The following is a 57,004-nucleotide window of genomic DNA, read 5'->3' on the forward strand; positions in this document are numbered from 1 at the left end:
TTTTTTGAATGGTTGGAGCAGCATCTTGAAGGTTTGATGGCGCGTGACCCAGCCTTGTTGGCCGAGGCGATTGAGCGTTCGTGCCGGAATAAAGCCGAGATAGTGGCGGCGGATGAAACCGAGCAAGGCCAGCGCGCGCTGTTGAATTTAGGCCATACCTTTGGGCACGCCATTGAAGCGGGCATGGGTTATGGTGCGTGGTTGCATGGCGAGGCGATTAGCGCCGGGATGATGCAGGCGGCCTATATGTCGCAGCTGTTGGGCGACTTGAGCGCGGCGGATGTGGCGCGGATTGCGGCCTTGTTTAAACGCGCTAAACTGCCGATTTATCCGCCAAATGAACTGAGCAACGCGCAGTTTATGCAGTATATGGCGGGTGACAAAAAAGTGCAGGCCGGGGTGGTGCGTTTGGTCTTGATGAAGTCAATCGGTCAGGCTTATATTAGTGGTGATTACCCGGCAGACACGCTGAGCAAAACCTTGACGGATTGGCGTAACTAAGCGGGTTCATTTCTGCTCACTCAATGCCAGTTAAATTCAGCCTTAGCTATCCCTGAACGCCGCCTCTTTTTGCGCAGCAAAAATCGAAGGCGGGAAGGGATAGTTAAGGCTCTCAAATGTGTTTCTTAACAACTTGCTATCTGCTTCCAACATACTTTAAGGACCTACCATGCTCGACTATTTACAACAGCGTTTTGACCACCCTAATGTGCGCTTTTATCAGCGTGACCAATTAATCATGATTGAATTAAAGAACGGTTATGGTCAAGCGACCTTAACCACTCATGGCGGGACCTTATTAAGCTATATTCCCGCTGGTGGGCAGGACCTATTGTGGGTGAGTGATACCGCTATTTATGATGGCAGCAAGCCCGTGCGTGGTGGCGTGCCAGTATGTTGGCCGTGGTTCGGCGGCTATGATGCCAGTAAGATGGGTGCACATCCAACTGATGCGGCTAAAAAGGCCCATGGTTTTGCGCGCTATGAGTTGTGGGAGGTTGAATCACTGGAAAGTGTGGGCGATGCCACTCAGTTGGTGTTAAGCCTTGTACCGAATGAACGGATTCAGCAGGCCTGGCCGTTTGATTTTAAATTGAGCCTAGCGGTTACCTTGGGTAAGCAATTGCGTGTTGAACTGATTGGCGAAAATCGCAGTGACCAGGCCTGGTTTGTAACCGAAGCCTTGCATACCTATTTTAAGGTCGCCAAAGCACCAGGCATGGTGATTGAAGGTTTAGAAGGCATTACTTATTATGATAAAAACCAAGATTTTGCACCTTTCACTCAAGCAGATACTCTAAAAGTACAAGCGCCGATGGATTGCGTCTATGTCGATCATAGCGTTAGCGTGGTGTTAAAGGATCACGACCGTGATATCCATATCGATAAAACTAACAGCGCCAGCACCATTGTGTGGAATCCGGGTGCCGAAGGCGTCAAAGCCTTTGCCGATATGCCCGATGATCAGTATCAACACATGGTGTGTGTTGAGGCGGGCAACGCGCTGCAAAACGGCTACGAATTGGCAGCGGGAGAGCGTCATACCATGAGTATGACCTTAGCGGCCCGCTAAACTATTACTCAAACACTTCAATCGCGATTAAATCAAACAAACCATCACCCATTGGTTGCAACACGGCCACATAGCCAGGTTGCACCCGTTGGTGAATCAATTCACCAATATTCGGGCGATGGGTCACCATAATCAAATTACCTTCACCCTCATAATCCCCAATCAACTGTGCCAGTTGGCGAAGGTTGGCTTTGGCTTGTTCTTCAGTCAGAGCGCGAATTAAGCGTAAAATGGGTTGCACCTCATAGTCACCAAATGCCAATTCAGCGGTGTCTTTAGTGCGACAGTGTGGGCTGGCCCATACTGCGGTAATTGGAACCTGCTGTGCCTTGAATGCTTGCCCAATCGCTGTAGCTTGCGCGCGGCCTTCGTCAGATAAATTGCGCTCAATAAAACAGGAAGGATCTAGTGAAAAAGGATCACCAACAGCATCATCATCCAGTTTCGCGTGTTGCATTAGCACCACTTTGCCCCCTTCTTGTAACGCCTGCCAAAAAGGCGAGGCCGCTAAACTGTGGCTGCTGAATATAGCGAGCAGTATGCCTAAAGTAACGTGATAATGCTTTACCATTGTTAATCCTTGGGATTTAATATGTAACATAAATGAGTTTATGTTTATTTTAGCCTAGAACCTTCGTCGGTTTTCAAGTGGAGCAGGTAAATGATTAATGAACTGGTCAGTGGGGTTTTAACCGGCTTTTCCGAATTATTGCGCCCTTATTTGAGTGAGTTGGGATTAGCGATGATGGCCTCTTTGTTGGTCATTTATGGCAATGACATTATGGACTTGCTTAAACAACAAATTGGCGGATTGAACTTTGTGCTTAAATTAACCCTATTTATTGTTTTTTGTGCGGTTGGGTTTGGATTGTTAACCAGCTTGGTTACGCCTTGGTTGATTTCACTGTTAGCGGAGTTAGACAATTTGTGGTTAGGTTTAGCGGTATTGGGCTTGTTTTATTTGATAGGCTTTTTGGCTAAAAAACGTGGGGTGCTTTAGTTAGAAGTTGTTAATCATAACCAGGCCTGCAGATCAGGCCTGGTTATTGTCAGGCTTATTTGTTTAATTGATACAGGTCTGCAGCTTTGTTCCAATTAACCACGTCCCACCAGGCATTAATGTAGTCTGGGCGACGGTTTTGGTAGCGCAAATAATAGGCGTGTTCCCATACATCTAAACCAAGAATCGGTGAACCTTTCACCTCAGCAATGTCCATTAAAGGGTTGTCTTGGTTAGGTGTCGAGGTAATTTGTAATTTACCTTCACCGTTGACAATTAGCCACGCCCAGCCCGAACCAAAACGGGTTAAACCGGCTTGGGTAAATTGAGTTTTAAAGGTATCAAAGTCGCCAAAGGTGGCTTTAATGTCATCCGCTAACTCACCCGTAGGTGCGCCCATGCTATCTGGGGTCATCAAGTCCCAAAAAAAGCTATGGTTCCAGTGACCACCGCCATTGTTACGTACCGCCGGTGAAATCGCACCAGCATGACGAACCAAATCCTCTAGATCTTTACCTTCATGCTCGCTGCCAGCCAGTGCATTATTTAAGTTGGTGATATAGGTGTTGTGGTGTTTTGAGTGATGGATTTCCATCGTTTGTGCATCAATTGCAGATTCGAGCGCGTTGTAGTCATAGGCTAGATCGGGCAGTTTAAAACTCATAGTGTGTTCCTCTGATTAAAATTAACGGGTAAATCCAAAACATAATACAGACGTTATACATTCTATATGTAAATGGCGTCGGGTTAAAGCCCTAGTGTTTTACTAGGGTATTAAAAACCCAACTAGCGCTAGCTAGTAAATATTGTCCAAGCGTTCTGGTGGTGGCGCCATATCACTGAGTTTTTCAATTTCTTGTGGTGGCAGTTGAATAAAATAGCCTTTGGTCTGAAGCGCATCCCACACTTTTTGGGGGTCTTCACGGCCCATTTTGCGCGTTGGCGTCATCTCAAAATTCAGCACCAACTTAGGGTCACCGAACATGACTAATAATTCTTGTGGTAATTCATTCAAGGCGGTTGTTTGTGGAATGATGAGGTAGAGTTCGTCTTTTTTGCTGCTTTTGTAAGCTGAAACCGGCAAGCTGGATTGCGCTGAGGCCATAGTATCTCCGAATTTGACTAGATAAATAAATCGTTACGCGCTATTGTAACGCATTAGCAGCAAGGTTTTCTGGCTTGACCCGCGAAGGCCTTTTCCTTAAGATGCTGCAACATTTTTTAACACGTTATCACAATGACTAGACTAAGCTCTTAGAATACAAATACATAATTAGGGTTGCATAACAGATGATGAAATTTGGTAATAAAGTCGTGGTGCTAGGCGCCGGCGGCTGGGTAGGGCGCGAAGTCATTGCTCGCTTAAGTGAACAAAAATATCAGGTAACTGCCGTGGTCAAGCGGGCCTCGCGTAATCGTGAGCTTGCGCTCTATCCAAATGTCAAAGTACGCGATGTGCTGGATTGGTCATTAGACAAGGTAGAGGGTTATTTAGCCGACCAAGATATTGTGATTAATCTATTAACCGATCAGTCGAATAACAACGAAGCTTGTCCAGATGATCGTTTGCGTGAGTTGCAAGCAGGCCTGGTGTTGGCAGCCGAAGAGCAGGCGATTGCGCGCTGGGTGCAGTTATCTCATTTAGGGGCCGGTGTGCAGGCTGCGACGCCTTGGGCACAATTATGTGCCATCCTTGATGATATGGTGCAGGCCTCTCGCTCAATGTTAGTGACCATTATGCGACCAGGCCTGCTGATTGGTCAGGGTGATGACACGACCACGCTTTATAATGCCCAGCTTCAGCGCGCAAAGTTTATGATGCTGCCGTATGCTGAACGTCAAGTTCAACCGCTCTGGATTCGTGACTTTGCACGCGCGCTAGTCCTAGCTATTAAGCAAGCGGCTAGTTATGGCAAGGTTTGGGAGTTGGCGGGTGATGAGCCTATGTCAGTTCAAGATCTCGCCAGCTGGGTTGCTCAGTTCCAGGGTATTGATAATCCTACGCTCTTACCAATGTGTCAAATGAACGCTAAGTTTATGGCACTGCTTGGGCCTTTAGCGCCTTTCAGAGTCACCACGTCTTATCAAAATAAACGTTTAGCCAATGACCAATTGACGGAGCAGGAATTTGCGGCCTTGACCGGTTTTAAACCACGCCAGATTGAAGCGGTACTCAGTGACTATATCAGTCAAATGAAAACCCGCCAGCGTTATGACTTCTTGCGTCGTAATGCGGGTCGTAATTCGACACCGAGTGCTTAAGAATGGACGTCTACCTAGTCGGCGGTGCGGTTCGGGATGCGTTGCTCGATATTCCAATTGCCGATCGTGACTGGGTGGTCGTCGGTGGCAGTGTCGAGCAAATGCTTGAGCTCGGCTGTCAGCAGGTCGGTAAAGATTTTCCGGTGTTTTTACATCCGGTCAGTCGTGAAGAATATGCGCTTGCACGTACCGAGCGCAAACAGGGACGTGGCTATCATGGTTTTGAAGTCAATGCCGATGCCAGTGTCACGCTTGAAGAAGATTTGTTGCGTCGCGATTTAACCATCAATGCCATGGCTGTGGCGGAAAATGGCGACCTGATTGACCCTTATGGCGGTAAGCGGGATTTAGATGCACGCATTTTGCGTCATGTTTCGCCTGCTTTTCAAGAAGACCCCTTGCGAGTGCTGCGGGTGGCGCGCTTTCGTGCTCAATTAGCGGAAAAAGAGTTTGTCATTGCGCCTGAAACCCTCTCGTTGATGCAAGACATGGCGCAGAGTGGCGAATTGCACGCGTTGGTGCCTGAGCGAGTATGGCAAGAGGTAAGCAAGGCATTAATGACGGCTAAGCCCAGTTTGTTTTTTGATACCTTGCATCAAGTGGGTGCGTTAGCGGTGTTGATGCCGGAGTTAGATGTGTTGTTTGCAGTGCCACAATCACCCCAACACCATCCTGAGGGCGATGCCGGCACCCATAGTTTAATGGTGCTCGATGCCGCCGCACGTTTACGTGATGACTTGGCGATTCGCTTTGCCGCCTTAGTGCATGACCTGGGCAAAGGAGTGACACCGGAAGACTATTGGCCGTCACACCCTCAGCATGAGATGGCTGGGGTGCCGCTCGTAAATGCACTATGTCAGCGCTATCGTGTGCCAAAAACAATTCAGCGCTTAGCGGTTCGGGTGACCGAATGGCATGGTCAAATTCACGCTGGTGGCCCTAGCATGCCATTGTCTGATCAATTAGCGGTGTTAAAAGGTTGTGATGCGTTTCGTCAGCCGGATGAATTTGATGCCATCTTGACGGTGTGTGAGGCAGATAGTCGCGGCCGACTTGGTTTTGAGAATCAGTCTTATGAACAAAAAGCCTATTGGCGAGGTGCGTTGTTGGCGGTGCAGGGCGTGGACGCACGCAGTTTAGTATCTGCAGGCCTGCAAGGCGAAGCGATGGCGCAGGCGATTGAGCAATTGCGTTTAGCCTGTTTGGATAATTTTTGTACCCGCTGGTTGGACGAGCAAGATTCATAAAGTATTCATCATGGCTTGGACATTGTTTTGCACACTAGCCGCACTTAATTCTCAAAATATTAAAAGGTAGGCCATGAAGGCAACACGCTCTTTTGCTTGGATAATCAAAACGATTGTTGTGCCACTACTCATTCTGTTGCTTGGCTTGGGTGTATTCAATTACCTTAAAAGCACCAAGCCTGTCGCCGAAGCAATTGATATCGAAGAGCGCGCTTGGCCTGTCGAAATCCTGTCTTTAACCCAGCACCAAACAGATTCGCAACTAGCCCTGGTGGGTCGTGTTGAGACCCAGCAACGGATTCGTTTGCATGCACCTTTAAATGCCGATCTTGTCCGTTTACCCTTGCAAGTAGGTGAGGAGTTTGAGGCGGGTGCGGAGTTGATGGCATTTGATGATAATCAAATCAGCTGGCAGCTGCAATCAGCGCAAGCTGATTTGAGCGAGGCGCAAGCCTTGTTTGTGGCTGAGCAAACCCAGCAAGCTAGTGAGCGCGAAAAACTGGCGCGGGAAGCGGCGTTGTTGGCGCTTAAACAAACAGATGTTGCGCGCAATCAGCAATTGGTTGCGCGTGAACTGGCGTCTCAGCAGGTGGTTGATCAAGCCCAGGAAGCCTTGAATCGTCAGGAACTCACTTGGCTGAACGCCAAGCTTCAAGTGGAGCAACAAGCGAGTCGTTTAGCCCAAGCGCAGGCGCGTTTAGAACGTGCACAGGTGCAGCTAGATACGGTGCAACGTCAAGCGGGTCAGGCGCGTTATCTTGCGCCAATGGCGGGTCGGGTGATGGCACGGCATGCGGCTGAAGGTGAGCCGCTCACTCAAAATAGCCCAGTACTCGATTTTTACAGCCTCGATAGTTTGGAGTTGCGAGTGACTCTGCCATTGGAACAGGTGGCGGCGATTCGCCAGGCGGTGACCAGTCATCAGCCCATAATCGGACGAGTGTTGCCGAATGAAGAGGCAGTGGTGTTTTCGAGGTTTGATGCGTCCGCCAGTGTGCGAGGGTTAGATGCCTGGCTGGCTTTTGCCAACCCAAGTGATAGCAGGCCTGGTGAAATGCGTGAAATTATTTTATCTGTTCCGCTGGCGGAATCCGCCTTTGCGGTGCCTTACAGTGCACTTTATGGTCAAAATCGTGTTTATGTTATAGATGGCGAGCGTTTAGCGGCACGCAGTGTTCAGCGCGTTGGCGATTGGATGCAGGGCAGTCAGCGTTGGGCGCTGGTTGTGGGTGAATTGGCATTGGGTGAGCAGGTTCTTGTAACACAGCTGCCCAATGCGGTTGGGGGATTGCGGGTTCGGGTGCTGAATCAGCTTGATGGAGTCACGCCATGAGCAAGCGCAGTCGTCGCGGCTTAATTGGTTTGTTTACCTATCACAAGGTCGCTGCCAATTTGTTGATGTTGCTGATGATGTTGGCCGGTGCGGTGGCGCTAATGCGCTTAAATGTGCAGTTCTTTCCAAATTTTGATTTAGATTATGCGCAGGTGCGGGTGATTTGGCCTGGTGCCAATGCGCAGGATGTGGAGCAGAGTGTCACTAATCCGATTGAGCGTGTTTTGAGGACCGTTGAAAATCTCGATGAAATGACGTCGACCTCCGCACTCGGTTCATCGTTAGTGACGCTTAAGTTTAAAGAAGGCACCAACATGATTGAGGCGGTCGATCAAGTGCGTCAGCGGGTCACCGAGCTGCGCAATCTACCGCAAGATATTCAAACCCCCATTATTGAGCGCATTCTGCGTTATGAGCCCATTGCTAAAGTATTGTTGTTAGGCCAGCCAGGTGATGCGGAGGGTTTGCGTGAAATGGCGCGGCAATTTGAACGAGAGTTATTGGATCGCGGTGTTGATCGCGTAACCTTTCGTGGTCGTCCAACGGAAGAGCTGGCCATAGAGTTACCGCTGGCGGCGCAACAAAGTTATCAATTAAGTATTGCGCAGGTTGCCGAGCAAATCAGTGGTTTAAGCCGCGATGTGCCGGCAGGTCAAATAGGTTTTAATGATGCGACCCGTGATGTAAGAGCGTTAGAGCAACGTCGTGAAGTCAATCATTTTGCCGATTTACCTTTGCAGGTCAGTGATACCGAGCAACTGCGTTTGGGCGATGTGGCACACGTCATTTTGCGTCCTGTACGAGAAGCGACCTATTTAACGGTCGATGAGCGTCCTGCCATTGAATTGTATCTGCAGCGTTCTGAAACCGGCGACACACTCGCCTCGTCACGGATTATGCAGGCCTGGTTGGATGATACCTTGCCCCATTTGCCGCAAGGGGTTGATTTGCTGGTCTATGACGAAACTTGGTCGCTGGTTAAAGAGCGGATTATGCTGCTGGTGAAAAACGGGCTGGGTGGTTTGCTTCTTGTGCTAGCGATTTTGTATATTTTCTTAAACGGACGGGTCGCTTTTTGGGTGGCCGTCGGTATTCCGGTGTCGTTTTTAGCAACCCTGATGGTGCTCTATTTGGCCGGTGGCAGTATCAACATGATAAGTCTGTTTGCGTTGATTATGGCGCTGGGAATTATTGTCGATGATGCGATCGTGGTGGGTGAGGATGCGCTAACCCATTATGAACAAGGCGAGTCACCCGGAGAAGCGGCCGCTGGCGGGGCGAAACGCATGTTTACGCCGGTTATGGCCTCATCCTTAACTACTATTGCCGCCTTTTTACCCCTAATGATCATTGGCGGTGAAATTGGTGGCATTTTAGTGGCTATTCCGATGGTCATTATTTCAGTCATTTTAGTGTCGCTGGTGCAGTGCTTTTTAGTCTTGCCTGGTCATTTACGTTTTGGTTTGGGCTTATTTAACGGTGCAGAGCCTGCCTGGCGTAAGCAATGGGATAGCGCATTTGGACGTTTTAGACAGGTCTATTTCCGTGCTGTGATACGCTGGGTGCTGAATAATCGGGTCAGTATGGTAGCGATGACCTTTAGTTTGATTCTGTTGATTATCGGTTTAATTGCCGGTGGACGATTGAGTTTTACCTTCTTCCCGTCGCCTGAATCGAATCGAATCAATGCCTCTGTGCAATTTGTATCGGGCACGCCAGAACAAGTCACGGCTGATTTTATGCGTGACGTCTATCAAGCTTTGCGTGATGTTGAACAAGCTTTAGAGCCTGGTATCGTTAAAACAGCGGTATTGGCCTACAATCAGGGGTCTAGTGCCAGCAGTGGTGTGTATGGTGCGATTCAGATTGAGCTTATTCCATCCGATCACCGCCAAACCCGTAATATTACGCTGATGCAGGCCTGGCGCGAACGCGTGCCTAGTGCGCCGGGATTAGAAAATTTTAATATTGCCGCGCAAACCGGTGGGCCGCCTGGGCGTGATATACAAATTCAATTTACCGGTGCCGATGCTGAACGACTGAAACTCGCTTCGGAAGCCTTACAGGCGGTGATAGAGGATCTGCCGGGTGTCAGTGGCGTGGCGGATGACTTGCCCTATGGCCGTCAGCAAATGGTCTATCAACTCACTCCTTATGCACAAGCTTTGGGTTTTACGACCAGTTCGATTGGAACACAATTGAGTAGTGCGTTTTCTGGTCAGCTCGCGCAGATTTTTACCCTGGGTGAAGACGAAATTGAAGTGCGAGTCATGTTGCCGCGAGAAGAACAGGCGCAATTAGCCTTGCTTAATCAGTTGCAGTTAGTGGCACCTAATGGTGAGTTTGTGAATTTGTCGCAGTTGGTCGAGTGGCGAACCCAGCAAGGCTTTGATGTATTGCGCCATTTCAATGGTCAGCTTGCGGTGACCGTTCTTGGTGACGTCGATCGTAGTCAAAACAATGCTAATCAAATTCTGGCCAGCTTACGCGAAACTACCCTGCCAGATATTCAACAGCGTTATGGGGTGAATTATAGTTTGGAAGGCACCGCCAAAAACCAAAGCAACACATTTGGTGATATGCTTATCGGGTTAATGCTAGGTTTGGTGCTGATTTATATTGTGCTAGCCTGGGTGTTTCAGTCTTATGGCTGGCCGCTTGTGGTGATGCTCGCCATTCCATTAGGACTGATTGGCGCGATTTTAGGCCATTATGTAATGGGTATTGGACTCACTATTTTGTCCTTATTTGGCTTGTTTGGTTTGGCTGGCATCGTGGTGAATAATGCCATTATTTTAGTGAGTTTTTATCAGCGGCTATTGGCGGAAGGCCTCAGTGTTAATGAAGCGCTTGAAGAGGCGTCGGTGCAGAGGTTACGTGCAGTATTAGTCACCAGCTTAACGACCATTGCAGGTTTAACCCCGTTATTGTTTGAAACCTCGTTGCAAGCGCAGTTTTTAATTCCGATGGCCGTATCCATTGCTTTTGGTTTAGCCTTTGCGACAATTTTAATTTTGCTAGTCATTCCGGCCTTACTATCCCTATATGAAGGCGGTGCGCGACGTGTTGGGCGCTGGTTTGGGCGTCCTAATGTCACCTCAATGTCAGGCTAAATGCAGCCCCCACTTGAAGAATTTAGCAAATTAAGCGAAAATAACCGACCATTTGTGTTTAGAAGCAAGGCGCAGGCCTGCTTACTCGGTTTTAAACACCCCGAATTTTTTTAATGATTGAGGACGTTGATATGCCAACTCGTAGAGAACTCGCTAACGCCATTCGTGCGTTAAGCATGGATGCGGTACAAAAAGCCAAATCAGGTCACCCTGGTGCCCCAATGGGTATGGCGGATATTGCCGAAGTACTGTGGAACAGCCACATGAAGTACAACCCAAAGAATTCAAACTGGGCAGACCGTGACCGTTTTGTACTGTCAAATGGCCATGGCTCGATGTTGATCTATTCTCTACTTCATTTGACGGGTTTTGACTTGAGCATGGAAGACATCAAGCAATTCCGTCAATTGCATTCAAAAACCGCTGGTCACCCAGAGTATGGCTATGCGGATGGTATTGAAACCACCACCGGTCCATTGGGTCAGGGTGTTACTAACGCGGTCGGTATGGCGATTGCAGAGCGTACCCTTGGCGCGCAGTTTAACCGTCCTAACTTCCCCGTTGTGAATCACCACACCTATGTATTTATGGGTGACGGCTGTTTGATGGAAGGTTTATCGCATGAGTCTTGTGCGATGGCGGGTGCATTAGGTTTAGGTAAACTAGTTGCTTTCTGGGATGACAACAACATTTCTATCGACGGTCATATTGACGAGTGGATGGAGCAAGATGTACCAGGTCGTTTTGAATCTTATGGCTGGCACGTTATCCGTGGTGTCGATGGCCACAACGCCGATGCTGTGAATGCGGCCATTCAGGAAGCCAAATCAATTCAAGATAAGCCTACTTTGATTTGTACTAAAACCACTATCGGCTTTGGTTCACCCAACCTATGCGGCACACATGATTGTCACGGTGCACCATTAGGTGACCAAGAAATCGCGCTAACCCGTGAAAACCTTGGTTGGAACCATGAGCCGTTTGTAATTCCGCAAGAAATCTATGATGGTTGGGATCACACTGCAAAAGGTGCCGAAGAAGAAGCGGCTTGGAACGAGATGTTTGCGGCTTACGAAAAAGAATACCCAGAACTTGCAGCGGAATTCAAGCGTCGTATGTCAGGTGAGTTACCAGCTAACTTTGAAGTGGAAATGGATAAGTTTATTGCTAAAACTCAAGCGGATATGCCAAACATTGCATCACGTAAGGCATCACAAAATGCGATTGAAGCGATGGGGCCATTGCTACCAGAATTGTTTGGTGGCTCAGCCGACTTGACCGGATCAAACCTAACTAACTGGTCAGGCACGGTTAAAGTGAATAAGCAAAATGCTAACGGTAACTACATCTCTTGGGGTGTACGTGAGTTCGGTATGGCACACATGATGAACGGTATGGTGCTACACGGTGGCTTTAAAGTTTATGGTGCAACCTTCCTAATGTTTATGGAATTCATGCGTAATGCGTTACGTATGTCAGCTTTGATGAAAATCGGCACCATTTATGTTTACACCCATGACTCAATTGGTCTAGGTGAAGATGGTCCAACGCATCAGCCAGTAGAACAACTTGCCACTATGCGTATGATTCCACGTTTCCAAACTTGGCGTGCGTGTGACGCGGTTGAATCAGCTGTGTCATGGAAAGTAGCGGTTATGCGTAACGAAGCGCCGACTGCATTGGTGTTCTCTCGTCAGAACCTAACGCCACAGCCACGTACCGCCGAGCAGGTTAAAAACATCGAGAAAGGCGGTTATGTTCTAAAAGATTGCAACTGCGAAGGTGCTTGCCAAGCTGAATTGATTATTATCGCGACCGGTTCTGAAGTGGATTTAGCCGTTAAAGCAGCGGATCAATTAAATGCAGCTGGCACTAAAGTGCGTGTGGTATCTATGCCATGTCCGGATATGTTTGCAGCGCAAGATCAAGCTTATCAAGATTCAGTATTGATCCCAGGTGTGAAGCGTTTAGCTGTTGAAGCCGGTGTCACCGCTTACTGGTATAAGTGGGTTGGTTTAGAGGGTGATGTTGTCGGTATTGATACTTTCGGTGAATCTGCGCCAGCAGGCGAGTTATTTAAAGAGTTTGGTTTCACGGTTGAGAATGTTGTGGCTAAAGCTCAAGCCTTAATCGCGAAGTAATCAAGGCTAATTCATTTAAGTTTTTGTTTGTTAACTAAAAAAGGCTTCGGCCTCATTGAAAACACGGCACAGTGTGCCGGTTTTCCTCAATAGGAGAAAAGTATGACAATTAAAGTAGGCATTAACGGTTTTGGTCGTATTGGCCGTATGGCATTCCGTGCAGCGGCAAAAGATTTTCCAGGTATCGAAGTAGTTGCGATCAACGACTTATTAGATCCTGAATACCTAGCCTATATGTTGAAGTATGACTCGGTCCACGGTAACTTCCAAGGTGATGTCGCGGTTGAAGGTAACAGCATGGTCGTAAACGGTAAAAAAATCCGTTTAACTGCAGAGCGTGATCCAGCTAACTTGAAGTGGGATGAAGCAGGTGTTGACCTTGTTATCGAATGTACCGGCTTCTTCTTGACCGAAGAATCTTGCCAAGCACACATCAAAGCTGGCGCGAAAAAAGTGGTTCAGTCTGCACCGTCAAAAGACCACACGCCAATGTTTGTATATGGTGTAAACCACAACGAATATGCGGGTCAAGCGATTGTTTCTGCAGCATCTTGTACCACTAACGGTTTAGCGCCAGTTGCTAAAGTATTAAACGACAACTTCGGTATTAAGCGTGGTTTGATGTCAACGGTTCACGCTGCGACAGCAACCCAAAAAACGGTTGACGGTCCATCTTCAAAAGATTGGCGCGGTGGTCGTGGTATTCTTGAAAATATCATCCCATCTTCAACTGGTGCGGCTAAAGCAGTAGGTAAAGTATTACCAGCACTAAACGGTAAACTAACTGGTATGGCGTTCCGTGTACCTACTTCTGACGTATCAGTGGTTGACCTAACCGTAGAGCTAGAAAAAGAAGCGACTTACGAACAAATCTGTGCAGCGATGAAAGCGGCTTCAGAAGGCGAATTAAAAGGCGTATTGGGTTATACCGAAGAGTCTGTGGTTTCAACAGACTTCCGTGGTAACTCACATCCATCTATTTTTGATGCGGGCGCAGGTATTGCACTAGACAGCACTTTTGTTAAGGTTGTAGCTTGGTACGACAACGAGTACGGTTATACCTGTAACATGATGCGTGTTGTTGAGCACGTTGGTAAGTAAGGAGCCGAGTATGTCTTTTATTCGTATGGCGGATTTGGATCTTAAGGGCAAGCGCGTTTTGATTCGTGCCGACCTTAACGTTCCAGTTAAAAACGGCAAAGTGACCTCAGATGCACGTATTCGTGCCTCAATGAAAACCTTTGAAGCGGCGATGAAAGCTGGTGCAAAGGTGATGGTGATGTCTCACTTGGGTCGTCCAGTTGAAGGTGAGTTTTCAGAAGAAAATTCTTTGGCACCAGTGGCGGCTGATTTATCAGCTAAACTAGGTAAAGACGTTCGCTTGATCAAGGATTATCTAAATGGTGGTTTTGATGTAGCAGATGGCGAGTTAGTATTACTAGAAAACGTACGTTTCAACGTCGGTGAAGGTAAGAACACGGAAGAATTGTCAAAAAAATACGCTGCCTTGTGTGATGTCTATGTGATGGATGCGTTCGGTACAGCTCACCGTGCCCAGGGTTCAACCCATGGCGCGGGTGTGTATGCACCAGTTGCTTGTGCTGGTTTGTTGTTAACTGAAGAGTTAGATGCCTTAACTAAAGCATTGAAAGAACCAGCACGTCCACTAGTAGCGATTGTCGGTGGCTCTAAGGTTTCAACCAAGCTAACTGTACTTGAATCACTATCTACTGTGGTTGATCAGTTGGTTGTCGGTGGTGGTATCGCCAACACCTTCATTAAAGCGGCTGGCCACAATGTGGGTAAGTCTCTTTGTGAAGATGATTTGGTGCCTACAGCAAACAAGCTTAATGAAATCATGAACAGCCGTAATGCATCAATTCCTGTTGCAGTTGACGTGGTAACCGGTAAAGAATTTTCAGAAACCGCAGCGGCAGAAACCAAAGATGTTTCAGCGGTAGCGGATGACGATATGATTTTCGATATCGGACCTAAGTCTGCAGCTGAATTGGCTGAAATCATCAAAAACGCTGGCACCGTTGTTTGGAACGGTCCGGTTGGCGTATTTGAATTTGATCAATTTGGCGAAGGGACCAAAACCATCTCCAAAGCAATTGCCGAATCAAAAGCCTTCTCAATTGCGGGCGGTGGCGACACCTTGGCAGCGATTGATAAGTACGGCATTGCAGATCAAGTGTCTTACATCTCAACCGGTGGTGGTGCATTCCTTGAATTCTTGGAAGGTAAAAAACTACCTGCGGTAGAAATGCTAGAACAACGCGCTAAATAAGTAACATCACCAGGCCTGCTGATTAGCAGGCCTGGTTTTTAATAACCCGAACTCATCATCTTAGTGCAACTAGTTGAACAAGGATGACTCGAGAAGTGAATTGATCCAAGGCCAGCGCGGTCTTTCCCCAACAAGGGGAAGCAGTTTATTTTACGAGACATCTTGCAACGGTCACATTAAGACAAGGTTCATAGAAGCAAAGGAACACGCCAAGATGGCCGAAACTCTACGTAGAACAAAAATTGTCGCAACGCTTGGTCCGGCAACGGATCGTCCAGGTGAACTTGAACACATTATTAAAGCAGGTGTGGATGTCGTTCGCATCAACATGTCACATGGTAACCCAGAAGACCATTTAATCCGCGCGCAAAATATTCGTGAAACCGCGGCGCGCGTTAACCGCGAAGTGGCGATTTTGGTCGATTTACAAGGTCCTAAAATCCGAATTGCTAAATTTAAAAACGGCCCTATTGAGTTGAATGAGGGTGACCAATTCGCGCTGGATAACAATGTTGCTAATGATGCCGGAAACCAGCAAGAAGTGGGATTAACCTACAAAAATTTACCCTATGATGTCAAAGCGGATGACCTATTGTTATTAGATGATGGTCGTATCGTGATGAAGGTTAATCAAGTTATCGGTGAGCGGGTTGAATGTACGGTGACGGTTGGCGGTATGCTATCTAATAACAAGGGTATTAATTTGCATGGCGGTGGTTTGTCAGCCAGCGCTCTGACCGAAAAAGATAAAGAAGACATTTTAACAGCAGCTAAGATTGATGCAGACTACTTAGCTTTATCCTTCCCTCGTTCTGCTGAAGATGTAAATTACTGCCGTAGTTTGGCCGAACAAGCAGGACTCAAGTGCGGTATCGTTTCTAAAATTGAACGTGCTGAGGCGGTAGCCGATGATACAACACTTGACGGTATTATCCTGGCTTCCGACGTGGTGATGATTGCACGTGGTGATTTAGGCGTTGAGGTAGGCGATACCCAATTACCCGCCTTGCAAAAGAAAATTATTAAACGTGCACGTCAATTGAATCGTGTCACCATCACCGCGACTCAAATGATGGAAACCATGATTGATAATGCGATTCCAACCCGCGCAGAAGTATTTGACGTGGCGAATGCTGTTATGGATGGCACAGATGCGGTAATGCTGTCTGGTGAAACGGCTACAGGTAAGTTTCCGCATCAAGTGGTCGCTACCATGGCTAAGATTTGCCATGAAGCCGAAAAATCACGTTCAACGCGCCACTCTACGCATCGTATTGAAGAAACCTTTCAGGCGGTGGATGAAACCATTGCTATGGCTACAATGTATGCGGCCAACCACTTCAATGTTAAGTGTATCGCTGCATTGACTGAGTCAGGTAATACGCCCTTGTTGATGTCGCGTATTAGCTCTGGAATGCCAATTTTTGCGTTAACGCCTCATCAGGCTACGCGTCGTAAGGTATGTATGTATCGTGGCGTATATCCATCGATTGTAGATTTTAAGGATTTTACTGACGAGCAAGTAACTGAATCAATTTTGAGTCAGTTAAAACAGTTTGGTCGTGTCAACACGGGTGATTTAGTGATCGTTACCCGTGGTCAACACCAGGGTGAAATGGGCGGTACCAACCGCATGGAAATTGTAAAAGTACCGTAACACATATTTTTTAAACTAAAAAAGGAGTATCGCACATGGCGATGATTACACTTCGTGAATTAATGGACTACGCAGCAGAACATAGCTTTGGTATGCCAGCGTTTAACGTAAACAACATGGAACAAGTTCGTGCAATCATGCGTGCAGCTGACGCGGTTAATTCTCCAGTTATCCTGCAGGGTTCTGCTGGTGCGCGTAAGTACGCTGGTGAACCAATGCTTCGTCACATGGTCGCAGCAGCGGTAGAAATGTACCCACACATTCCAGTTGTTATGCACCAAGACCACGGTTCAGACGTTGGCGTATGTTTACGCGCTATCCAGTCTGGCTTCACCTCGGTAATGATGGACGGCTCCTTGATGGCTGACATGAAAACCCCAGCTTCTTACGAGTACAATGCTGGCATTACCGCTGAAGTGGTGAAAATCGCACACGCCGGTGGTGTATCTGTTGAAGGTGAGCTAGGTTGTTTAGGTTCATTGGAAACTGGTATGATGGGTGAAGAAGACGGTCACGGTTCTGATGAAAAACTAGACCATTCAGCACTATTGACTGATCCAGAAGAAGCCGCTCAGTTTGTGCGTGAAACCAACGTTGACTGTTTAGCTGTAGCAGTAGGTACCTCTCACGGTGCGTACAAGTTCACCTCTAAGCCATCAGATGACGTTTTAAAGATCGATCAGATCAAGAAAATTCATGCACGCATCCCAACCACTCACTTAGTTATGCACGGTTCATCTTCAGTACCAGAAGAGTGGTTGAGCATTATCAACAACTACGGTGGCGACATGGGTCAAACCTATGGTGTACCGGTAGAAGCGATTGTTGAAGGCATCAAGTACGGTGTACGTAAAGTCAATATCGACACCGACCTACGTATGGCATCAACCGGTGCGATCCGTAAGCACTTGGCTGAAAACACCTCAAACTTCGATCCACGTAAATTCTTCAAAGCGGCAGAAGACGCGATGATGGAAATCTGTAAAGCACGTTTCGAAGCCTTTGGTTGTGCCGGTCATGCTTCTAAGATCAAAGCAGTTGGTTTAGAAGTCATGCAATCACGTTATGCTTCAGGTTCATTGGATCAAAAAGTAAACTAAGTTTAGTTTTCGACTCCAACCTTAAAACCCAGGCCTCGTCCTGGGTTTTTTTATCGCTGCATTTTATGCAACCAGGCCTGGTAAACAACTGGAATGGTTAAAACTTCGCATTTTAAAAAGGCTTGGGTAGAATGACGTGATAGATTAAAAAGGCAGTCTTATGGATAACTATTATTTTGTGGGTGCAGTTTGGAATGGTGACGAGGACAAAACAAATGAGTTTCTCGAGTGTGGTTACTGGGAGATGGGCTGGTCCCCAGCAGATAAACCCAAATTGGCAGAGCAAGTAAATCAAATTAAACCGGGCGAATGGATTGCTATTAAAGCCGTGAGTGTGCAGAAAAATAACTTGCCATTTGCTGGTGTTCCATTGGGTAAATCCGTTTCTAAAATGACAATTAAAGCGATTGGTCAGGTTGCGTCAAATCCACAAAATGGCAAGCGCGTATATGTCGATTGGCAAACCGATTTTAAGGTGAAGGATTGGTTTTTCTTTACTTATCGCGGAACTTTTTGGCGCATAAATGAACAAGGGCAGTGGTGGTCGCAGTATGCCAGTAAGTTGATTGATTTTGCTTTCAATAATAAGCCACAGGATTATGATTACTTTGTTAAAAATTGGAGCTGGAATCAAGAGGCTATTGAGATGGATGAAAAAAATGAAATGGGTGGAGAGCATGAAGCCTTGGCACTGAATACCATTCTTTACGGCCCACCGGGAACAGGTAAAACCTTCAATACCGTGGATATAGCTTGGCAGATATTAAATACAAACGATTCTGCTGACACCACCAGGCCTGGTTCGATTCAAGAACTGAAATCACGCTATCCCGGGCAAGTTGAATTTGTCACCTTCCACCAAAGTTTTAGCTATGAAGATTTTGTTGAAGGGATTCAGGCGAAAACCCATGATGGCAAAATCAGCTATCAAGTGGAAGATGGGGTGTTTAAAGCCCTTGCGAAGTCTTCGTTAAAAAATCTTCAGGATAGTAAGAAGTCTCTCACTGAACTAAACCAAGAAGTTGAATTCAAATCTCGCTTAACGGATTTTTTATCGAATGCGATTGAAACAGAACAGGGGTTTGATAAAAAACGAGGCAATCCATTTTATATCGTTGAGGTTGAGCAAGATAGCATCACACTCCATTCTGTCGATTCGAAGTTTAACGAGGGGAACATTGCAGTTAGCCTTGATGATTTAATGGCGGTATGTACTTCGTTAATCGATTTCGAAGCCCCGAAAGATATTGCACAACAGCTTTTTAACAAGCGTCATGCACGCCAGCATGATAGTTATTTGTTTAGTCTTTGGCAGGCCTTTAAAAGGTTTAATCAGCATAATAATTCAACGGTTGAAGTTGCAGAAACAGTCAAGGTTCTGCCACACGTCCTCATCATCGACGAAATCAATCGCGGTAATATTTCGCGGATTTTTGGCGAGTTGATTACGCTGATTGAACCGAGTAAACGCGCGGGCAATGACGAGGTGATTGAGGTCACCTTGCCTTATTCTAAAGAGCCCTTTTCCGTTCCCAATAACCTGTATATTATCGGCACGATGAATACCGCCGACCGTTCATTAGCGTTAATGGATACGGCCTTGCGCCGCCGATTTGATTTTATCGAAATGATGCCACAACCAGGCCTGGTAACGGAGGATTTGGAGGGGGTTGATCTGCGTAAAATGTTGCAGGTGATGAATCAACGCATTGAAGCCCTCTATGACCGTGAACACACGCTGGGTCATGCGTTTTTAATGAGTGTGGATTCGTTGGATGATTTGCGCCACGCATTTAAAAACAAAATCCTACCGTTGCTAGAAGAATACTTTTACGACGATTGGCAAAAAATACGTTGGGTACTCGGGGCGAGTGCGGATAACTTTTATGTACCGCAATCCTTCAGTCATTTATTCAGCGGTAATGATGCAAACATAGAAAATAAGTTTCTGCGCAACAACTTGGATGACCTAGATGACGAAGCCTTTGTAGCGATTTATCAATCTTAGGAGTGAGCTATGCCAATTTTAAATCTTAGAGCGCATTCGAGGAGCAGATTATGATTAAAATCTTAGATTGTCAGTATGAAGTGGGAGGGCGGATCAAGTTGGCCTTTTCAGACGGCACTGAGGGGGTATTTAACTTAGCGAATTACCTCAAAAATCGCAGGGGCGAATTACTGGAAAAACTAAAAGATGAGTTGTTTGCTGCTCGTTGTTTTATTGATGCCGGCGCTTTGTGTTGGCCGAATGGATTGGAGTTATCGCCGCAACGGTTGTATGAGTTAGTACATCATAAACAGGTGGCGTAATTGAGCAATCACCTCGTCGTGCGCGAATGGGGACGGATCGTACGCGCTCAACACAATGCACAAAATAGCTTTGATGAAATTGAAGTCAATGACCAGGCCTGGTTGTTTCTGTCTAAAATCGCGCAGTCGTCGGATAAACATCATCGTTATTTAAGTTTTGTGAACTCGCACACCTTAAAGGTGCGGGGTTTTGTGGGCGTGATTGCCACGCCTGATGGCGTGCAAATTGAAATCTTACCCAAACATGCGCCGACCCTTGATGCACCAGGCCTGGTGGATAGCCGCAAGCTGTTATTACGGATGCTGAAAGCGGCGAAGGTGTTGCCGTTTATTGAATCCACCGATGCGTTAATTGACACAGTCAAACAACCCTTGCCAGAGGTGCTGATGGGTCGGTTTTTGCAGGACTTGGCGCAAGTGGTGCGCAAAGGCATTCGTAAAGACTACCAGCGCATCGAGGCGCAAGAACGGTTTTTAAAAGGTCAGCTGCAAACCGCGCGTCAACTGCGCCAATCGCCCGCCAAACAAACGCAGTTTTGTATTGAATATGATGTGTTTAGCGATAATCGGGCAGAGAACCGCCTGATTCATTCGGCATTGATTTTGGTCACCAAGTGGAGTCAGTATTTACCGAACCAAAAGCTGGCGCGTGAATTACGTTTTGCGTTTGATGACGTGCCCGAATCGCGCCATATTGCGCAGGATTTGCAGGCCTGGCGTACTAGCCGCGATATGCAGTATTATCAAAACTTACTGCCGTGGTTAAAGCTGATTTTAAGCCAGTACAGTCCGTTTGCCACCGCCAATCAGCATGCCGGTATTTCGTTTTTATTACCGATGGAAAAGTTGTTTGAAGCCTATGTCGCCAGCGAAATTCAGCGTGCATTGCCGTCGGATTATCGGCTACAAACCCAATCGACCCAGCATTACTTGGCGACGCAAACTAACAGACCGATATTCCAGCTGCGACCAGACCTGGTGATTTATCGTGACAATGAACTCGTGGCGGTGTTGGATACCAAATGGAAGTTGCTCGACCAAAATCAACCCGACGGCAAAGCGGGCATCGCGCAAGCCGATATGTATCAACTCTTTGCCTATGGGCAAAAGTGTTTGCCCGGCAAAGGGCGATTGATATTGATTTATCCGCAGTGGACGGGATTTACTCAACCGCTTGCGCCATTTGAGTTCAGCGAACATTTAACGCTGGATGTTATTCCGTTTGATTTGGATAATGAACAACGTAATATCAACAACCAGGCCTGGTTGTGTCATTTATTAGGATAAATGTGAATGTGTATTGTGGCGCTGATTATTGCGGTAGGGTTATTGATTTATTATTTAGATAGCCATTTAGAAAATTGGCATTTGGTTGAGCGTTTGGATACGCACAGCGAGATCACCTTGGCGGTTGGTTGGGAGATGATTCCGGCATTTTGGCCGCTGATTGCGTTGAGTGTGATTAGCACCTTAGTGGCGGTGATGCTGTATCAACGGATTTTTAATAAAACACAAATCGGTTGCTCAAGCTGCCCAACGGATAAGTGTTAGTCACAGGCTTAAGATTTGTGAAAACATCAAAGAACCCCCACGCACCAGGCCTGGTGCGTGGGGGTTTGCTTTAAGTTTTAGCCGCGGTGAGGGCTTGGTCTATATCGGTGAGGATGTCGTCGATATGTTCAATACCTATCGATAAGCGCACCATTTCCGGTGACACACCGGCGGTTTTGAGTTCTGCATCATTAAGTTGGCGATGTGTGGTTTCTGCCGGAATGCTGGCGCAGGATTTGGCATCACCAATATTCACCAAGCGAATAATCATTTGTAGCGCGTCATAGAATTGACGCGTGCCTTCACGCCCCGATTTTAAGCCGAAACTTAGAATGCCGGAGGCTTTGCCGTTTAAATACTTGTTGGCCAGTGCGTGGTCTTTGTGGCTCGCCAGGCCTGCATAGTTCACCCAAGCCACTTGTTGGTGTTGGGCTAAGAACTCGGCGACTTTTTGTGTGTTGTCGCAAATTCGCTCCATGCGCAAAGCCAGGGTTTCCAAGCCTTGCAGTAATTGGAACGCATTCATCGGTGACAAGGCCGCGCCCATATTACGCAGTGGCACTACGCGACACCGCGCAATAAACGCCGCCGCGCCAAAGTCCTGGGTGTAGGTCACGCCATGATAAGACACATCCGGCGTATTCAATAACGGGAAACGCTCGGCATGCTCTGCCCAAGGAAATTTGCCGGAATCGACAATCACGCCACCAATAGTGGTGCCGTGGCCGCCAATATATTTAGTGGCCGAATGGATCACTATATCCGCACCCTGTTCAATCGGTCGCCAAAGCACCGGTGACGCCACAGTGTTATCGACGACCAGCGGAATACCGTGCTGGTGCGCTAATTTGGCCAAGCGTTCAATATCGGCAATGCCGCCGGACGGATTGCCGACGGTTTCACAATAGAGCAGCTTGGTGTTGGCATCAATCAGCTGTGCAATCTCATCATCGCCGGCGTCTTTATTGAAAAAGCGGACTTCAAGTCCTTGGCGTGGCAAGGTATGGGCAAACAGGTTGTAAGTGCCGCCATAAAGCTCGCCGGTGCTGAGAATGTTATCACCGGCTTCGGCCAGGGTTTGGATGGTGTAGGTAATCGCGGCCATGCCGGACGACACCGCTAGGCCTGCTATGCCGCCTTCCATTGCGGCGATTCGGCTTTCCAGTACCGCATTGGTGGGGTTCATAATCCGCGAGTAGATATTGCCTGCAACCTTGAGATCAAATAAATCGGCCGCGTGTTGCGCATCATCAAACGCAAACGACGTGGTTTGATAAATCGGCACCGCCACCGACTTGGTGGTGTCTTCCGGCTGATAGCCGCCATGTAATGCAATGGTTTCGAGCTTCATATCCTGACCTCAAGTATAAATTAAATGATTGAATTTTCTATTCTAAAGCAATCTGGACGTCTTAGCGCGCGTCAATAATTAAACTACCAGCGGAGAGGGGTGGGTTTGATAGCGCTGATGGATGACCGGATAGCGGCAGAGTTGTTGCAGATCATTGAAGTTATCTAGGTCAGCTTGAGGACTAATGTCATTGAGTATCACAGCATGAAGCTTGAGCTGGCGCTGTTCAATCGCTTCGATAGTCAGTAACGCGTGGTTTAAACAACCGAGTCGATTGCCCACCACTAAAATCAATGGATAGTTGAGCTTTAGCGCAAGGTCGGCATTCAGGCCATCGCTGGCTAGGGGCGATAAAAAACCACCCGCGCCCTCAACCAGTGCAAATTGATCGGCTGCGACTTGGCAGGCCTGGTATAAGGCGTTGATGTTAATTGTCTGGCCGGATTGTGCTATCGCACGTGCTGGCGAAATGGCTGCTTCAAAGCGATAGGGGCAAATGCGGGCCAAGGGTTCGCTGGTCTGGCTTGCGGCTTGCAGTTGCAAGGCATCTTCAGACAGCAGGCTGCCATCGGCCTGCAGCATGCAGCCGGAAGCCACCGGCTTGCGTGGTGAAACCGCAATCCCTTGCTTAACCAAACCTTGTGCAATGCAGCAGGCGACAAAGCTCTTGCCGATTTCGGTATCGGTGCCGGTAATAAAAAAACCCGCCGCCGAAGTCTCGCCAAGATTAAGGCTAAACATGTTTAATTTTCGGTTAAGCGTGCTTGCGCTTCTTGGTATTTGCTAAGCGTGGCCTTGACCACGTCATCAGGCAGTTCTGGACCGGGTGCCGTTTTATTCCAGTCGAGTGTTTCAAGATAGTCACGCACAAATTGCTTATCAAAGCTTGGAGGGTTACTGCCGGTGGCATAGTCTTTAGCCGGCCAAAAACGTGAGCTATCTGGGGTGAGAATTTCATCAATCAGCACTAAATTGCCTTGTTCATCTAAGCCAAATTCAAACTTGGTGTCGGCAATAATAATGCCACGCGCTAACGCAAACTCGGCGGCTGATTTGTATAAGGCTAAGCTCACTTCTTGCACTTGATTCGCCAAGTCGGCACCAATTTTGGCGACCATTTGCTCAAAGGTAATATTTTCATCGTGATCGCCCACCTCCGCTTTGCTTGAAGGGGTGAACAGCGGCTCAGGGAGTTGTTGGGCTAATACCAGGCCTGCTGGCAAAGCTAAACCGCATACACTTTGGCTTTGTTGGTACTCTTTCCAGCCAGAACCGACTAAATAACCCCTTACGATGGCTTCAATTGGCAACGGAGTGTAGCGTCCAACAATTACACCACGACCATCCAGTTGAGCCAGTTCATCTGGGTTTAAAAAGTCACTGAGATTTAAATCGCTAGCGAGATGATTACGAATAATACCTTGGGTGTGACGAAACCAAAACTGCGCCATTTCAGCCAAAATACGTCCTTTGCCAGGAATGGGTGTGGGCAAAATAACGTCGAACGCTGAGATGCGGTCGGTAGTAACGATCAGTAAATGTTGATCGTTTAGCTGATATAAATCACGCACCTTGCCACGATTGAGCAAAGGTACCGATGTGAGGTTGGATTGGTGTAGGGCAGGGGTCATGTCCGTCTCCTAAATAAGTGCCTTATTCGGCAGCTGAATCGGGTTGTTGGTTCGGTTTGGGGCGACGGCGGCGGTTGCGGCGGTGGCCTTCGGTTATACGTTGCTGTTGATGCGGCTTTCGGGCGCTATCGTCATCGTTTTCTAACAAGTCATCTGTTCGTCCATCTTGGTCGCCAATAGGGTTCTTAATGGGTTGAGCGGCTATCCAACGTGGCCCCAAACGGTCTTGTGATGGAAACTTTAACGAGCCATAACGTAATGCTAACACCGCAAGAGCAATCAGAATAATGGTGAAGCCAACAGCCAACATTTCCCATTCACTGAGTTCTTTCATTTCTAAGATTAAATAACGCGCCATGGCAATAATGGCAATGTAGAGCGGTAGGCGGATCGGCAACTTACCCGAATCCAGGTAGATGGCCACCATTGCGAGCACTTCAAGATATAAAAAGAGTAATAGTAGGTCGCCCAGGGTAACGGTAGCTGTACGCACCATATGAGTAACCTCGGTAAATCCGGCATAAATAGTGGCGAGGGCGATGATAACGAGACCAATAATCTCGAAAACGCCAATAGTTCGGCGAATGGCGTGGGTGGTTTTGGTGTGTTGGACACTCATGGGAAAGTCCTTTTTTATCAAGCTATTTTTGCCGCATTATAGTGTTTTTGCACCGGCTAAGGTGAAATTTATCCCGATACTGGTAAAATGCTTGGCATTTCATCGTGTTTAATGACACGATTGGTGATGTTTTTTTATTTCTTTAAGAGGATTTGAACATGGCAAAGCAACCAAATTGGATCGCGCCTTCTATTTTATCAGCCGATTTTGCGCAGTTGGGCAAAGATGTGAAAGATGTTTTAAATGCGGGCGCAGACGTGGTGCATTTTGATGTGATGGACAATCATTATGTGCCTAACTTGACTATTGGGCCATTGGTTTGTGAGTCGCTAAAAAATTACATGGTGCGTGAAAGCTTAACGGCGCCAATTGATGTGCATTTAATGGTTAAGCCAGTTGATCGTGTCATTGGCGACTTTGCTAATGCCGGTGCGGACTATATTACTTTCCACCCTGAAGCCTCAGAGCATATTGACCGTAGTCTGCAATTGATTAAAGCGGCCGGCTGTAAAGCAGGACTGGTGTTTAACCCAGCCACCTCTTTAAGCTACCTTGAGCATGTGATGGACAAGATCGATATGATTTTAATCATGTCGGTGAACCCAGGTTTTGGTGGTCAGGCGTTTATTCCACACGCGTTGGATAAATTACGTGCCGCTCGCCAGTTGATTGATGCCAGTGGTAAAGAGATTCGTTTGGAAATCGATGGCGGCGTGAAAGCAGAAAACATTGCTGAAGTCGCTGCAGCCGGTTGTGATACGTTTGTCTCAGGTTCAGGGATTTTTGGTAAAGCGAATGCGAGCGATGCGAACCGGTATGACACTATTATCAAACAGATGCGTGACGAACTCGCAAAGGCATAAGTGAACGGCATGGTAGAGAAAATACAACCAGGCCTGGTGCTTATCGACCTAGATGGTACGCTGATTGATAGTGTGCCGGACTTGGCTTACTGCGTGGATGAAATGATGGCGCAACTAGGTTTGCCATTACGCGGTGAAGCGGCGGTGCGCAACTGGGTGGGCAATGGTGTCGAGCGCCTTGTTCGTCGTGCATTAATTAATGCGGTGGATGGCGAGCCAGATGACGCCACCTTTGCCAAAGCCTATCCAATATTTTTAGAACTTTATCGTGACAATAATGCCAAGCGCTCGCAGGTATATGATGGTGTGGTGGCAGGCATTGAATGGATGCAGGCACAGGGTTATCGTTTGAGTTGTGTGACCAACAAAGCCGAGGCATTTACCTTGCCGTTATTGAAAGATAAAGGTTTGTTAGATTATTTTGAGTTTGTTGTCAGTGGCGATACCTGCGCGGAGAAAAAACCGCATCCGATGCCGTTGTTGCATGCGGCGAAACTGATGAATGTTGCGCCAGATAATGCGTTGATGATTGGCGATTCCAAAAGTGATGTGAAAGCAGCGCGTGCAGCAGGCTTTCATATCTTCTGCATGAGTTATGGTTATAACCACGGTGAAAACATTCGCGATTATGCTCCGGATGTGGTGATGGATAGCATGACCGAGTTGGCCAATTATATGTGTGCACAGGAGAGTTAGGCGATGGCAATAACCCGCGACCAACTGCATGAATTACAAGCTCAAGGCTACAGCCATGCGCCGATGGTGCGTCAGTTGTTGGCGGATTTTGATACGCCTTTGTCGGTCTATGCCAAGCTTGCCGATGCACCCAATAGCTATTTATTTGAATCGGTGCAAGGCGGTGACAAATGGGGGCGCTATTCTATTATTGGGTTGCCCTGTGATACGCAGATTCGGGTTAAGGGGCAGCGCGTCAGTGTTTGGCAAGCGGGTAAACAGGTTGCTGAACAAGTCGTGGATGACCCACTTGCTTGGTTGGAAGCCTATCAAACTCAGTTTAAGGTCTATGATCAACCAGGCCTGCCAAAGTTTTGTGGTGGCTTAGTGGGCTATTTTGGTTATGACACGGTGCGTTATATGGAGCCACGTTTAGCCGCCAGTACGCCTGCGCAAGACGATTTAAATGCTGACGATATGGTGCTATTGGTTTCCAAAGAGTTGGTGGTGTTCGATAACTTGAATGGACAGGTGCAGTGTATTGTTCAAGTGCCGTTGCAAGATGCCAGTATGGCCGATCCCTATGCCTATGGTATGCAGCGCTTGAGCGAGATGGTCGCACAGCTGGGTAAACCCTTGACGCCGCCACAAGACAAGTCCAGCGGCCAATCGGTGGCTGAATTAGATTTTAAGTCTAGTTTTGGTGAGGCGGCGTTTAAAGACGCAGTGCATAAAATTAAGGACTATATTTTGGCCGGTGATGCCATGCAGGTGGTGCTATCACAGCAAATGTCCTTGGACTATCCTTATCGTTCGCTAGATTTATATCGGGCGCTGCGTCACCTCAACCCATCACCCTATTTGTTTTACGTCAATTTAGCTGATTTGCAAATTGTCGGCTCATCGCCAGAAATTTTGGTCCGCCTTGAAGATGAGGTAGTGACGGTGCGGCCAATCGCAGGTACTCGCAAACGCGGTGAATCTGCCGAAGCTGACTTGGCTTTAGAGCAAGATTTGTTGGCCGATCCGAAAGAATTGGCTGAGCATTTAATGTTGATTGATCTGGGGCGTAATGATGTAGGCAGGATTGCCCAAACCGGTGCGGTCAAGTTAACTGAAAAAATGACTGTGGAGCGTTATTCACACGTGATGCATATCGTTTCTAATGTCGAGGCCAAAGTGCAGCAGGGATTGAGCGCGTTAGATGTGTTGCGCGCAACCTTTCCTGCGGGTACGGTATCGGGCGCGCCCAAAGTACGCGCGATGGAAATTATTGATGAATTAGAGCCGGTCAAGCGCGGGATTTATGCCGGAGCAGTCGGTTATTTGGGCTGGCACGGTAATATGGATACGGCGATTGCGATTCGCACTGCCGTGATTAAAGATGGTCGTTTATTTGTGCAGGCGGGTGCCGGTATTGTGGCCGATTCAATAGCACAAAGTGAATGGGATGAAACCATGAATAAAGGGCGCGCGGTGTTTCGTGCCGCCGCATTTGTAAGCCAAGGTATGGGAGCTGACGATGTTGTTAATGATTGATAACTACGATTCCTTTACTTACAACCTTGTGCAGTATTTTGGTGAGCTAGGGCAAGAGGTGAAGGTCGTGCGCAATGACCAGTTAACGCTTGATGATATTGCCGCTTGGCAGCCTGAGTTTTTAGTGATTTCGCCCGGCCCCTGTACCCCAACCGAAGCGGGGGTGTCCGTCGCGGCCATTCAGCGTTTTGCCGGTGAGATCCCTATTCTAGGGGTGTGCTTAGGTCATCAAGCGATAGGTCAGGCCTTCGGTGGAGAAATTATTCGAGCCAAGCAGGTGATGCACGGTAAAACCTCGCCGGTATTTCATCATAATATTGGGGTGTTTAGCGATTTACCCAACCCAGTGCAAACCACCCGCTACCATTCGTTAGTGATCAACCAGGCCTGTTTACCTGATTGTTTAGAGGTGACCGCTTGGACACAAACCGAGTCGGGTGAGTTTGATGAGATTATGGGCGTGAGGCATAAAACCTTGCCCGTTGAAGGGGTGCAGTTTCACCCTGAATCCATCTTGACCGAGCAAGGTCATCAAATGTTGCAAAATTTTTTAAATCAGAAAAAGTGAGTTAGCCGATGTTAATTGCGCAAGCCTTGCAGGTATTGTTAAAAAAACAAGATTTAACTGGTTCGCAAATGCGCGAGGTGATGCAGTATTTAATGTCGGGTGCGGCCAGTGATGCTGAAATTGCGGGTTTGTTAGTGGCTTTGCGAATGAAAGGCGAAACGATTGATGAAATTGCCGCTGCCGCCGAAGTCATGCGCAGCTTGTCAGTGAAAGTGTCCGTGAAGGATAGTCAGGGCTTAATTGATACCTGTGGCACCGGCGGTGACGGTGCGAATATTTTTAACGTGTCTACCGCAACGGCATTTGTCGCAGCAGCAGGCGGCGCAAAGGTGGCTAAGCATGGTAACCGTTCGGTCTCGAGCAAGTCGGGTAGTGCCGACTTATTGGAAGTCGCTGGGGTAAATCTAGGCTTAACCGCCCATCAAGTCGAAGCCTGCATTGAGCAGTTAGGCGTCGGCTTTATGTTTGCGCCGGCTCATCACGGTGCTATGAAGCATGTGATTGGGGTGCGTAAAGCATTAGGTGTGCGTACTGTGTTTAATTTGCTCGGCCCGTTAACGAATCCGGCTAATGCACCCGCGCAGGTATTGGGTGTTTATGATCGCGGTTTATTGGTACCTTTTGCCCAGGTCTTAAAGCAGTTAGGTTCTAAGCATGTCATGGTGGTGCATGCAGCCGATGGGTTAGATGAAATTTCAGTGGCCGCACCTACCTATGTTGCCGAGTTGCGCGATGGCGTGATTAAAGAATGGCAAATTAATCCAGATGAATATGGTATGGCGCATAACAGCTTATTGCCCTTGGCCGTTTCATCGGCACAAGAAAGTTTGGCGCTAATTAAGCAAGCCTTTGCGGGTGAGTCAGGTCCAGCAGCCGATATTATCTGTTTAAATGCCGGTGCAGCGCTTTATGTGGCGGGTCAGGTTGCCAGTTTTGCCGATGGCGTGATAAGAGCCAAGACGCTACTGCAGGATGGTTTGGCGCAGCAGAAGTTGGCTCAATTTGTTGAGTTCACTCAAGCCATGTAAGGTTACAAGGCGTCTTTTTAACTTAACTTTTTAGGAATGCTATGGCCACGCCGACGATTTTAACCAAGATTAATCAACGTAAATTGGCTGAAATAGCCGCAGCAGAAGCATCCATGCCCTTGGCAAATCTAGCCGAGTTGGCTAAGCAGGCCTGCTTAGTCAATCCTACAAGGGGTTTTGTTCAGGCCTTGCAAGCCAAAGTGACGGCAGGCCAAGCGGGCGTGATTGCTGAGATAAAAAAAGCCTCGCCTAGTAAAGGTATATTGCGCGAAAATTTTGATCCTGTTGCGATTGCCCAAGCTTATGAGCGTGCGGGTGCAGCCTGTTTGTCGATTTTAACGGATGTAGACTTTTTTCAAGGGTCAGCTGATTATTTGCGCCAAGCGCGTGCAGCCGTCAGTTTACCGGTGATTCGTAAAGACTTTATTATTGCGCCCTATCAAGTCTATGAAGCACGGGCGATGGGGGCAGACTGTATTTTACTGATTGCGGCGTCTTTAACCGATACACAGATGCAGGCGCTTACTGAACTTGCGCAGTCTTTACAAATGGATGTGCTGATTGAGGTGCATGATGCGCAAGAATTAACCCGTGCGCTGCAAATTCCGTTACCCATAATTGGTATTAATAACCGTAACTTACACACGTTTGAGGTGAGCTTGCAAACCACTTTGGATTTACTGGCCGCTTTGCCAGACGATCGTTTAGTGATTACAGAAAGCGGTATTTTAAGTGCAGCGGATGTAGCGATGATGCGCAGCCACAATGTCCATGGCTTTTTGGTCGGTGAGGCCTTTATGCGTGCTCATGATCCAGGTGATGCACTGGCGAAGATGTTTGCTTAACATCAAAGCAGGCCTGGTTGAGTGTTACTTAACCAGGCCTGCTTATTTGTAAGAATTAACAAAAATTTAATGACATTAGGTGGGGTGAAAGTGATGAATAAAATCGCAACCGTTAAATGGGTGGATGGCATGAGCTTTGTCGGTGAAACAGCTTCGGGTCATGCGGTTGTCATGGATGGGCCACCGGATATTGGTGGTAAAAACCTTGGTCCTCGCCCGATGGAAATGGTGTTGTTGGGTTTGGGGGGCTGCACGGCTGTCGATGTGATGATGATTTTGCAAAAGGGCGGTCAAGCCGTGCAGGATTGTCGTATTGAAGTCAGTGCGGAGCGAGCGGACAGCATCCCCAAGGTTTATACTAAAATTCATTTGCATTATGTAGTGACAGGACAAGCCTTATCTGCCGCTAAAGTGGAACGCGCGGTCAAGTTGTCGGCTGAAAAATATTGCTCCGTATCGAAAATGCTAGAGCAAGCGGCAGAACTCACCCACGATTTTGAAGTGATCGATACCGCGCTATAAGGTTCATGGATAATTGATTTTGCTTGCTTTTTTGTGAGTAGGCGTCATAATTCGCGTTTTTCAAATTTTTATTAACAGCACAATAACAAGGGAAGGTGGGCCAAAAAATGCCTGAAAATATTCTAAAAACCGGAAACGAGCACTTTGAAATCATTGAAAAAACGACGGTGATTGAGTCGTCTTGGCCCACCCATGATCAAGCGGTGGAAGATTTAACCCAAGATCACTTTATTGTGCGCGATGGTAAAGAATATGCAGGCACGCATCTGATTATCGACCTCTGGGGGGCGAAGCGTTTAGATGAGTTGGAGCTTATGGAAGACACTTTGCGTGAAGCTGTTAAGCAAGCAGGTGCCACCTTGTTACATATTCACTTGCATCACTTTACGCCTAATGGGGGTATTTCCGGGGTGGCGGTCTTGGCCGAGTCACACATTAGTGTCCATTCCTGGCCTGAGCGTGACTTTGCGGCATTTGATGTGTTTATGTGTGGTGATGCCCAGCCAGAAAAAGCGATCGCCGTGTTAGAAGCCGCTTTTACACCGAGCAGAGTGGTAGTGGATACGCTGCTACGCGGTGATGTCGATACGGCCAGTGCTGAGGATGCCGCGTGAGTGAATTGAGCTATTTAGAAACCTTGCATCCCTCCTGGGGGCAGGCGTTTATTATGGATGAGGTATTGTTTGAAAGCAAAACAGAGCACCAGCACCTGATCATCTTTAATAATGCGCAATGGGGTCGAGTGATGGCCCTAGATGGTGTGATTCAAACCACCGAGCGTGATGAGTTTATTTATCATGAGATGTTGACGCATGTACCAATGATGGCGCATCCAAAACCGCAGCGCGTCTTGATTATTGGTGGGGGCGATGGCGGTATTCTGCGTGAGGTGCTGAAACATTCTGATGTTGAGCAGGTGACGCAGGTCGAGATTGATGAGGCGGTTGTTACCTTGTGTCGTGAGTATTTTCCGAATCATTCTCAGGGCGCGTATGATGATCCGCGGTTGAATTTAGTGATTGGCGATGGTGTTGATTTTGTTAACCAAACGCAGCAAAAATTTGATGTGGTCATTTCGGATTCAACGGATCCGGTTGGGCCCGGTGAAGTCTTGTTTACATCCCGTTTTTACCAAGGTGTGCAGGCCTGCTTAGCCGAGGGTGGCGTCTTTGTTGCCCAGAATGGTGTAAGCTTCCTGCAGGGCGATGAGGTAAGGACATCCGCACAGCGTTTAGGGTTAACCTTTGCAAAACGGGGTTTTTATACCGTGGCGGTGCCAACCTACGTGGGTGGCATTATGACACTGGCTTGGGCTAGCGATTCAGTGGACTTGCCATCTGTGATGCCTCGTGGGTTTGAATTGGCGACACGCTATTACACGCCTGCGGTGCACCAAGCCTGTTTTGCACTGCCACGTTATGTGGCAGAGCAACTTTAAACAAAAGGCTGTGCTTCAGTCCTTGGCTGGCACCTTGGCTCATTAAGTGCGGTCATGACGGCTTGGGCTATAACCAGAGCTAAACGTTCAGCGTCCTGAGTTGTAATGGTATAGGCTGGCATACTGTAAACCAGTTTGCCAAAAGGTCTTAACCAAACATTCTGTGCTAAAGCCAGTTGTTGAATGCGACTGGCTAAATCTGTCCTATTTAATTCTATAACGGCTACGCCACCCAAACAGCGCACATCGGCAATATCCGGATGTTGCAGAGATTGCCAGGTCCGTTGAAATGTGTTTTGGATTTGAGTCACCGCCTTTTGCCAATCATAGTCATTTAAAAGCATGATGCTGCTATGCGCAATTCGACAAGCCAGCGGGTTCGCCATAAAGGTGGGGCCGTGCATCAGCAGGCCTGGTTCTGCCTGACTAATGCCGCTTCGGATTCGCTCATTGCATAGCGTGGCAGCAAGGCTGATCATACCGGCACTTAAGCCTTTTCCCAAGGTCATGATATCGGGCTGAGTCCCGGCCCATTCACAGGCAAAGAGCTTGCCCGTTCGTCCTAATCCTGTTGCAATTTCATCAGCGATCAGTAACACGTCATATTCCTGACAAAGGGCTGTGGCTTGACTCAAATAGTCAGCGGAATAAAAACGCATCCCACCTGCGCCTTGTATAATCGGCTCAAAAATGAATGCAGCAATGTTTTGATGCTGCTGCTCTAGTAGGGCTTTAAGCGAATCTAAGCAGGCCTGATTCGTAAGAGGATGGTTGGGGTGATGACATATTGGCGGTGCATCGGCAAAAAGGTTCGGCATTAGATTTTGGGCGAATAGGTGGTGCATGCCATCTACAGGGTCACAAACCGACATGGCACCAAATGTATCGCCATGATAAGCATGTTTTAAGGCAATAAACTTGGACTTTTGCGGTTGACCAATCGATTTCCAATACTGCAAAGCCATTTTAAGTGCAACTTCCACGGCAATCGAACCGGAGTCAGCAAAAAAAACATGTTCAAGGCCTGCCGGCGTAATATCAATTAAAGCCCTAGCCAATTCAGTTGCAGGATGATGACTGAAACCGCCAAACATTATATGTGGCATTATGCTTAACTGGTCGTGAGCCGCCGCTAAAATACTCGGGTGGTTATAGCCATGGATCGCAGACCACCAAGATGACATGGCATCGAGAAGCTGGCTACCATCATCTAGCGTAATTCGACTGCCCTTTGTGGCAGCAGCATTGAGTACGGGTGAATTCGCAGGTAAGCGATTATAGGGGTGCCAAATATGTTGTTGGTCAAATTCAGTTGCGTTCATAATGAATAGTGTAACGAATCCTTAGCAGAATAAAATAATGGCTGAATTATTTTGAAACTTTAGCATTCTTTTGTTGACAGGTGTTTTTTTCTAGGTAGAATACGCAACCACATTTGGAGGGTTTCCCGAGCGGTCAAAGGGGGCAGACTGTAAATCTGCTGGCTCAGCCTTCGTTGGTTCGAATCCAGCACCCTCCACCAAATTCCTGCGGGTGTCGTATAATGGCTATTACCTCGGCCTTCCAAGCCGAAGACGTGGGTTCGATTCCCATCACCCGCTCCATTTCAAGATTTAGAAATTCAGCTCTCATAGCTCAGTCGGTAGAGCGCTTCCATGGTAAGGAAGAGGTCACCAGTTCGATTCTGGTTGAGAGCTCCATTTTTAGGCTGGGGTGCCCAGTCAATTAGTAATGCTAAAACGGGGTTCGTCATGGCAAAAGCAAAGTTTGAACGTACAAAGCCGCACGTAAACGTGGGAACGATTGGTCACGTTGACCATGGTAAGACTACTTTAACAGCGGCCTTAACGATTGTGCAGGGTAAGAAGTTTGGTGGTGATGTAAAAGCATACGACCAGATTGACAATGCACCAGAAGAAAAAGCGCGTGGTATCACGATTTCAACTGCTCACGTTGAGTATGAGTCTGAAGCACGTCACTATGCACACGTTGACTGCCCAGGGCACGCTGACTATGTAAAAAACATGATCACTGGTGCGGCGCAGATGGATGGTGCGATTCTTGTATGTTCGGCCGCTGATGGCCCCATGCCACAAACGCGTGAGCACATTCTATTATCACGTCAGGTAGGTGTACCTTACATCGTTGTGTTCTTAAACAAAGCGGACATGGTTGATGACGAAGAGTTACTAGAATTGGTTGAAATGGAAGTGCGTGAGTTGTTGTCTGACTATGACTTCCCAGGTGATGATACACCTGTTATCAAGGGTTCAGCATTAAAAGCGATTGAAGGCGATCAGTCTGAAATCGGTGAGCCTGCAATCGGTCGTTTGATTGAAGCACTTGATACCTATATTCCAACGCCGCAGCGTGATACGGATAAGCCTTTCTTGATGCCAGTAGAGGACGTGTTCTCAATTCAAGGTCGTGGTACGGTTGTAACCGGTCGTATTGAGACAGGTGTGGTTAAAGTGGGTGATACCATTGAGATCGTAGGTATTCGCGACACCACAACAACTACGGTAACAGGTGTGGAAATGTTCCGCAAGTTGCTAGATCAAGGTGAAGCGGGCGACAACGTAGGTGTGTTGTTACGTGGAACGAAGCGTGAAGACGTTGAGCGTGGTCAGGTGTTAAGCCATGTTGGTAAGATCAAGCCACATACTCAGTTTGAGTCTGAAGTGTATGTATTGTCAAAAGAAGAGGGTGGTCGTCATACACCATTCTTCAATGGCTACCGTCCACAGTTCTACTTCCGTACAACTGATGTAACAGGTGCATGTGAGTTACCATCAGGTGTTGAAATGGTTATGCCAGGTGACAACATTCAGATGACAATCACCTTAATTAATCCAATCGCGATGGACGAAGGTCTACGTTTTGCGATTCGTGAAGGTGGTCGTACCGTTGGTGCGGGTGTTGTTTCTAAGATTTTGAAATAATAAAATCTTGCAAAAACTAAAAGGGACTGGTATAGTCCCTTTTTTTAATTTTCTAGGGGTATAGCTCCAATTGGTAGAGCCGCGGATTCCAAATCCGAAGGTTGGGAGTTCGAATCTCTCTACCCCTGCCATATTTTAACGGTCTGTATCTAGGGTACAGGTCGTTTTTTTTAATTGTACTGAAACCAATGAATAAGAAACCAGAAGTTCAAGAAGCACGCAGTACAGCGGATACCGCTAAGCTGGTATTGTCTCTCGCTATATTATTAGGTGGCGTCTTTGCCTATTACTCTTTATCTGACCTGCATGCGGTTGTTAGGGTTTTGATCGTTTTGGCCGGTGTCGCAGCCTCTGCCGCTGTGCTTTACACCACAGCACTAGGTGGCTCTTGGTTTAAATATTTGATTCAAACTAAAAAAGAAGTTCGTCAAGTGGTGTGGCCTACACGCAAAGAAACAGCACAGACGACACTTATTGTAGTGATTGCCGTCATTATCGTAGGTATTTTCCTGTGGTTGATTGATATGTTCTTTCTTTGGGCGGTCAAGCTATTAACCGGACAAGGGGGTTAAGATGGCTAAGCGTTGGTATGTAGTGCACGCATTCTCTGGATACGAGAATAAAGTAAAAGCAGGCATCATTGATTATGCTGAACGCGCAGAGCTAACTGATCATTTCGGTAGAATTTTAGTACCTTCAGAAGAAGTTGTTGAGATTCGTGATGGTAAGAAACGTACCAGTGAACGTAAGTTTTTTCCTGGTTACGTGTTGGTTGAAATGGAGCTTAGTGAGGAAACTTGGCATTTAGTTAAAAGTGTACCTCAAGTGCTTGGTTTTATCGGCGGTAAGAGTGATCGTCCTGCGCCTATTACGCAAAAAGAAGTGGATCGCATATTGCAGCGTGTCGAAGAAAATGTCGACAAGCCAAGACCAAAAATTATTTATGAGCCAGGTGAAATGGTGCGCGTTACAGATGGCCCATTTACCGATTTTGAGGCCGTAGTTGAAGGTGTTGACTACGATAAGAATAAATTACAAGTATCAGTTTTGATTTTTGGACGTTCAACGCCTGTAGAGCTTGAATTTTCACAAGTCGTAAAAAGCTGATTTTTTTAACGGGGAGCCGAAAGGCGCTATTACCCAACTAGGAGTGTAACCATGGCTAAGAAGATTGCAGCCTATATTAAATTACAGATTCCTGCCGGTGCAGCGAATCCAAGTCCGCCCGTTGGCCCTGCTTTGGGTCAACGTGGTGTTAATATCATGGAATTTTGTAAGGCATTCAATGCACAGACTGCGAATGTTGAGAAAGGCCTTCCGTTACCTGTAGTTATCACTGTTTATAGTGATAAAAGTTTTACGTTTATTACTAAAACCCCTCCTGCAGCGGTGTTACTGAAAAAAGCAGCGGGTATTAAGAGTGGCAGTGCGGTTCCTAACCTAAACAAGGTTGGTAAAGTAACGCGTGCTCAGTTGGAAGAAATTGCAACGACCAAAATGCCAGACTTAAATGCGCATGACTTAGAAACAGCGGTAAAAATCATTGAAGGTTCTGCGCGTAGCATGGGCCTAACGGTTGAGGGGTAATACGACATGGCAAAGTTAACTAAAAAACAAAAAGCAATGGCTGAACGTATTAATAAGGATTCAGCATATGAAGTAATTGCCGCTCTTGACCTAGTAAAAGAATTAGCAACTGCTAAATTTGATGAAACCGTAGATGTCGCAGTTAAACTAGGTGTCGATCCACGTAAATCTGACCAGGTTGTCCGTGGTGCAACTGTATTGCCCAATGGTTTGGGTAAGACGATACGTGTTGCTGTATTCACTGGTGAAGCAAACCAAGCGGCTGCAAAAGCTGCAGGTGCTGACTTTGTTGGTATGGATGAATTGGCCGCTGAAATTAAAAAAGGCATGATGGACTTTGACGTTGTTATTGCTAGTCCAGATGCAATGCGTGTAGTAGGTGCGCTAGGTACTGTTCTTGGTCCACGTGGACTAATGCCTAACCCAAAAACAGGTACAGTCACACCTGATGTTGTGACTGCCATTAATAATGCTAAGGCCGGTCAAGTTCGCTACCGTGTTGATAAGGCAGGTATTGTTCATGCACCTATTGGCAAAGCATCATTTGATAGCCAGAAATTAAAAGAAAACCTTGCAGCCTTAATTGAAGACTTAAATAAAGCTAAGCCTTCTGCTGCTAAGGGTGTTTACATGAAGAAGGTTTCCTTATCCAGTACCATGGGTCCTGCGGTAACAGTGGAACAGTCTTCAATCTAAATTCCTATTGCTGTATGTGGTAGGTTGCGGTTTGGGTCTCCTAAATGTGAGTGCCCGTCGCAGACCGTAGGTGGCTGTTATAAGTACAGTCTTAATTGCATTTGCGGCCTACGTAGATGAGTAGTTTAGTTTTAATAAACTAAACTTATGGAGGTTAGAATGGCACTTAAACTCGAAGATAAAAAGCTTGTCTTGGAAGAAGTCTCAGCAATTTTAGCTGAAACAGTTTCTGTAGTCGTAGCTGAATATCGTGGGTTGTCAGTGGAGCAGATGACTAAGCTTCGTTCTCAAGCTCGTGACAACGGCGTTGTTGTTCGCGTAGTTAAAAATACTTTAGCGCGTCGCGCATTCGCTGGAACTCAATATGAAGATATGACGTCTTCATTGGTTGGTCCGGTTGTGTTGGTATTCTCACAAAAAGAATTGTCAGCCGCTGCACGTATTGTTAAAGCATTTAAAAAAGAAAACGATGCGATGGTTGTTAAGTCGGTCTCAATTGGTTCGGGCGCACTTGACGCAAGCCAGTTGGACTTAGTTGCATCACTACCAACTTACGACGAAGCAATTGCAAAACTAATGTATGTAATGAAAGCACCAGTCGAGAAATTGGCTCGTACGCTTGCAGCTTACAAAGAGTCTCGCGAAGCGGCTTAATTTTTTGCATTAGTTATTTATTACATTTAGGAGATAAACATGTCTGTATCACAAAACGATATCTTAGAAGCCGTTGCCAATATGACGGTTGTTGAAGTTGTTGAATTAATTTCAGCAATGGAAGAAAAATTTGGTGTATCTGCTGCAGCTATGGCTGTTGCAGGCCCAGCTGTTGCTGCTGAAGCTGCGGAAGAGCAAACTGAATTCAACGTTATCCTGACTAACGCTGGATCTAACAAAGTTGGCGCGATCAAGGCTGTACGTTCAATCACTGGTCTTGGTTTGAAAGAAGCTAAGGATGCGGTTGAAGGTGTACCTACTGTGCTTAAAGAAGGTGTTTCTAAGGCTGAAGCTGAAGACATCAAAAAGCAAGTTGAAGAGGCTGGCGGACAGGTTGAAATCAAGTAATAACTTGGTTTTAGCTGCTTAGTTGCAGTAAAAATGGCTGACATTTCGATGTCGGCCTTTTTGTGTTTTAACAGTGTGTAAAAGCGTCATATTTTAGTTTGATACGACCCTTTTATACATTTGCTTGAAGTCCCACAATTTTATGACCCGATTGTCGAGGTATTCCATGTCATATTCGTTAACCGAAAAGAAACGTATCCGTAAAGACTTTGCTACCCAAGCATCTATGCTGGATGTTCCCTATCTATTGTCTTTACAAAAGAGCTCTTATCACGATTTTATCCAATTGGAAAAGAAGCCAAATGACCGTGCTGCGATGGGTCTGCATTCTGCTTTTAAATCGGTATTTCCTATTAAAGGTGTTGCCGGTACAGCAGATTTAGATTACGTCAGCTACCACTTAGGTCAGCCTGAGTTTGATGTTAAAGAGTGTAAGCAGCGTGGGGTAACCTATGCGGCGCCTTTACGGGTTAAAATGCGTTTAGTGATTTATGACAAGGATGCACCAGCTGGTAATCGTCCTGTTAAGGACATTAAAGAGCAGGAAGTCTATTTAGGCGATATGCCATTAATGACCGATAACGGGACATTTGTTATTAACGGTACTGAGCGTGTTATCGTTACCCAATTACATCGTTCACCTGGTGTAATTTTTGATAACGATAAGGGCAAATCGCATTCATCAGGTAAGATTTTATTTAATGCTCGTATTATTCCATACCGTGGCTCTTGGTTAGACTTTGAGTTTGACCATAATGACTGTCTATTTACACGTATTGACCGTCGTCGTAAATTACCAGTTTCTATTCTGTTACGTGCGATGGGTTATGACAATGAGCAAATTCTATCAGCATTTTTTGATACCACGCCTATTCGCATCACCAAAACCAAAATTGTGATGGGTATTATCCCAGAGCAGTTAAAAGGACAAGTAGCGGCATTTGACATTGTTGACAAGGGTGAAGTTATTGTCGCAGCGGGAAGTCGTATTAATGCACGTAGCATCAAGCAGTTTGAGCAGGCAGGCTTAAAAGAAATTGATGTCCCTGAAGCCTTTTTAGTAGGGAAGGTATTGGCGGAAAATTTAGTTGATAAGTCAACCGGTGAATTATTGGCACCAGCTAACACTGTGATTACGAGTGATTTAATTGCCAAGATGCATGAAATTGGCAAAATCCAGTTTGGGGTATTATTTATCGACGAACTCCTTCATGGTCCGTATATTTCAGACACACTGAATCTTGATAGTACAAGTACACAACTAGAAGCTCAGATTGAAATCTACCGAATGATGCGCCCTGGTGAGCCCCCAACGAAAGAATCTTCAGAAGCATTATTTAACAGTCTGTTCTTTGAAGAAGAACGTTATGATTTGTCATCAGTTGGACGGATGAAGCTAAATCGTCGTCTTGGGCGTGAAAATAATGATGGACGTCTGGTTCTTGAACCTGAGGATGTTGTTGATGTTATCCGTGAGTTGATTCGTATCCGCAATGGCGAAAGTACTGTTGATGATATCGATACTCTTGGTAACCGCCGTATCCGTGCTGTTGGTGAAATGGCTGAAAACGCATTCCGCGTTGGTTTAGTGCGTGTAGAGCGTGCGGTAAAAGAGCGTCTAAACAGTGCAGAAAGTGATGGTTTAATGCCACAGGATTTAATTAATGCTAAGCCTGTATCGGCGGCTATTAAGGAGTTCTTTGGCTCTAGCCAACTTTCGCAGTTTATGGATCAGGTTAACCCTTTGTCAGAGGTCACACATAAACGTCGTGTCTCGGCACTTGGCCCTGGTGGCTTAACGCGTGAGCGTGCAGGATTTGAGGTTCGTGACGTACACCCTACCCACTATGGTCGTGTGTGTCCGATTGAAACCCCTGAAGGTCCAAACATTGGTTTGATTAACTCTTTAGCTGTTTATGCTAAAACTAACGAATATGGTTTTTTAGAGACCCCTTACCGTCGCGTGGTAGATGGGCAGGTTACAGATGAAATCGTATATATTTCGGCAATTGATGAAGCGCAGTATGTTATCGCTCAGGCAAGTGCGCGACTAGATGATTCTGGTCGTTTTGTGGATGATCTAATCTCAGCTCGTCATCAGAACGAATTTACCCTGTCGATGTCAAAAGATATTAATCTGATGGATGTTTCGCCAAAACAAATCGTATCGGTTGCTGCAGCACTTATCCCATTCCTTGAGCACGACGATGCTAACCGTGCTTTGATGGGATCTAACATGCAGCGTCAGGCGGTTCCTACACTGCGTGCTGATAAGCCATTAGTAGGAACAGGTATTGAAAAAACTGTAGCGATTGATTCTGGTGTGACTGTTGTAGCAGAGCGTGGTGGTGAAGTGGTATCAGCAGACGCATCTCGAATTGTAGTGCGTGTTAATGCAGACGAAATTCGAGAAGGCGAAACAGGGGTTGATATTTACAATCTGATTAAGTATCAGCGTTCTAACCAAAATACCTGTATTAACCAAAAACCGATTGTAGCTGCTGGCAATATAGTTGCTCGTGGTGACGTATTGGCTGACGGTCCATCTACTGACTTAGGCGAACTGGCCCTTGGTCAGAACATGCGTGTTGCCTTTATGCCTTGGAATGGTTACAACTTCGAAGACTCGATTTTGGTTTCTGAGCGAGTAGTTCAAGAAGACCGCTTTACTACGATTCATATTGAAGAATTTACCTGTTTGGCACGAGATACCAAGCTAGGGCCTGAAGAAATTACGGCTGATATTCCAAACGTTGGTGAGTCGGCGCTTTCACGTTTAGATGAGAGCGGCATTGTCTACATTGGTGCTGAAGTAAAACAAGGCGATATTTTGGTAGGCAAGGTTACACCAAAAGGTGAAACGCAATTAACGCCAGAAGAAAAGTTGTTACGTGCTATTTTTGGTGAGAAAGCGTCTGACGTAAAAGATACTTCACTGCGTGTTTCAAAAGGCATTGAAGGAACTGTTATTGACGTTCAAGTCTTTACTCGCGAAGGAATGAAAAAAGACGCACGTGCTCAAGCCATTCATGAAGAAGAGCTAGATGCTGTGCGAAAAGATATTGATGAGCAATATCGTATTCTTGAGCAGGATAGCCTAGCACGCTTACGCACCATGTTGGCGGGTCAGTCAACCATGGATGGTAAGACACTAAGCGCTGAGCAGCTGGCTAGCATGGATAAAAAGGCACTGTTCCTGCTGAATTTGGCTGATGAGGATTTAATGCGCCAGTTAGAGGCACAAGAAGATCAGTTGAATACTAAGCGTAAAGACCTTAATGCGGCTTTTGAAGAAAAGCGCAAAAAATTGACCCAGGGTGATGATTTAGCACCGGGTGTGTCAAAAATGGTGAAGGTGTATGTTGCGATTAAACGCCGTATACAACCAGGTGACAAGATGGCTGGTCGTCATGGTAACAAGGGTGTAATATCGCGCATTTGTCCGGTTGAGGATATGCCCTTTGATGAAACGGGACGTCCGGTTGATATTTGCTTAAATCCGCTAGGCGTACCTTCACGTATGAACGTAGGTCAGATTCTTGAAACACATTTAGGTCTTGCTGCTGAAGGTCTAGGTCAGAAAATTGATGCGATGTTACGTCGTGAGGCTGATCTTGCTGAAGTGCGTGGTTTCCTGTCGAAAATTTACAATGAGACCCAAGGTCAGGGTGTTGATTTTGCCGCCTTTAATGACGATGAACTAATTGAGTTGGCACGTAACCTACGAAAAGGTGTGCCAATGGCAACGCCAGTGTTTGATGGTGCAGGAGAAGATCAAATTAAGGCATTGTTACGTTTAGCAGACTTACCAGAGTCAGGGCAAATGCGCTTATTTGACGGTCGTACGGGTGATGAGTTTGATCGCCCGGTCACGGTTGGTTATATGTATATGCTCAAGCTAAACCATTTGGTTGATGACAAGATGCATGCGCGCTCCACTGGTCCATACAGTTTGGTTACTCAGCAACCATTGGGTGGTAAAGCTCAGTTTGGTGGCCAGCGTTTTGGAGAGATGGAGGTATGGGCACTTGAAGCCTATGGTGCAGCATTCACGTTGCAGGAAATGTTAACGGTGAAGTCGGATGACCTGAATGGTCGTACGCGGATGTACAAAAACATTGTTGATGGCAATGAGTACATGGAACCGGGGATGCCTGAATCCTTTAGCGTATTGCGTAAAGAGATTCGTGCATTAGGTATTGATATTGAGTTGGAGCAAGACTAAATGAAAGATTTAATCGGTTTTCTAAAAAAACAAAACGTTTCCAGTGAATTTGATGCGATTAAAGTATCACTTGCTTCACCTGAAAAAATTCGTTCATGGTCATATGGAGAAGTTAAAAAGCCTGAGACTATCAACTATCGTACCTTTAAGCCTGAGCGAGATGGTTTATTCTGTGCCAAGATCTTTGGTCCAATCCGCGATTACGAGTGTTTGTGTGGTAAATATAAGCGCCTAAAGCATCGCGGCGTTATCTGCGAAAAATGTGGTGTTGAGGTTACACAGTCAAAGGTACGTCGCGAGCGTATGGGTCATATCGACCTGGCGACACCCGTTGCACATATTTGGTTTCTAAAGTCACTGCCAAGCCGTATTGGTCTAATGTTGGATATGACGCTAAAAGAAATTGAAGCGGTGTTGTATTTTGAAGCCTTTATGGTCGTTGATCCTGGATTAACACCACTTGAGCCATGGCAGTTATTGACTGAAGAAGAATACCTTGATGCCCTTGAAGAGCATGGCGATGAATTTGAAGCCATGATGGGTGCTGAGGCAATTAAGCGTATGCTACAGGCTATTGATTTGGTCGAAGAGGCTGCTCGTCTCCGTTCTGAGGTTGAAAGCACCAATTCTGAAACCAAGCAAAAGAAAGTGTCTAAACGCTTAAAGTTGATTGAGTCATTCCTGCAGTCTGGTAACAAGCCTGAGTGGATGGTGCTAGAAGTATTACCAGTTCTACCTCCAGAGCTTCGTCCGTTAGTTCCACTTGATGGTGGTCGTTTTGCTACATCTGACTTGAACGACCTTTACCGTCGTGTGATTAACCGTAACAACCGTTTAAAACGTTTGTTAGACCTAATGGCGCCAGACATTATTGTGCGTAACGAAAAACGGATGCTGCAAGAAGCTGTTGACTCTTTATTGGACAATGGTCGTCGTGGTCGTGCCGTTACGGGTACTAATAAGCGTCAATTGAAATCACTTGCTGACATGATCAAAGGTAAGCAGGGTCGTTTCCGTCAAAACCTACTAGGCAAGCGCGTTGACTACTCTGGCCGTTCGGTTATCGTTGTGGGTCCTACACTGCGTTTGCACCAATGTGGTTTACCAAAGAAAATGGCTCTAGAGTTATTTAAGCCTTTTATTTTCAGCAAGTTACAAAAACGTGGTTCTGCGCCAACGATTAAAGCGGCGAAAAAAATGGTTGAACAAAGTCTACCGGAAGTTTGGGATGTGCTCGATGAAGTAATCCGTGAACATCCTGTACTACTTAACCGTGCGCCGACGTTACATAGACTTGGTATTCAGGCATTTGAACCTGTGTTGATTGAAGGTAAAGCAATTAACCTTCATCCTCTGGTATGTTCTGCGTTTAACGCCGACTTTGACGGTGATCAGATGGCTGTCCATGTACCGTTATCACTAGAAGCTCAGTTAGAAGCACGTACTTTGATGATGTCGACTAATAACCTGCTATCACCAGCAAACGGTGACCCAATCATCGTGCCATCACAGGACGTTGTATTAGGCCTATATTATATCACGCGAGAAAAAATTAATGCTATTGGTGAAGGCAAGGCATTTGTAAACTGGCAGGAAGTGACTCGCGCATTAGAAGCGAAAGTTGTTCATTTACATACGCGTATTAAGCTGCGTGTGAATGAAACCTTAATTGAAGAGGGTGTTGAACGTTGTCAGACCCGTATTGTTGATACGACGGTTGGCCGTGCCTTATTAAGCAGAATTCTGCCCAAAGGCCTGTCATATGACCTTATTAACACTAACCTAACTAAGAAGAACATTAGTAAGGTTTTAAACACTTGTTATCGTGTGTTAGGTCCAAAAGAAACAGTTATCTTTGCTGACCAATTGATGTATGCCGGTTTTAAATGGTCAACTATGGCTGGATTGTCTTTCTGTTCCGATGACATGTTGATTCCTGATGAAAAGGCGCCTATTTTGGAGCGTGCAGAAGAACAGGTTAAAGAGATTCAAACTCAGTACGCGCAAGGCTTAGTAACAGAGGGTGAGCGTTATAACAAGGTGGTCGACATTTGGTCACATACCAACGAGCTTGTTACCAAGGCGATGATGGAAGAGTTGCAATATGACTTAACGATAGACGCCAAGGGTGAACAGGTTAAAGAAACATCGTTTAACTCAATTTATATGATGGCAGACTCGGGCGCGCGTGGATCGGTGGCTCAGATGCGTCAGTTGGGTGGTATGCGTGGATTGATGGCTAAACCAGATGGCTCGATTATTGAAACCCCGATTACCGCTAACTTCCGTGAAGGTCTAAACGTACTACAGTATTTTATTTCGACTCACGGTGCGCGTAAAGGCTTGGCCGATACAGCACTCAAAACGGCTAACTCGGGTTACCTAACACGTCGTCTAGTAGACGTTGCCCAGGACGTCGTGGTTACAGAGCATGACTGTGGTACGCATGCGGGTATTGAAATGACGGCCCACGTTGAGGGTGGTGATGTCATCGAATCATTGCGTGAGCGTATTTTAGGACGTGTTCTAAGTGACGCTGTCCTAGATGCTTCGGGTAATGTGTTGGTTGAAGAAGGTACGTTGCTTGATGAGAAACTGGTCGATCTGATCGATGCCAATGGTATTGATCGTGTCAAGGTTCGTTCACCAATCACCTGTGAAACTAAGTTTGGCGTTTGTCAAAAGTGCTATGGTCGTGATTTAGCACGTGGACATCTTGTGAATATGGGTGAAGCAGTTGGGGTCATGGCGGCACAGTCAATCGGTGAGCCTGGTACGCAGCTGACCATGCGTACATTCCATATTGGTGGTACCGCTTCTAAGTCGGCGGCTCAAAGCCAGGTGGAAGTGAAGTACGAAGGTAGTGTGAAATTCCACAATCTGAAGACAGTTCGTAACTCTGAAGATAAAGTCATGGTAACGACACGTTCAGGCGAAGTGACAATCCAGGATGCGGCGGGTCGAGAAAAAGAACGCTATAAAATTCCTTACGGTGCAACCTTGGTTGTGACAGAAGGTCAGCAACTAAGTTCTGGTGAGATTATTGCAACCTGGGATCCACATACTCACCCTGTTATTTCAGAGGTAGCGGGTTTAGTTGAGTATGGTAACTTTGACGGCACCGTTGAAGAAAAGCTTGATGAATTAACAGGCCTGGTAACCCGTGTGGTTAAAAGTGCCAAAGAGCGTTCTAATGCGATGAAGGATGCTCGGCCGTTTATTCGTCTTGTTGATGAAAAAGGCGAGAGTATTTGTTTCGCGGGCACGCAAACACCAGCGATCTATTATCTGCCTGAAAACGCAATTGTATTGGTTCAGGGTGGTGCTAAATTAACCTCTGGTGACGTATTAGCACGTATTCCACAAGAATCATCGAAAACAAAAGATATTACCGGTGGTCTTCCACGTGTGGCCGATCTTTTTGAAGCACGTCAGCCTAAAGAACCTGCAATTATGGCTGAGGTAAGTGGCGTAATCTCCTTTGGTAAAGAAACAAAAGGCAAGCAGCGCTTAATCATTACCCAGGATTCTGGTGAGCAGTATGAGACATTGATTCCGAAATGGCGAAGTGTCAACGTGTTCGAAGGTGAACGTGTCGAGCGTGGTGATATCATTGTAGAAGGTAGTCCAAATGCACATGATATTCTGCGCCTACTAGGTGTCGAACGTCTTGCTGAATATATTGTTGACGAAGTACAAGATGTATATCGTCTACAGGGTGTGCGGATTAACGATAAACACATTGAAGCGATCATTCGTCAAATGTTGCGTAAAGTAGAGATTCGCTCTGCTGGTGATACCGGTTTGATCAAGGGCGAGCAAGCTGAGTATGCTCGTGTACTAGAGTTGAACGAAAAAATGCGTGAAGAAGGTAAGGTAGAAGCGACCTATGAGCGTATTTTATTGGGTATTACTAAGTCTTCATTAGCAACAGAGTCGTTTATATCTGCGGCGTCTTTCCAAGAAACAACTCGTGTATTGACTGAGGCTGCAGTCAGTGGCAAGCGAGATACACTGGTAGGATTGAAAGAAAACGTTATTGTTGGTCGTCTGATCCCTGCGGGTACTGGATTTGCTTATCACCAAGCACGTCGCAAGGCGAGTGCTGAAGTTGATAGTGAATTAAGAGCCTTTATTCAGAGTGAAGTTTTTGCTGATGACGATATTGGTGAAGACATTCTTGAAGAAATGCCGGTCGTTGATGATCGGATAATGGAAGTTGAAGAGTCAGAGCAATAAGAAAATTCAATAACTTATTGCTTGACTTATGGTAACTGGATAACTAAAATTCTGAAACCTTGTTTGCGGGCTTTATTGCTCGTAAACATTTGGCTAAAGAGTTAAGTCTCAAATTTGGAGAAAGTTTTAATGGCTACAATTAACCAGTTGGTTCGTAAGCCGCGTAAAGACAAAATTAAAAAATCTGCCGTACCAGCTTTGGATGCATGTCCTCAGCGTCGCGGTGTTTGTACGCGTGTTTATACCACTACCCCTAAAAAGCCTAACTCTGCCTTGCGTAAGGTTGCGCGTGTTCGTTTAACTAATGGTTTTGAAGTGACTTCATACATTGGTGGTGAAGGTCATAACCTTCAGGAACACTCGGTAATCCTGATTCGTGGTGGGCGTGTTAAGGATTTGCCTGGTGTGCGTTATCATACAGTTCGTGGTGCACTTGACTGTGCAGGCGTTAATGAGCGTAAACAAGGTCGTTCTAAGTACGGTGCTAAGCGTCCAAAAGGTAAATAAGCCTTTTAACATACGCTAGCCAATTTTATTTCTTTAATACCGGAAGTGTGAAGAATGGCAAGAAGAAGAGAGATACCCAAACGTTTGGTTCTACCGGATCCAAAGTTTGGTGATGTTGTATTAACAAAATTTGTTAACATGATTATGGTCAGCGGCAAAAAAGCTGTGGCTGAAAAAATTGTATATGATGCATTGGACAAGGTAGTTGAGCGCCGTAAAGGTGGCGATCATGCTGCATTGTTACGTGATGCATTGGATAATGTTGGTCCATTGGTGGAAGTTAAGTCTCGCCGCGTAGGTGGTGCGACATATCAGGTGCCTGTTGAAGTGCGTCCAGAGCGTAAGATGGCGTTGTCTATGCGCTGGATAGTTGAAGCTGCACGTAAGCGTAATGAAAAAGGCATGATGTTGCGTCTTGCTGGTGAGCTTGCTGACGCGCTTGAAAACCGTGGTTCAGCAATCAAGAAAAAAGAAGATACCCATAGAATGGCTGAGGCCAACAAGGCTTTCTCTCATTTCCGTTGGTAATCCAATACAAGGGCCCTTGACGGGCCTTTATTCTTTCATAACATCAAAGTAAAAGGTTAGTAAAGTGGCACGTCAAACCCCTTTAGAGCGTTACCGAAATATTGGTATCATGGCTCACATTGACGCAGGTAAAACAACAACTACCGAGCGTATTCTTTTTTATACCGGTAAGTCGCACAAGATTGGTGAAGTTCATGATGGCGGTGCTACCATGGATTGGATGGCTCAAGAACAAGAGCGTGGAATCACAATCACGTCAGCTGCAACTACTTGTATGTGGTCGGGTATGGCAAAACAATTTCCTGAGCACCGTATCAACGTTATTGACACTCCCGGGCACGTTGACTTTACCATCGAAGTAGAGCGTTCATTGCGCGTGCTTGATGGTGCAGTAACTACATTTTGTTCAGTAGGGGGTGTTCAGCCACAGTCTGAAACAGTATGGCGTCAAGCCGATAAGTATGGCGTACCACGTATGGGTTACGTTAATAAAATGGACCGCGCGGGCGCTAACTTCTTACGTGTGGTTGAGCAGATTAAAACTCGTTTAGGTGCAACTCCCGTAGTTATGCAGTTGCCTATTGGTGCTGAAGACAATTTTAGTGGTGTTGTTGATCTTATCAAGATGAAAGCGATAATCTGGGATAAAGCGACGCAGGGTTTAAGCTTTGAGTATCAGGATATTCCGGCTGATATGGTTGCTGATTGCGAAGCATATCGTGAGCAAATGATTGAAGCCGCGGCTGAAGCGAATGAAGAGTTTATGGATGCTTATCTTGAGACAGGCGAGCTTTCTGAGGAACAGATTAAGCAAGGTATTCGCACGCGCTGTATTAATAATGAAGTTATTCCAATGTTCTGTGGTTCAAGTTTCAAAAACATGGGTGTACAGGCATTATTGGATGCGGTAGTTGAGTACTTCCCATCACCTGTTGATGTTCCAGCTATTGAAGGTGAGCTTGAAAATGGTGATAAAGCCAATCGTGAGTCATCAGACGACGCGCCTTTTGCTGCCCTAGCTTTTAAGATGATGACAGACCCTTATGTTGGAACCTTGACGTTTGTTCGTGTTTATTCGGGTGTGTTGAATTCAGGTGAAGCGGTTTATAATCCTGTAAAAGGCAAAAAAGAGCGCGCTGGTCGTTTAATTCAAATGCATGCTAATACCCGTGAAGAAATTAAAGAACTTCGTGCTGGTGATATTGGTTGTGTTGTTGGTCTTAAGGATGTAACAACGGGTGATACGATTTGTGATTTAAACAATATCATCACTCTTGAGCGTATGGAATTCCCAGAGCCGGTAATCTCAATTGCAGTTGAACCAAAAACCAAGGCCGACCAAGAGAAAATGGGTATTGCGTTACAGAAGCTTGCTTCAGAAGATCCATCATTCCGCGTGCGTACTGATGAAGAAACAGGTCAAACCATTATTTCAGGTATGGGTGAGCTTCATCTAGACATCATTGTTGATCGTATGAAACGTGAGTTTAACGTAGAAGCAAATGTGGGCGCACCACAGGTATCTTATCGTGAAACTATTCGTCAGTCTGTTGAAGCTGATGGTAAGTTTGTACGTCAGTCTGGTGGTCGTGGTCAATATGGTCATGTTGTGCTGCGTATTGAGCCACAAGAGCCTGGCACTGGATTCACCTTTGAAAATGCAATTGTTGGTGGTGTGGTGCCTCGTGAGTACATTCCTGCTATCGAAAAGGGTGCTAAAGAGCAGCTTGAGAATGGTGTAATCGCGGGTTATCCGGTAGTTGATGTTAAGGTTACTGTTTTTGATGGTTCTTACCATGATGTTGACTCAAACGAAATGGCATTTAAGATAGCAGCCTCAATGGGTGTTAAAAACGGTGTTGAGAAAGCACGCCCTGTTATTCTTGAACCTATCATGGCCGTTGAGGTTATTACGCCCGAAGAGTACATGGGTGATGTAATGGGTGACCTTAATCGTCGTCGCGGTATGATCCAGGGTATGGAAGATACGCCAACAGGTAAAGAGCTAAAGGCAGAAGTGCCATTATCTGAAATGTTTGGTTATGCTACTAACGTTCGTTCCTTATCTCAGGGTCGCGCAAGCTATACTATGACATTCGCGAAGTATGCAGAAGCGCCTGCTTCAATTCAGGAAGAAATTATCGCGAAAGCGAAAAAAGGTTCTTAATCATTTAATTTAGAGGGTTTTTAAATGGCAAAAGCAAAGTTTGAACGTACAAAGCCGCACGTAAACGTGGGAACGATTGGTCACGTTGACCATGGTAAGACTACCTTAACAGCGGCCTTAACGATTGTGCAGGGTAAGAAGTTTGGTGGTGATGTGAAAGCATACGACCAGATTGACAATGCACCAGAAGAAAAAGCGCGTGGTATCACGATTTCAACTGCTCACGTTGAGTATGAGTCTGAAGCACGTCACTATGCACACGTTGACTGCCCAGGGCACGCTGACTATGTAAAAAACATGATCACTGGTGCGGCGCAGATGGATGGTGCGATTCTTGTATGTTCGGCCGCTGATGGCCCCATGCCACAAACGCGTGAGCACATTCTATTATCACGTCAGGTAGGTGTACCTTACATCGTTGTGTTCTTAAACAAAGCGGACATGGTTGATGACGAAGAGTTACTAGAATTGGTTGAAATGGAAGTTCGTGAGTTGTTGTCTGACTATGACTTCCCAGGTGATGATACACCTGTAATCAAGGGTTCAGCATTAAAAGCGATTGAAGGTGATCAGTCTGAAATCGGTGAGCCTGCAATCGGTCGTTTGATCGAAGCGCTAGATACCTATATCCCAACACCAGAGCGTGCTACGGATAAGCCATTCCTGATGCCAGTAGAGGACGTGTTCTCAATTCAAGGTCGTGGTACGGTTGTAACCGGTCGTATTGAGACAGGTGTGGTTAAAGTGGGTGATACCATTGAGATCGTAGGTATTCGTGATACGGTTAGCACCACGGTAACAGGTGTGGAAATGTTCCGCAAGTTGCTAGATCAAGGTGAAGCGGGTGACAACGTAGGTGTGTTGTTACGTGGAACGAAGCGTGAAGACGTTGAGCGTGGTCAGGTGTTAAGCCATGTTGGTAAGATCAAGCCACATACTCAGTTTGAGTCTGAAGTGTATGTGTTGTCAAAAGAAGAGGGTGGTCGTCATACGCCTTTCTTCAATGGCTACCGCCCACAGTTCTACTTCCGTACAACTGACGTAACGGGTGCATGTGAGTTACCATCAGGTGTAGAAATGGTTATGCCAGGTGACAACATCCAGATGACAATCACCTTAATCAACCCAATCGCGATGGACGAAGGTCTACGTTTTGCGATTCGTGAAGGTGGTCGTACCGTTGGTGCGGGTGTTGTTTCTAAGATTTTGAAATAATCATTATTAGTTGATTATCTAGAAATTTAGGTTTATAATCCGCAACCTTATTAGCAGTAGGCATCGCCTGCTGCTTTTATTTTTTTTATAAAGCGAGAAGTGGTTATGGCAACTCAAAATATTCGTATTCGCTTAAAAGCCTTTGATCATCGTTTGATTGATCAGTCAGCTAAAGAGATTACAGAAACGGCAAAGCGTACTGGGGCACAAGTCAAGGGTCCTATTCCAATGCCAACACGCAAAGAACGTTTTACAGTGTTGGTTTCACCGCACGTAAACAAAGATGCGCGTGATCAATATGAGCTTCGCACTCATAAAAGAATGCTTGATATCGTTGATCCTACTGATAAAACAGTTGATGCACTCATGAAGCTAGATTTGGCTGCAGGTGTTGATGTTCAGTTGGAATTGCGTTAATAGCAATGGAAGCCATCAATCGTAATGGTGGATTGCAATAATAAGAGGTAATTTTAATGAGTATTGGTGTCGTTGGAAAGAAAATTGGTATGACACGTATCTTCAATGAAGAAGGTGTGTCGGTACCGGTTACAGTGGTTGAGGTTGCACCAAATCGTGTAACTCAGCTTAAGACGCTTGAGAATGATGGCTATTGTGCTGTACAGGTTACTGCGGGCGCTAAGCATGCAGGTCGTGTTAATAAGCCTGCGGCTGGCCATTTCGCTAAGGCCGGTGTTGATGCGGGTGAGGGTCTTTGGGAATTTAAGGTTTCTAGTGAAGATTTAGCTTCATTTGAGCTTGGATCTGAAATTTCAGTTGCGCAATTTGCAGATACACCTGTTGTGGATGTGATTGGTAAGACAAAAGGTAAGGGCTTTCAAGGTGGTGTTAAGCGCCATAACTTTAGAACACAAGATGCCACTCACGGTAACTCAGTTTCGCATCGTGTTTTAGGTTCAATTGGTCAAAACCAAACCCCTGGACGTGTTTTTAAAGGCAAGAAGATGGCTGGTCATTTAGGTGATGTGCGTCAAACTACCCTTAATTTAGACCTGGTAAAAGTAGATGTAGAAAATAATTTACTTTTAATCAAAGGTGCTGTTCCCGGAGCTAAAGGTGGAACAGTTATCGTGCGTAAAGCAATTAAGTAAGGTGGGCGCTATGGAATTAAAAATGATCGAATTAGCGACAGGTAACCAGAAGGGTTCAGTTGGGGTTTCGGATGCTGTTTTCGGTGTTGACTTCAATGAAACGCTGGTGCACCAGGTTGTTGTAGCCTATATGGCTGGTGCCCGTTCAGGGACAAAAAAGCAGAAAACACGTTCAGAAGTACGTGGTGGTGGAATTAAGCCATGGCGTCAAAAGGGTACCGGTCGTGCTCGTGCTGGTACAATTCGCAGCCCATTGTGGGTAGGTGGCGGACGTGCATTTCCAGGTCAAAATCGTGATTTTAGCCAAAAAGTAAACAAGAAGATGTACCGTGGTGCGATGAAATCCATCCTGTCTGAATTGAACAGAAATGGTCGTCTGATTGTAGTTGATGACTTTAAGGTTGAAGCCCCTAAAACACGTGAATTTAAAGCAAAATTAGCGCAGTTGGGTGTAACCGATGTATTAGTTGTTACAGAGGCGTTTGATGAGTATTTATACCTTTCATCACGTAACCTGTATCAGGCTGACGTCTGTGATGTTGCTTCTATTGATCCACTAAGTTTAGTTGGTTTCAAGAATGTGGTAGTGACTCAGGGTGCTATCAAGCAGTTAGAGGAGAAGTACGCATGAGTAAAGAGCGTCTATTAAAAGTTTTGCTAGCGCCACATGTGTCTGAAAAAAGCGCCTTAATGGCAGATAGCAAATCACAATACGTTTTTAAGGTGGCACCTGACGCGACTAAGGTCGAGGTTAAGCAAGCTGTTGAAAGTCTATTTAATGTTCAGGTAGAGTCAGTAAATGTTCTGAACCTTAAAGGCAAGCGCAAAATGTTTAAAGGTCGTCCAGGTACACGCAATGGTGTTCGTAAGGCCATTGTTAAGTTAACCGCCGGTCAAGAAATTGACTTTGTTGCGGGTGAATAAGGAGTAATTTATGGCGATTATTAAGAAATCAAAACCTACTTCTCCTGGGCGTCGTTTCGTAGTAAGTATCGTAGAGCCAGGTCTGCACAAAGGTGCACCTTATGCTCCGTTGCTTGAGAAGAAAAGCAAGAAGGGTGGTCGTAACAACAACGGTCGTATTACAGTTCGTCACAATGGTGGCGGTCATAAGCAACATTACCGTCTAGTTGATTTTAAGCGCAGTAAAGATGGAATTCCCGCCGTTGTAGAACGTCTGGAATATGATCCTAACCGCACGGCAAATATTGCACTCATCCGGTATGCAGATGGTGAGCGTGCTTATATTCTTGCTCCACGCAATCTAAAGGCTGGGGACACTGTTGAATCTGGTTCAGGTGTGAATATTAAAGTGGGTAATACGTTACCATTGCGTAATATTCCTGTAGGTACAGTTGTTCATGCACTTGAAATGCGTCCAGGCAAAGGTGCCCAAATAGCACGCAGTGCGGGTGCTTCAGTTCAAATTGCTGGTAAAGAAGGTGCTTATGTTCTTGTAAAGCTTCGTTCAGGTGAGATGCGTAAGATTCACATCGATTGTCGAGCCACTATTGGAGAAGTTGGCAATACCGAGCACAATCTTCGCAAATTAGGTAAGGCCGGTGCTAAGAGATGGCGTGGAGTTCGTCCTACTGTACGTGGTGTTGCTATGAACCCGGTTGACCATCCGCATGGTGGTGGTGAAGGTCGTACCTCTGGTGGCCGTCATCCTGTTACTCCTTGGGGTGTTCCAACTAAGGGCAAGAAGACTCGTAGCAATAAGCGTACTGATAATATGATAGTACGTCGTCGTAATAGTAAATAAGGAAGGACATAATGCCACGTTCAGTTAAAAAAGGACCTTTTGTAGATCATCACTTGGCAAAAAAAGTGATTGAGGCGCAAGAATCTGGTAATAAACGTCCAATTAAAACCTGGTCAAGACGTTCAATGATTTTACCGGATATGATTGGATTAACCATTGCCGTACATAATGGCAAAGAGCATATACCTGTTTTTGTATCTGAAAACATGGTTGGCCATAAATTAGGTGAGTTTTCTATGACTCGCACTTACCGTGGTCATGCTGCTGATAAGAAAGCTAAGCGATAGGAGATTGAAGATGCAAGTTAGTGCAACACATAAATTCGCTCGTATTTCTCCACAAAAAGCCCGCTTAGTTGCTGATCTTATTCGTGGTAAAAGAGTTGAGTCTGCTGTAAATATTCTTACTTTCAGTGACAAGAAAGCTGCTGATTTAATGAAGAAGGTATTGAGTTCTGCAATAGCAAATGCAGAAAACAATAATGGTGCCGATGTTGATGAGCTGCATGTAACAGCAGTATTTGTGGATGAAGGTCCACAAATGAAGCGTATGAGAGCTCGCGCTAAAGGTCGTGGTAACCGTATCGTTAAGCGCATGAGTCATATCACTGTTACAGTAGGCGAAAAATAAGGAGAGCCATTATGGGTCAAAAAGTACATCCAGTTGGTATCCGTCTTGGCATTACAAAGGATTGGAATGCGCGTTGGTATGCGGATAGCAAAAATTATTCAGACTTTCTTGTAAGCGACATTGAAATTCGCAATGAGCTTAATGAGAAGTTAAAAAATGCATCAGTAAGTAAGATCCACATTGAGCGTGTTGCAAATGGTATTCGTGTGACAATCCATTCTGCACGCCCAGGTATTGTTATTGGTAAAAAAGGTGAAGATATTGAAAAGCTAAAGGCTGATCTTGTTAAGAAAACGGGTCTTCCAGTTAACATCAATATTGAAGAAGTTAAAAAGCCTGAGTTGGATGCTAAGTTGGTTGCTGAAAGTATTGCCCAGCAATTAGAAAAGCGTATTCAATTCCGTCGTGCGATGAAGCGTGCAGTTGGTAATGCAATGCGTCTTGGAGCTCAGGGTATTAAGGTTGCTGTAGCTGGTCGTTTGAATGGTGCAGAAATTGCACGTACTGAATGGTATAGAGAAGGTCGTGTGCCTTTACATACATTCCGTGCAGATATTGATTATTCAACGTTTGAAGCAGATACAACCTATGGCAAATTAGGTGTTAAGGTTTGGATTTTCCACGGTGAAAAACTTGGCAAAATGTCTTTAGCTGCTAATGACAATCAAAAACAACCTAAAGCCAAGAAAGGCCGTAAATAAAAGGATTTAGACCATGTTAATGCCTAAGCGTACTAAATTTAGAAAAGTTCAAAAAGGACGTAACCGTGGTTTGGCTCTAGCTGGAAGCAAGGTTAGTTTTGGTGAGTTCGGCTTAAAAGCGGTTGAGCGTGGTCGCTTAACTTCTCGTCAAATTGAATCAGCTCGTAGAGCCATGACGCGCCACATCAAGCGTGGTGGTAAGATTTGGATTCGTGTGTTTCCTGACAAGCCTATTACAAGTAAACCTCTTGAGGTTCGTATGGGTAAAGGTAAAGGAAGTGTTGAATACTGGGTTGCCCAAATCCAGCCGGGTCGTGTCCTTTATGAAGTTCAGGGTGTCAATGAAAGTTTAGCGCGTGAAGCGTTTAGCTTGGCTGCTGCCAAGCTGCCTTTCAAAACACAGTTTGTAATTAGAACGGTGATGTAAGATGACTAGTAAAGAACTTAGAGAAAAAAGTGCTGAAGATTTAAATACTGAATTGCATGCATTGTTAAAAGAGCAATTTAATTTAAGAATGCAGCAAGCAACTGGACAATTGGCCAGTACTGCGCAGTTAAAATCTGTTAGACGTTCTATTGCTCGTGTAAAAACCATCATTCGTGAAAAAGTGAGTGTATAATATGAGCACTGAAAATTTAAAAGCAAGAACTCGTGCTGGTGTTGTTGTAAGTAATGCAATGGATAGTTCAATTGTTGTCCTAACTGAGCGTTATGTTAAGCATGCTAAGTACAAGAAATATGTAAAAAAATCTACCAAGATTATGGCGCATGATGCTGATAATCAGTGTCAGGTTGGAGATAAAGTGACCATTCAAGAATGTCGCCCAATTTCTAAGCGTAAGTCATGGACTCTTGTAGAAATTAACGAAAAAGCTAAAATCTAAACAATTAGTTTTTGTTTTTTCACCGCTGATGTAACTAAGCCGAAAGGAACTGGTTACGCAGCGGTTTTTGTGTTAACATTATTTATTTGG

57 protein-coding genes and 4 tRNA genes (1 of these 61 running past the window's edge) are annotated in these 57,004 nt (G+C 46.0%); 53 read left to right on the plus strand and 8 right to left on the minus strand.

Annotation, left to right across the window (positions count from 1 at the left end; translation table 11 throughout):
* On the plus strand, positions 1–501 hold the 3' portion of the coding sequence (gene aroB, locus THIAE_RS00485) for a 3-dehydroquinate synthase (RefSeq protein ID WP_006459660.1). 579 nt of this gene lie to the left of the window's left edge; only the last 501 of its 1,080 coding nucleotides appear in the window; the start codon falls outside the window, past its left edge; the stop codon is at positions 499–501.
* Between the two features lie 169 nt (positions 502–670).
* A complete protein-coding gene (locus tag THIAE_RS00490) occupies positions 671–1,573 on the plus strand; it encodes a D-hexose-6-phosphate mutarotase (protein WP_006459658.1) in 903 nt (300 codons plus the stop codon).
* 4 nt (positions 1,574–1,577) lie between these two features.
* Here THIAE_RS00490 and THIAE_RS00495 read toward each other — a convergent pair whose 3' ends face one another.
* The gene (locus THIAE_RS00495) at positions 1,578–2,144 is read right to left on the minus strand and encodes a histidine phosphatase family protein (RefSeq protein ID WP_006459656.1); all 567 of its coding nucleotides are present in this window, start codon (positions 2,142–2,144) and stop codon (positions 1,578–1,580) included.
* Positions 2,145–2,234: 90 nt separating this feature from the next.
* Between THIAE_RS00495 and THIAE_RS00500 the strand changes: the two genes are divergently transcribed.
* Complete coding sequence (locus tag THIAE_RS00500) at positions 2,235–2,573, plus strand: DUF3392 domain-containing protein (protein WP_006459655.1); 339 nt, start codon at positions 2,235–2,237, stop codon at positions 2,571–2,573.
* A 55-nt stretch (positions 2,574–2,628) separates the two neighbouring features.
* Here THIAE_RS00500 and THIAE_RS00505 read toward each other — a convergent pair whose 3' ends face one another.
* Positions 2,629–3,237 carry a superoxide dismutase gene (locus THIAE_RS00505; RefSeq protein ID WP_006459654.1) on the minus strand — a complete coding sequence of 203 codons (609 nt, stop codon included), beginning with the start codon at positions 3,235–3,237 and terminating at the stop codon, positions 2,629–2,631.
* Positions 3,238–3,369: 132 nt separating this feature from the next.
* Positions 3,370–3,678, minus strand: a complete 309-nt coding sequence (locus tag THIAE_RS00510) for a YcgL domain-containing protein (protein ID WP_006459653.1) — start codon at positions 3,676–3,678, stop codon at positions 3,370–3,372.
* A gap of 185 nt (positions 3,679–3,863) precedes the next feature.
* Between THIAE_RS00510 and THIAE_RS00515 the strand changes: the two genes are divergently transcribed.
* The 13 genes from THIAE_RS00515 to THIAE_RS00575 all read left to right on the plus strand — a co-directional run bounded on the left by THIAE_RS00515 (position 3,864) and on the right by THIAE_RS00575 (position 21,577).
* The gene (locus tag THIAE_RS00515; protein WP_006459652.1) at positions 3,864–4,835 is read left to right on the plus strand and encodes an SDR family oxidoreductase; all 972 of its coding nucleotides are present in this window, start codon (positions 3,864–3,866) and stop codon (positions 4,833–4,835) included.
* Positions 4,836–4,837: 2 nt separating this feature from the next.
* Positions 4,838–6,082, plus strand: coding sequence for a multifunctional CCA addition/repair protein (locus tag THIAE_RS00520; protein ID WP_006459651.1), 1,245 nt, complete (start codon positions 4,838–4,840; stop codon positions 6,080–6,082).
* Between the two features lie 73 nt (positions 6,083–6,155).
* The gene (locus tag THIAE_RS00525; RefSeq protein WP_006459650.1) at positions 6,156–7,415 is read left to right on the plus strand and encodes an efflux RND transporter periplasmic adaptor subunit; all 1,260 of its coding nucleotides are present in this window, start codon (positions 6,156–6,158) and stop codon (positions 7,413–7,415) included.
* Positions 7,412–10,528: an efflux RND transporter permease subunit gene (locus THIAE_RS00530; protein WP_006459649.1), complete on the plus strand. Its 3,117-nt coding sequence runs from the start codon at positions 7,412–7,414 to the stop codon at positions 10,526–10,528. Before THIAE_RS00525 ends, THIAE_RS00530 begins: the two co-directional genes overlap by 4 nt.
* A gap of 131 nt (positions 10,529–10,659) precedes the next feature.
* Positions 10,660–12,669: a transketolase gene (gene tkt, locus THIAE_RS00535; RefSeq protein ID WP_006459648.1), complete on the plus strand. Its 2,010-nt coding sequence runs from the start codon at positions 10,660–10,662 to the stop codon at positions 12,667–12,669.
* 102 nt (positions 12,670–12,771) lie between these two features.
* The gene (gene gap, locus THIAE_RS00540) at positions 12,772–13,770 is read left to right on the plus strand and encodes a type I glyceraldehyde-3-phosphate dehydrogenase (RefSeq protein WP_006459647.1); all 999 of its coding nucleotides are present in this window, start codon (positions 12,772–12,774) and stop codon (positions 13,768–13,770) included.
* Between the two features lie 10 nt (positions 13,771–13,780).
* Positions 13,781–14,959, plus strand: coding sequence for a phosphoglycerate kinase (locus THIAE_RS00545; protein ID WP_006459646.1), 1,179 nt, complete (start codon positions 13,781–13,783; stop codon positions 14,957–14,959).
* Positions 14,960–15,173: 214 nt separating this feature from the next.
* Positions 15,174–16,616: a pyruvate kinase gene (pyk, locus tag THIAE_RS00550; RefSeq protein ID WP_006459645.1), complete on the plus strand. Its 1,443-nt coding sequence runs from the start codon at positions 15,174–15,176 to the stop codon at positions 16,614–16,616.
* A gap of 35 nt (positions 16,617–16,651) precedes the next feature.
* Positions 16,652–17,716, plus strand: coding sequence for a class II fructose-bisphosphate aldolase (gene fba / locus THIAE_RS00555; RefSeq protein ID WP_006459644.1), 1,065 nt, complete (start codon positions 16,652–16,654; stop codon positions 17,714–17,716).
* A 160-nt stretch (positions 17,717–17,876) separates the two neighbouring features.
* Entirely contained in the window at positions 17,877–19,724 is a 1,848-nt protein-coding gene (locus THIAE_RS00560; protein ID WP_006459643.1) for an McrB family protein, read from the plus strand.
* A gap of 50 nt (positions 19,725–19,774) precedes the next feature.
* Positions 19,775–20,026 carry a DUF2442 domain-containing protein gene (locus THIAE_RS00565; RefSeq protein WP_006459642.1) on the plus strand — a complete coding sequence of 84 codons (252 nt, stop codon included), beginning with the start codon at positions 19,775–19,777 and terminating at the stop codon, positions 20,024–20,026.
* The gene (locus tag THIAE_RS00570; protein WP_006459641.1) at positions 20,027–21,313 is read left to right on the plus strand and encodes an McrC family protein; all 1,287 of its coding nucleotides are present in this window, start codon (positions 20,027–20,029) and stop codon (positions 21,311–21,313) included. It begins immediately after the preceding gene.
* A 6-nt stretch (positions 21,314–21,319) separates the two neighbouring features.
* Positions 21,320–21,577, plus strand: coding sequence for a hypothetical protein (locus THIAE_RS00575; protein WP_006459640.1), 258 nt, complete (start codon positions 21,320–21,322; stop codon positions 21,575–21,577).
* 70 nt (positions 21,578–21,647) lie between these two features.
* Here the strand turns inward: THIAE_RS00575 and THIAE_RS00580 are convergent, their stop codons facing one another.
* The 4 genes from THIAE_RS00580 to THIAE_RS00595 form a co-directional block, all read right to left on the minus strand.
* The gene (locus tag THIAE_RS00580; protein WP_006459639.1) at positions 21,648–22,928 is read right to left on the minus strand and encodes an O-acetylhomoserine aminocarboxypropyltransferase/cysteine synthase family protein; all 1,281 of its coding nucleotides are present in this window, start codon (positions 22,926–22,928) and stop codon (positions 21,648–21,650) included.
* A 78-nt stretch (positions 22,929–23,006) separates the two neighbouring features.
* On the minus strand, positions 23,007–23,669 hold the full coding sequence (gene bioD, locus THIAE_RS00585) for a dethiobiotin synthase (RefSeq protein ID WP_006459638.1): 663 nt from the start codon (positions 23,667–23,669) through the stop codon (positions 23,007–23,009).
* Positions 23,670–23,671: 2 nt separating this feature from the next.
* Positions 23,672–24,559 carry a phosphoribosylaminoimidazolesuccinocarboxamide synthase gene (locus THIAE_RS00590; RefSeq protein WP_006459637.1) on the minus strand — a complete coding sequence of 296 codons (888 nt, stop codon included), beginning with the start codon at positions 24,557–24,559 and terminating at the stop codon, positions 23,672–23,674.
* Positions 24,560–24,581: 22 nt separating this feature from the next.
* The gene (locus THIAE_RS00595) at positions 24,582–25,178 is read right to left on the minus strand and encodes a phosphate-starvation-inducible protein PsiE (protein ID WP_006459636.1); all 597 of its coding nucleotides are present in this window, start codon (positions 25,176–25,178) and stop codon (positions 24,582–24,584) included.
* 158 nt (positions 25,179–25,336) lie between these two features.
* On the opposite strand from THIAE_RS00595, the gene rpe reads away from it, so the two are divergent.
* The 9 genes from rpe to speE all read left to right on the plus strand — a co-directional run bounded on the left by rpe (position 25,337) and on the right by speE (position 32,656).
* Positions 25,337–26,041 carry a ribulose-phosphate 3-epimerase gene (rpe, locus tag THIAE_RS00600; protein WP_006459635.1) on the plus strand — a complete coding sequence of 235 codons (705 nt, stop codon included), beginning with the start codon at positions 25,337–25,339 and terminating at the stop codon, positions 26,039–26,041.
* 9 nt (positions 26,042–26,050) lie between these two features.
* The gene (locus THIAE_RS00605; RefSeq protein WP_006459634.1) at positions 26,051–26,737 is read left to right on the plus strand and encodes a phosphoglycolate phosphatase; all 687 of its coding nucleotides are present in this window, start codon (positions 26,051–26,053) and stop codon (positions 26,735–26,737) included.
* A 3-nt stretch (positions 26,738–26,740) separates the two neighbouring features.
* The gene (trpE, locus tag THIAE_RS00610) at positions 26,741–28,255 is read left to right on the plus strand and encodes an anthranilate synthase component I (protein WP_006459633.1); all 1,515 of its coding nucleotides are present in this window, start codon (positions 26,741–26,743) and stop codon (positions 28,253–28,255) included.
* The gene (locus THIAE_RS00615) at positions 28,239–28,823 is read left to right on the plus strand and encodes an anthranilate synthase component II (protein WP_006459632.1); all 585 of its coding nucleotides are present in this window, start codon (positions 28,239–28,241) and stop codon (positions 28,821–28,823) included. Before trpE ends, THIAE_RS00615 begins: the two co-directional genes overlap by 17 nt.
* 8 nt (positions 28,824–28,831) lie before the next feature.
* Positions 28,832–29,851 (plus strand): anthranilate phosphoribosyltransferase, encoded by a 1,020-nt coding sequence (gene trpD / locus THIAE_RS00620; protein ID WP_006459631.1) that lies wholly within the window; start codon positions 28,832–28,834, stop codon positions 29,849–29,851.
* 41 nt (positions 29,852–29,892) lie between these two features.
* Positions 29,893–30,696, plus strand: coding sequence for an indole-3-glycerol phosphate synthase TrpC (trpC, locus tag THIAE_RS00625; protein ID WP_006459630.1), 804 nt, complete (start codon positions 29,893–29,895; stop codon positions 30,694–30,696).
* 93 nt (positions 30,697–30,789) lie between these two features.
* On the plus strand, positions 30,790–31,218 hold the full coding sequence (locus tag THIAE_RS00630; RefSeq protein ID WP_041483090.1) for an OsmC family protein: 429 nt from the start codon (positions 30,790–30,792) through the stop codon (positions 31,216–31,218).
* Positions 31,219–31,325: 107 nt separating this feature from the next.
* Positions 31,326–31,832, plus strand: coding sequence for an adenosylmethionine decarboxylase (speD, locus tag THIAE_RS00635; RefSeq protein WP_006459628.1), 507 nt, complete (start codon positions 31,326–31,328; stop codon positions 31,830–31,832).
* Positions 31,829–32,656 (plus strand): polyamine aminopropyltransferase, encoded by an 828-nt coding sequence (speE, locus tag THIAE_RS00640; RefSeq protein ID WP_006459627.1) that lies wholly within the window; start codon positions 31,829–31,831, stop codon positions 32,654–32,656. Before speD ends, speE begins: the two co-directional genes overlap by 4 nt.
* Here speE and bioA read toward each other — a convergent pair.
* On the minus strand, positions 32,653–33,978 hold the full coding sequence (gene bioA / locus THIAE_RS00645) for an adenosylmethionine--8-amino-7-oxononanoate transaminase (RefSeq protein WP_006459626.1): 1,326 nt from the start codon (positions 33,976–33,978) through the stop codon (positions 32,653–32,655). The two genes, speE and bioA, sit on opposite strands and share 4 nt — an antisense overlap.
* 115 nt (positions 33,979–34,093) lie before the next feature.
* Here bioA and THIAE_RS00650 point away from each other — a divergent pair.
* The 28 genes from THIAE_RS00650 to rpsQ all read left to right on the plus strand — a co-directional run bounded on the left by THIAE_RS00650 (position 34,094) and on the right by rpsQ (position 56,914).
* Positions 34,094–34,178: transfer RNA gene (locus THIAE_RS00650), tRNA-Tyr, on the plus strand.
* 7 nt (positions 34,179–34,185) lie between these two features.
* Positions 34,186–34,260 (plus strand) — tRNA-Gly (locus THIAE_RS00655).
* Between the two features lie 20 nt (positions 34,261–34,280).
* Positions 34,281–34,356 (plus strand) — tRNA-Thr (locus tag THIAE_RS00660).
* 51 nt (positions 34,357–34,407) lie between these two features.
* On the plus strand, positions 34,408–35,598 hold the full coding sequence (tuf, locus tag THIAE_RS00665) for an elongation factor Tu (RefSeq protein WP_025299247.1): 1,191 nt from the start codon (positions 34,408–34,410) through the stop codon (positions 35,596–35,598).
* A 54-nt stretch (positions 35,599–35,652) separates the two neighbouring features.
* A tRNA-Trp gene (locus tag THIAE_RS00670) sits at positions 35,653–35,729 on the plus strand.
* Between the two features lie 57 nt (positions 35,730–35,786).
* Entirely contained in the window at positions 35,787–36,170 is a 384-nt protein-coding gene (gene secE / locus THIAE_RS00675; protein WP_006459624.1) for a preprotein translocase subunit SecE, read from the plus strand.
* 1 nt (position 36,171) lies between these two features.
* The gene (nusG, locus tag THIAE_RS00680; RefSeq protein WP_006459623.1) at positions 36,172–36,705 is read left to right on the plus strand and encodes a transcription termination/antitermination protein NusG; all 534 of its coding nucleotides are present in this window, start codon (positions 36,172–36,174) and stop codon (positions 36,703–36,705) included.
* 51 nt (positions 36,706–36,756) lie between these two features.
* Complete coding sequence (gene rplK / locus THIAE_RS00685) at positions 36,757–37,185, plus strand: 50S ribosomal protein L11 (protein WP_006459622.1); 429 nt, start codon at positions 36,757–36,759, stop codon at positions 37,183–37,185.
* Between the two features lie 6 nt (positions 37,186–37,191).
* Positions 37,192–37,881 carry a 50S ribosomal protein L1 gene (rplA, locus tag THIAE_RS00690; protein WP_006459621.1) on the plus strand — a complete coding sequence of 230 codons (690 nt, stop codon included), beginning with the start codon at positions 37,192–37,194 and terminating at the stop codon, positions 37,879–37,881.
* A gap of 159 nt (positions 37,882–38,040) precedes the next feature.
* Entirely contained in the window at positions 38,041–38,535 is a 495-nt protein-coding gene (gene rplJ, locus THIAE_RS00695; RefSeq protein ID WP_006459620.1) for a 50S ribosomal protein L10, read from the plus strand.
* Between the two features lie 39 nt (positions 38,536–38,574).
* Positions 38,575–38,943: a 50S ribosomal protein L7/L12 gene (gene rplL, locus THIAE_RS00700; RefSeq protein WP_006459619.1), complete on the plus strand. Its 369-nt coding sequence runs from the start codon at positions 38,575–38,577 to the stop codon at positions 38,941–38,943.
* A 166-nt stretch (positions 38,944–39,109) separates the two neighbouring features.
* A complete protein-coding gene (gene rpoB, locus THIAE_RS00705) occupies positions 39,110–43,168 on the plus strand; it encodes a DNA-directed RNA polymerase subunit beta (protein WP_006459618.1) in 4,059 nt (1,352 codons plus the stop codon).
* Complete coding sequence (gene rpoC / locus THIAE_RS00710) at positions 43,169–47,407, plus strand: DNA-directed RNA polymerase subunit beta' (RefSeq protein WP_006459617.1); 4,239 nt, start codon at positions 43,169–43,171, stop codon at positions 47,405–47,407.
* 129 nt (positions 47,408–47,536) lie between these two features.
* Entirely contained in the window at positions 47,537–47,914 is a 378-nt protein-coding gene (gene rpsL / locus THIAE_RS00715) for a 30S ribosomal protein S12 (RefSeq protein ID WP_006459616.1), read from the plus strand.
* A gap of 54 nt (positions 47,915–47,968) precedes the next feature.
* Positions 47,969–48,442: a 30S ribosomal protein S7 gene (gene rpsG / locus THIAE_RS00720; RefSeq protein ID WP_006459615.1), complete on the plus strand. Its 474-nt coding sequence runs from the start codon at positions 47,969–47,971 to the stop codon at positions 48,440–48,442.
* Between the two features lie 64 nt (positions 48,443–48,506).
* The gene (fusA, locus tag THIAE_RS00725; RefSeq protein ID WP_006459614.1) at positions 48,507–50,609 is read left to right on the plus strand and encodes an elongation factor G; all 2,103 of its coding nucleotides are present in this window, start codon (positions 48,507–48,509) and stop codon (positions 50,607–50,609) included.
* A gap of 24 nt (positions 50,610–50,633) precedes the next feature.
* Positions 50,634–51,824, plus strand: a complete 1,191-nt coding sequence (gene tuf, locus THIAE_RS00730; RefSeq protein ID WP_006459613.1) for an elongation factor Tu — start codon at positions 50,634–50,636, stop codon at positions 51,822–51,824.
* A gap of 105 nt (positions 51,825–51,929) precedes the next feature.
* Entirely contained in the window at positions 51,930–52,241 is a 312-nt protein-coding gene (gene rpsJ / locus THIAE_RS00735) for a 30S ribosomal protein S10 (protein WP_006459612.1), read from the plus strand.
* A 56-nt stretch (positions 52,242–52,297) separates the two neighbouring features.
* The gene (gene rplC / locus THIAE_RS00740; RefSeq protein ID WP_006459611.1) at positions 52,298–52,933 is read left to right on the plus strand and encodes a 50S ribosomal protein L3; all 636 of its coding nucleotides are present in this window, start codon (positions 52,298–52,300) and stop codon (positions 52,931–52,933) included.
* A 10-nt stretch (positions 52,934–52,943) separates the two neighbouring features.
* A complete protein-coding gene (gene rplD, locus THIAE_RS00745) occupies positions 52,944–53,564 on the plus strand; it encodes a 50S ribosomal protein L4 (protein ID WP_006459610.1) in 621 nt (206 codons plus the stop codon).
* Positions 53,561–53,857, plus strand: a complete 297-nt coding sequence (gene rplW / locus THIAE_RS00750) for a 50S ribosomal protein L23 (RefSeq protein ID WP_006459609.1) — start codon at positions 53,561–53,563, stop codon at positions 53,855–53,857. The genes rplD and rplW overlap by 4 nt, the downstream gene beginning before the upstream one ends.
* A 10-nt stretch (positions 53,858–53,867) precedes the next feature.
* Positions 53,868–54,698 carry a 50S ribosomal protein L2 gene (gene rplB, locus THIAE_RS00755; RefSeq protein WP_006459608.1) on the plus strand — a complete coding sequence of 277 codons (831 nt, stop codon included), beginning with the start codon at positions 53,868–53,870 and terminating at the stop codon, positions 54,696–54,698.
* Positions 54,699–54,709: 11 nt separating this feature from the next.
* On the plus strand, positions 54,710–54,985 hold the full coding sequence (rpsS, locus tag THIAE_RS00760) for a 30S ribosomal protein S19 (protein WP_006459607.1): 276 nt from the start codon (positions 54,710–54,712) through the stop codon (positions 54,983–54,985).
* Between the two features lie 10 nt (positions 54,986–54,995).
* Entirely contained in the window at positions 54,996–55,328 is a 333-nt protein-coding gene (rplV, locus tag THIAE_RS00765) for a 50S ribosomal protein L22 (RefSeq protein WP_006459606.1), read from the plus strand.
* 11 nt (positions 55,329–55,339) lie between these two features.
* Complete coding sequence (gene rpsC / locus THIAE_RS00770; protein ID WP_006459605.1) at positions 55,340–56,029, plus strand: 30S ribosomal protein S3; 690 nt, start codon at positions 55,340–55,342, stop codon at positions 56,027–56,029.
* Positions 56,030–56,042: 13 nt separating this feature from the next.
* Positions 56,043–56,456 (plus strand): 50S ribosomal protein L16, encoded by a 414-nt coding sequence (gene rplP, locus THIAE_RS00775; protein WP_006459604.1) that lies wholly within the window; start codon positions 56,043–56,045, stop codon positions 56,454–56,456.
* A gap of 1 nt (position 56,457) precedes the next feature.
* Positions 56,458–56,649 (plus strand): 50S ribosomal protein L29, encoded by a 192-nt coding sequence (rpmC, locus tag THIAE_RS00780; protein WP_006459603.1) that lies wholly within the window; start codon positions 56,458–56,460, stop codon positions 56,647–56,649.
* Between the two features lies 1 nt (position 56,650).
* Positions 56,651–56,914 carry a 30S ribosomal protein S17 gene (rpsQ, locus tag THIAE_RS00785; RefSeq protein WP_006459602.1) on the plus strand — a complete coding sequence of 88 codons (264 nt, stop codon included), beginning with the start codon at positions 56,651–56,653 and terminating at the stop codon, positions 56,912–56,914.
* Positions 56,915–57,004 lie beyond the last annotated feature (90 nt).

Source organism: Thiomicrospira aerophila AL3, from assembly GCF_000227665.2.
GTDB classification, from domain to species: domain Bacteria; phylum Pseudomonadota; class Gammaproteobacteria; order Thiomicrospirales; family Thiomicrospiraceae; genus Thiomicrospira; species Thiomicrospira aerophila.

What these genes read in the sequence shown, in the direction of transcription:
- THIAE_RS00490 (WP_006459658.1), top strand. Translation starts at nt 671, where the DNA reads ATGCTCGACTATTTACAACAGCGTTTTGACCACCCTAATGTGCGCTTT.
- THIAE_RS00495 (WP_006459656.1), bottom strand. Translation starts at nt 2,144, where the DNA reads ATGGTAAAGCATTATCACGTTACTTTAGGCATACTGCTCGCTATATTC.
- THIAE_RS00500 (WP_006459655.1), top strand. Translation starts at nt 2,235, where the DNA reads ATGATTAATGAACTGGTCAGTGGGGTTTTAACCGGCTTTTCCGAATTA.
- THIAE_RS00505 (WP_006459654.1), bottom strand. Translation starts at nt 3,237, where the DNA reads ATGAGTTTTAAACTGCCCGATCTAGCCTATGACTACAACGCGCTCGAA.
- THIAE_RS00510 (WP_006459653.1), bottom strand. Translation starts at nt 3,678, where the DNA reads ATGGCCTCAGCGCAATCCAGCTTGCCGGTTTCAGCTTACAAAAGCAGC.
- THIAE_RS00515 (WP_006459652.1), top strand. Translation starts at nt 3,864, where the DNA reads ATGATGAAATTTGGTAATAAAGTCGTGGTGCTAGGCGCCGGCGGCTGG.
- THIAE_RS00520 (WP_006459651.1), top strand. Translation starts at nt 4,838, where the DNA reads ATGGACGTCTACCTAGTCGGCGGTGCGGTTCGGGATGCGTTGCTCGAT.
- THIAE_RS00525 (WP_006459650.1), top strand. Translation starts at nt 6,156, where the DNA reads ATGAAGGCAACACGCTCTTTTGCTTGGATAATCAAAACGATTGTTGTG.
- THIAE_RS00530 (WP_006459649.1), top strand. Translation starts at nt 7,412, where the DNA reads ATGAGCAAGCGCAGTCGTCGCGGCTTAATTGGTTTGTTTACCTATCAC.
- tkt (WP_006459648.1), top strand. Translation starts at nt 10,660, where the DNA reads ATGCCAACTCGTAGAGAACTCGCTAACGCCATTCGTGCGTTAAGCATG.
- gap (WP_006459647.1), top strand. Translation starts at nt 12,772, where the DNA reads ATGACAATTAAAGTAGGCATTAACGGTTTTGGTCGTATTGGCCGTATG.
- THIAE_RS00545 (WP_006459646.1), top strand. Translation starts at nt 13,781, where the DNA reads ATGTCTTTTATTCGTATGGCGGATTTGGATCTTAAGGGCAAGCGCGTT.
- pyk (WP_006459645.1), top strand. Translation starts at nt 15,174, where the DNA reads ATGGCCGAAACTCTACGTAGAACAAAAATTGTCGCAACGCTTGGTCCG.
- fba (WP_006459644.1), top strand. Translation starts at nt 16,652, where the DNA reads ATGGCGATGATTACACTTCGTGAATTAATGGACTACGCAGCAGAACAT.
- THIAE_RS00560 (WP_006459643.1), top strand. Translation starts at nt 17,877, where the DNA reads ATGGATAACTATTATTTTGTGGGTGCAGTTTGGAATGGTGACGAGGAC.
- THIAE_RS00565 (WP_006459642.1), top strand. Translation starts at nt 19,775, where the DNA reads ATGATTAAAATCTTAGATTGTCAGTATGAAGTGGGAGGGCGGATCAAG.
- THIAE_RS00575 (WP_006459640.1), top strand. Translation starts at nt 21,320, where the DNA reads ATGTGTATTGTGGCGCTGATTATTGCGGTAGGGTTATTGATTTATTAT.
- THIAE_RS00580 (WP_006459639.1), bottom strand. Translation starts at nt 22,928, where the DNA reads ATGAAGCTCGAAACCATTGCATTACATGGCGGCTATCAGCCGGAAGAC.
- bioD (WP_006459638.1), bottom strand. Translation starts at nt 23,669, where the DNA reads ATGTTTAGCCTTAATCTTGGCGAGACTTCGGCGGCGGGTTTTTTTATT.
- THIAE_RS00590 (WP_006459637.1), bottom strand. Translation starts at nt 24,559, where the DNA reads ATGACCCCTGCCCTACACCAATCCAACCTCACATCGGTACCTTTGCTC.
- THIAE_RS00595 (WP_006459636.1), bottom strand. Translation starts at nt 25,178, where the DNA reads ATGAGTGTCCAACACACCAAAACCACCCACGCCATTCGCCGAACTATT.
- rpe (WP_006459635.1), top strand. Translation starts at nt 25,337, where the DNA reads ATGGCAAAGCAACCAAATTGGATCGCGCCTTCTATTTTATCAGCCGAT.
- THIAE_RS00605 (WP_006459634.1), top strand. Translation starts at nt 26,051, where the DNA reads ATGGTAGAGAAAATACAACCAGGCCTGGTGCTTATCGACCTAGATGGT.
- trpE (WP_006459633.1), top strand. Translation starts at nt 26,741, where the DNA reads ATGGCAATAACCCGCGACCAACTGCATGAATTACAAGCTCAAGGCTAC.
- THIAE_RS00615 (WP_006459632.1), top strand. Translation starts at nt 28,239, where the DNA reads ATGTTGTTAATGATTGATAACTACGATTCCTTTACTTACAACCTTGTG.
- trpD (WP_006459631.1), top strand. Translation starts at nt 28,832, where the DNA reads ATGTTAATTGCGCAAGCCTTGCAGGTATTGTTAAAAAAACAAGATTTA.
- trpC (WP_006459630.1), top strand. Translation starts at nt 29,893, where the DNA reads ATGGCCACGCCGACGATTTTAACCAAGATTAATCAACGTAAATTGGCT.
- THIAE_RS00630 (WP_041483090.1), top strand. Translation starts at nt 30,790, where the DNA reads ATGAATAAAATCGCAACCGTTAAATGGGTGGATGGCATGAGCTTTGTC.
- speD (WP_006459628.1), top strand. Translation starts at nt 31,326, where the DNA reads ATGCCTGAAAATATTCTAAAAACCGGAAACGAGCACTTTGAAATCATT.
- bioA (WP_006459626.1), bottom strand. Translation starts at nt 33,978, where the DNA reads ATGAACGCAACTGAATTTGACCAACAACATATTTGGCACCCCTATAAT.
- tuf (WP_025299247.1), top strand. Translation starts at nt 34,408, where the DNA reads ATGGCAAAAGCAAAGTTTGAACGTACAAAGCCGCACGTAAACGTGGGA.
- secE (WP_006459624.1), top strand. Translation starts at nt 35,787, where the DNA reads ATGAATAAGAAACCAGAAGTTCAAGAAGCACGCAGTACAGCGGATACC.
- nusG (WP_006459623.1), top strand. Translation starts at nt 36,172, where the DNA reads ATGGCTAAGCGTTGGTATGTAGTGCACGCATTCTCTGGATACGAGAAT.
- rplK (WP_006459622.1), top strand. Translation starts at nt 36,757, where the DNA reads ATGGCTAAGAAGATTGCAGCCTATATTAAATTACAGATTCCTGCCGGT.
- rplA (WP_006459621.1), top strand. Translation starts at nt 37,192, where the DNA reads ATGGCAAAGTTAACTAAAAAACAAAAAGCAATGGCTGAACGTATTAAT.
- rplJ (WP_006459620.1), top strand. Translation starts at nt 38,041, where the DNA reads ATGGCACTTAAACTCGAAGATAAAAAGCTTGTCTTGGAAGAAGTCTCA.
- rplL (WP_006459619.1), top strand. Translation starts at nt 38,575, where the DNA reads ATGTCTGTATCACAAAACGATATCTTAGAAGCCGTTGCCAATATGACG.
- rpoB (WP_006459618.1), top strand. Translation starts at nt 39,110, where the DNA reads ATGTCATATTCGTTAACCGAAAAGAAACGTATCCGTAAAGACTTTGCT.
- rpoC (WP_006459617.1), top strand. Translation starts at nt 43,169, where the DNA reads ATGAAAGATTTAATCGGTTTTCTAAAAAAACAAAACGTTTCCAGTGAA.
- rpsL (WP_006459616.1), top strand. Translation starts at nt 47,537, where the DNA reads ATGGCTACAATTAACCAGTTGGTTCGTAAGCCGCGTAAAGACAAAATT.
- rpsG (WP_006459615.1), top strand. Translation starts at nt 47,969, where the DNA reads ATGGCAAGAAGAAGAGAGATACCCAAACGTTTGGTTCTACCGGATCCA.
- tuf (WP_006459613.1), top strand. Translation starts at nt 50,634, where the DNA reads ATGGCAAAAGCAAAGTTTGAACGTACAAAGCCGCACGTAAACGTGGGA.
- rpsJ (WP_006459612.1), top strand. Translation starts at nt 51,930, where the DNA reads ATGGCAACTCAAAATATTCGTATTCGCTTAAAAGCCTTTGATCATCGT.
- rplC (WP_006459611.1), top strand. Translation starts at nt 52,298, where the DNA reads ATGAGTATTGGTGTCGTTGGAAAGAAAATTGGTATGACACGTATCTTC.
- rplD (WP_006459610.1), top strand. Translation starts at nt 52,944, where the DNA reads ATGGAATTAAAAATGATCGAATTAGCGACAGGTAACCAGAAGGGTTCA.
- rplW (WP_006459609.1), top strand. Translation starts at nt 53,561, where the DNA reads ATGAGTAAAGAGCGTCTATTAAAAGTTTTGCTAGCGCCACATGTGTCT.
- rplB (WP_006459608.1), top strand. Translation starts at nt 53,868, where the DNA reads ATGGCGATTATTAAGAAATCAAAACCTACTTCTCCTGGGCGTCGTTTC.
- rpsS (WP_006459607.1), top strand. Translation starts at nt 54,710, where the DNA reads ATGCCACGTTCAGTTAAAAAAGGACCTTTTGTAGATCATCACTTGGCA.
- rplV (WP_006459606.1), top strand. Translation starts at nt 54,996, where the DNA reads ATGCAAGTTAGTGCAACACATAAATTCGCTCGTATTTCTCCACAAAAA.
- rpsC (WP_006459605.1), top strand. Translation starts at nt 55,340, where the DNA reads ATGGGTCAAAAAGTACATCCAGTTGGTATCCGTCTTGGCATTACAAAG.
- rplP (WP_006459604.1), top strand. Translation starts at nt 56,043, where the DNA reads ATGTTAATGCCTAAGCGTACTAAATTTAGAAAAGTTCAAAAAGGACGT.
- rpmC (WP_006459603.1), top strand. Translation starts at nt 56,458, where the DNA reads ATGACTAGTAAAGAACTTAGAGAAAAAAGTGCTGAAGATTTAAATACT.
- rpsQ (WP_006459602.1), top strand. Translation starts at nt 56,651, where the DNA reads ATGAGCACTGAAAATTTAAAAGCAAGAACTCGTGCTGGTGTTGTTGTA.